This is a genomic window from Pedococcus sp. 5OH_020, from assembly GCF_027812955.1.
Lineage (GTDB): Bacteria > Actinomycetota > Actinomycetes > Actinomycetales > Dermatophilaceae > Pedococcus.
The window spans coordinates 56,146-104,087 of sequence record NZ_JAPYZV010000012.1; the positions used below are offsets into that span (position 1 = coordinate 56,146).

At 67.1% G+C, this 47,942-nt stretch carries 38 protein-coding genes and 1 pseudogene; 12 read left to right on the forward strand and 27 right to left on the reverse strand.

What is annotated here, in order from left to right:
* Window positions 1-555 precede the first annotated feature (555 nt).
* A complete protein-coding gene (locus PHA84_RS18725; RefSeq protein ID WP_270889662.1) occupies window positions 556-1,845 on the forward strand; it encodes an MFS transporter in 1,290 nt (429 codons plus the stop codon).
* A gap of 578 nt (window positions 1,846-2,423) precedes the next feature.
* Here the strand turns inward: PHA84_RS18725 and PHA84_RS18730 are convergent.
* The 14 genes from PHA84_RS18730 to PHA84_RS18795 form a co-directional block, all read right to left on the reverse strand.
* Window positions 2,424-3,476, reverse strand: coding sequence for an AbrB family transcriptional regulator (locus PHA84_RS18730; protein WP_270889663.1), 1,053 nt, complete (start codon window positions 3,474-3,476; stop codon window positions 2,424-2,426).
* A gap of 84 nt (window positions 3,477-3,560) precedes the next feature.
* Window positions 3,561-4,949, reverse strand: coding sequence for an NAD-binding protein (locus PHA84_RS18735; protein ID WP_270889664.1), 1,389 nt, complete (start codon window positions 4,947-4,949; stop codon window positions 3,561-3,563).
* 246 nt (window positions 4,950-5,195) lie between these two features.
* Window positions 5,196-5,702 carry a cupin domain-containing protein gene (locus PHA84_RS18740; RefSeq protein WP_270889665.1) on the reverse strand — a complete coding sequence of 169 codons (507 nt, stop codon included), beginning with the start codon at window positions 5,700-5,702 and terminating at the stop codon, window positions 5,196-5,198.
* 165 nt (window positions 5,703-5,867) lie between these two features.
* Window positions 5,868-6,764: a class II fructose-bisphosphate aldolase gene (locus PHA84_RS18745; RefSeq protein ID WP_270889666.1), complete on the reverse strand. Its 897-nt coding sequence runs from the start codon at window positions 6,762-6,764 to the stop codon at window positions 5,868-5,870.
* The gene (locus PHA84_RS18750; protein WP_270889667.1) at window positions 6,761-8,017 is read right to left on the reverse strand and encodes a four-carbon acid sugar kinase family protein; all 1,257 of its coding nucleotides are present in this window, start codon (window positions 8,015-8,017) and stop codon (window positions 6,761-6,763) included. The genes PHA84_RS18745 and PHA84_RS18750 overlap by 4 nt, the downstream gene beginning before the upstream one ends.
* A gap of 55 nt (window positions 8,018-8,072) precedes the next feature.
* Window positions 8,073-8,756, reverse strand: a complete 684-nt coding sequence (locus PHA84_RS18755; RefSeq protein WP_270889668.1) for an aspartate/glutamate racemase family protein — start codon at window positions 8,754-8,756, stop codon at window positions 8,073-8,075.
* 676 nt (window positions 8,757-9,432) lie between these two features.
* The gene (locus PHA84_RS18760; RefSeq protein ID WP_270889669.1) at window positions 9,433-10,206 is read right to left on the reverse strand and encodes an SDR family NAD(P)-dependent oxidoreductase; all 774 of its coding nucleotides are present in this window, start codon (window positions 10,204-10,206) and stop codon (window positions 9,433-9,435) included.
* A 169-nt stretch (window positions 10,207-10,375) separates the two neighbouring features.
* Window positions 10,376-12,895, reverse strand: a complete 2,520-nt coding sequence (locus PHA84_RS18765) for an ATP-binding cassette domain-containing protein (protein WP_270889670.1) — start codon at window positions 12,893-12,895, stop codon at window positions 10,376-10,378.
* Between the two features lie 88 nt (window positions 12,896-12,983).
* A complete protein-coding gene (locus tag PHA84_RS18770) occupies window positions 12,984-14,261 on the reverse strand; it encodes a substrate-binding domain-containing protein (protein ID WP_270889671.1) in 1,278 nt (425 codons plus the stop codon).
* A 92-nt stretch (window positions 14,262-14,353) separates the two neighbouring features.
* Window positions 14,354-15,397 carry an ABC transporter permease gene (locus PHA84_RS18775; protein ID WP_270889672.1) on the reverse strand — a complete coding sequence of 348 codons (1,044 nt, stop codon included), beginning with the start codon at window positions 15,395-15,397 and terminating at the stop codon, window positions 14,354-14,356.
* 356 nt (window positions 15,398-15,753) lie between these two features.
* Window positions 15,754-16,767 carry a ketopantoate reductase family protein gene (locus PHA84_RS18780; protein WP_270889673.1) on the reverse strand — a complete coding sequence of 338 codons (1,014 nt, stop codon included), beginning with the start codon at window positions 16,765-16,767 and terminating at the stop codon, window positions 15,754-15,756.
* Complete coding sequence (locus PHA84_RS18785) at window positions 16,764-17,558, reverse strand: HpcH/HpaI aldolase family protein (protein WP_270889674.1); 795 nt, start codon at window positions 17,556-17,558, stop codon at window positions 16,764-16,766. The genes PHA84_RS18780 and PHA84_RS18785 overlap by 4 nt, the downstream gene beginning before the upstream one ends.
* Window positions 17,559-17,591: 33 nt before the next feature.
* The gene (locus tag PHA84_RS18790; RefSeq protein ID WP_270889675.1) at window positions 17,592-19,043 is read right to left on the reverse strand and encodes an aldehyde dehydrogenase family protein; all 1,452 of its coding nucleotides are present in this window, start codon (window positions 19,041-19,043) and stop codon (window positions 17,592-17,594) included.
* Between the two features lie 32 nt (window positions 19,044-19,075).
* Window positions 19,076-19,930 carry an SDR family NAD(P)-dependent oxidoreductase gene (locus tag PHA84_RS18795; protein WP_270889676.1) on the reverse strand — a complete coding sequence of 285 codons (855 nt, stop codon included), beginning with the start codon at window positions 19,928-19,930 and terminating at the stop codon, window positions 19,076-19,078.
* A gap of 418 nt (window positions 19,931-20,348) precedes the next feature.
* On the opposite strand from PHA84_RS18795, the gene PHA84_RS18800 reads away from it, so the two are divergent.
* The 5 genes from PHA84_RS18800 (at window position 20,349) to PHA84_RS18820 (ending at window position 25,375) form a co-directional block, all read left to right on the forward strand.
* The gene (locus PHA84_RS18800) at window positions 20,349-20,540 is read left to right on the forward strand and encodes a hypothetical protein (RefSeq protein ID WP_270889677.1); all 192 of its coding nucleotides are present in this window, start codon (window positions 20,349-20,351) and stop codon (window positions 20,538-20,540) included.
* A complete protein-coding gene (locus PHA84_RS18805; RefSeq protein WP_270889678.1) occupies window positions 20,537-21,568 on the forward strand; it encodes a zinc-dependent alcohol dehydrogenase family protein in 1,032 nt (343 codons plus the stop codon). The genes PHA84_RS18800 and PHA84_RS18805 overlap by 4 nt, the downstream gene beginning before the upstream one ends.
* Before the next feature lie 30 nt (window positions 21,569-21,598).
* Window positions 21,599-23,098 carry an aldehyde dehydrogenase family protein gene (locus tag PHA84_RS18810; protein WP_270889679.1) on the forward strand — a complete coding sequence of 500 codons (1,500 nt, stop codon included), beginning with the start codon at window positions 21,599-21,601 and terminating at the stop codon, window positions 23,096-23,098.
* A 75-nt stretch (window positions 23,099-23,173) separates the two neighbouring features.
* Entirely contained in the window at window positions 23,174-23,974 is an 801-nt protein-coding gene (locus PHA84_RS18815; protein WP_270889680.1) for an IclR family transcriptional regulator, read from the forward strand.
* Between the two features lie 171 nt (window positions 23,975-24,145).
* A complete protein-coding gene (locus tag PHA84_RS18820; RefSeq protein WP_270889681.1) occupies window positions 24,146-25,375 on the forward strand; it encodes an IS256 family transposase in 1,230 nt (409 codons plus the stop codon).
* Window positions 25,376-25,528: 153 nt separating this feature from the next.
* Here PHA84_RS18820 and PHA84_RS18825 read toward each other — a convergent pair whose 3' ends face one another.
* From PHA84_RS18825 to PHA84_RS18860, 8 genes are all read right to left on the reverse strand, one after another.
* Window positions 25,529-25,984 (reverse strand): hypothetical protein, encoded by a 456-nt coding sequence (locus PHA84_RS18825; protein WP_270889682.1) that lies wholly within the window; start codon window positions 25,982-25,984, stop codon window positions 25,529-25,531.
* 237 nt (window positions 25,985-26,221) lie between these two features.
* Window positions 26,222-27,604, reverse strand: a complete 1,383-nt coding sequence (locus PHA84_RS18830) for an MmgE/PrpD family protein (RefSeq protein ID WP_270889683.1) — start codon at window positions 27,602-27,604, stop codon at window positions 26,222-26,224.
* Window positions 27,604-28,026 (reverse strand): nuclear transport factor 2 family protein, encoded by a 423-nt coding sequence (locus tag PHA84_RS18835; protein WP_270889684.1) that lies wholly within the window; start codon window positions 28,024-28,026, stop codon window positions 27,604-27,606. The genes PHA84_RS18830 and PHA84_RS18835 overlap by 1 nt, the downstream gene beginning before the upstream one ends.
* 112 nt (window positions 28,027-28,138) lie before the next feature.
* Window positions 28,139-28,588 carry a cupin domain-containing protein gene (locus PHA84_RS18840; protein WP_270889685.1) on the reverse strand — a complete coding sequence of 150 codons (450 nt, stop codon included), beginning with the start codon at window positions 28,586-28,588 and terminating at the stop codon, window positions 28,139-28,141.
* A 154-nt stretch (window positions 28,589-28,742) separates the two neighbouring features.
* Entirely contained in the window at window positions 28,743-29,534 is a 792-nt protein-coding gene (locus PHA84_RS18845) for a hypothetical protein (protein ID WP_270889686.1), read from the reverse strand.
* A 201-nt stretch (window positions 29,535-29,735) separates the two neighbouring features.
* Window positions 29,736-30,491: an alpha/beta hydrolase family protein gene (locus tag PHA84_RS18850; protein WP_270889687.1), complete on the reverse strand. Its 756-nt coding sequence runs from the start codon at window positions 30,489-30,491 to the stop codon at window positions 29,736-29,738.
* A 749-nt stretch (window positions 30,492-31,240) separates the two neighbouring features.
* A complete protein-coding gene (locus PHA84_RS18855; protein WP_270889688.1) occupies window positions 31,241-32,737 on the reverse strand; it encodes a hypothetical protein in 1,497 nt (498 codons plus the stop codon).
* Entirely contained in the window at window positions 32,734-33,096 is a 363-nt protein-coding gene (locus tag PHA84_RS18860; RefSeq protein ID WP_270889689.1) for a hypothetical protein, read from the reverse strand. Before PHA84_RS18860 ends, PHA84_RS18855 begins: the two co-directional genes overlap by 4 nt.
* A 230-nt stretch (window positions 33,097-33,326) precedes the next feature.
* Here PHA84_RS18860 and PHA84_RS18865 point away from each other — a divergent pair, with 230 nt between their 5' ends.
* On the forward strand, window positions 33,327-34,184 hold the full coding sequence (locus PHA84_RS18865) for a hypothetical protein (protein WP_270889690.1): 858 nt from the start codon (window positions 33,327-33,329) through the stop codon (window positions 34,182-34,184).
* 755 nt (window positions 34,185-34,939) lie between these two features.
* Window positions 34,940-35,893 (forward strand): helix-turn-helix domain-containing protein, encoded by a 954-nt coding sequence (locus tag PHA84_RS18870; RefSeq protein WP_270889691.1) that lies wholly within the window; start codon window positions 34,940-34,942, stop codon window positions 35,891-35,893.
* A 130-nt stretch (window positions 35,894-36,023) separates the two neighbouring features.
* Here PHA84_RS18870 and PHA84_RS18875 read toward each other — a convergent pair whose 3' ends face one another.
* From PHA84_RS18875 to PHA84_RS18885, 3 genes are all read right to left on the reverse strand, one after another.
* Window positions 36,024-36,242, reverse strand: coding sequence for a hypothetical protein (locus PHA84_RS18875; RefSeq protein ID WP_270889692.1), 219 nt, complete (start codon window positions 36,240-36,242; stop codon window positions 36,024-36,026).
* A 165-nt stretch (window positions 36,243-36,407) separates the two neighbouring features.
* Complete coding sequence (locus PHA84_RS18880; RefSeq protein ID WP_270889693.1) at window positions 36,408-36,623, reverse strand: hypothetical protein; 216 nt, start codon at window positions 36,621-36,623, stop codon at window positions 36,408-36,410.
* Window positions 36,624-36,755: 132 nt separating this feature from the next.
* A complete protein-coding gene (locus PHA84_RS18885) occupies window positions 36,756-37,115 on the reverse strand; it encodes a hypothetical protein (RefSeq protein ID WP_270889694.1) in 360 nt (119 codons plus the stop codon).
* A 228-nt stretch (window positions 37,116-37,343) separates the two neighbouring features.
* On the opposite strand from PHA84_RS18885, the gene mobF reads away from it, so the two are divergent.
* Window positions 37,344-42,230 carry a MobF family relaxase gene (mobF, locus tag PHA84_RS18890; protein WP_270889695.1) on the forward strand — a complete coding sequence of 1,629 codons (4,887 nt, stop codon included), beginning with the start codon at window positions 37,344-37,346 and terminating at the stop codon, window positions 42,228-42,230.
* Window positions 42,218-43,171 carry a toprim domain-containing protein gene (locus tag PHA84_RS18895; RefSeq protein WP_270889696.1) on the forward strand — a complete coding sequence of 318 codons (954 nt, stop codon included), beginning with the start codon at window positions 42,218-42,220 and terminating at the stop codon, window positions 43,169-43,171. The genes mobF and PHA84_RS18895 overlap by 13 nt, the downstream gene beginning before the upstream one ends.
* A 394-nt stretch (window positions 43,172-43,565) precedes the next feature.
* Here PHA84_RS18895 and PHA84_RS18900 read toward each other — a convergent pair whose 3' ends face one another.
* Both PHA84_RS18900 and PHA84_RS20875 read right to left on the reverse strand, forming a co-directional pair.
* Window positions 43,566-45,806 (reverse strand): hypothetical protein, encoded by a 2,241-nt coding sequence (locus PHA84_RS18900; RefSeq protein ID WP_270889697.1) that lies wholly within the window; start codon window positions 45,804-45,806, stop codon window positions 43,566-43,568.
* 596 nt (window positions 45,807-46,402) lie between these two features.
* Complete coding sequence (locus PHA84_RS20875) at window positions 46,403-46,594, reverse strand: DUF3892 domain-containing protein (RefSeq protein WP_442952937.1); 192 nt, start codon at window positions 46,592-46,594, stop codon at window positions 46,403-46,405.
* Window positions 46,595-46,758: 164 nt separating this feature from the next.
* On the opposite strand from PHA84_RS20875, the gene PHA84_RS18905 reads away from it, so the two are divergent.
* Both PHA84_RS18905 and PHA84_RS18910 read left to right on the forward strand, forming a co-directional pair.
* Entirely contained in the window at window positions 46,759-46,983 is a 225-nt protein-coding gene (locus PHA84_RS18905) for a hypothetical protein (protein ID WP_270889698.1), read from the forward strand.
* A 618-nt stretch (window positions 46,984-47,601) separates the two neighbouring features.
* Window positions 47,602-47,862: pseudogene (locus PHA84_RS18910) on the forward strand (transposase); the annotation flags it as partial.
* Window positions 47,863-47,942: the final 80 nt, after the last annotated feature.

Genomic DNA, 47,942 nt, shown 5'->3' on the forward strand with positions numbered 1-47,942 from the left:
CGGTCGGGGCAGGCGGGGCCATCTGAGATGACGCCGTAGACGACTGTTCCCGCATCCGGCGACGGTCGTGGGACGTTCGCGTCGGCCGGCGCCGCAGAAGCGGTGGAGACGATGACCACACCCGAGGCCGCAAGTGTCAACGCTGCCGAACGAAGGCGCCGGCTCCAGGGACCCAAGAGCGCTCCTCGCCTCTCATCCACGCCGCAGACAGGGTGGCAGCCACTGAGTTTGCGACCCTGCGGCGCATTTTCCCTGCTGGTGCGAGTCGTCATGGTCCGTCTTTCTCATGTCGTGGCGGGCCGCCGACGCCCGGCACTCAGCCCGAATCTGCGAGGCGACTGGGTAAGTCAGACGTGGCGAACCCATTTCCACCACGGTAGGTGCCTGCATCATGCGCTGGCAGGCACAACCGGTACCCCCACAAGTTCAACCCCTCAAACAGGCAATGCCCTGGCCGGGCACGTGGTTGTCACCAGTGCGGCAGCTACGACGAGGTGGCTCACACCGGCTGCGACCGGGCCGCACACCCATCCTGCCTAGCTCAGAAAGCACACCATGTCTTCGCAACCTCGTCCCCCGACCACCAGACTTCCCCTCGTCGTGTTCGTCCTCGCCGCCGGCACATTCCTCATGGGAACGACCGAGTTCATGATTGCCGGGCTCCTGCCCGAGATGGCCGCCGACCTCGGCTTCTCCATCCCGCACACCGGCCTGCTCATAACCGCATTCGCCGTCGGCATGATTGTCGGCTCACCCCTCATGGCCGTAGCCACCCTGCGGATGCCGCAACGTCTCACGCTGACCCTCGCACTGTTGGTGTTCGCCGCCGGGCACGTCGTCGTCGCCCTGTCCACCACGTTCGCGGTTGCACTCGGCGCCCGCGTCGTCACGGCATTGGCCACCGGCGCGTTCTGGTCAGTCGCAGCAGTCGTCGCCACCCGCGCCGCCGGTGCCGCCAACAGCTCCCGAGCCCTCGGCGCCGTCATCGGCGGTCTCACCCTCGCCAACGTCATCGGAGTCCCCATCGGCTCGTTCGCCGGACAGCTAACTGGATGGCGCGGCCCGTTCTGGGCCCTGGCCATCCTCGCCACCGTCGGCGCCACCGTCATCGGCCGGTTCATCCCCCACAACACCGACGCAACCACACCAAGCATCCGAAGCGAGCTCACGGCCCTGCGCAACGGTCGGCTGTGGCTCGCACTGACCGCGTCCGCCGCCATCATGGGCGGCGTCCTGGCCACGTACAGCTACATCACCCCCATCCTCACCGACCGCACCGGCATCCCAAGCAACCTCGTCCCGCTCGTCCTCGTCGGGTTCGGCGCCGGCGCCCTTGCCGGAACCACGTTCGGCGGCCGCATCGGCGACCGGCACCCGATGACGACCACAATCACCGGAGCCATCGCCACCGCCGTCATCCTCGCCCTGTTCACCACCCTCGCAGCCCAGCCCGTTGCAGCCATCGCCCTCGTCGCACTCATGGGTCTGGCCGGATTCGCCGTCAACCCAGTCCTGTCCGCCATGGCTGTCCAGTTCGCCGGCAACGCCCCCACCCTCGCCGCAGCCCTGAGCACGTCCGCATTCAACGTCGGCATCGCCGCCGGCTCCTGGGTCGCCGGCCTGGCCCTAGGAACGGGCCTCGGCCTGGCCGGCCCGTCCATGGTCGGCGCCCTCATCGCGCTCACCACCTTGGTGCCGCTCGTCGCCCTGGCCGTCATCGCACGCCGCCGGGCACACCCGGACGGAAGCTGGGCAGCCCTGACCAGCCGCCCGAAGGGGGCCACGACTGCCCGGCCGAACCAGCCGGCGTCTCGACCCGCCGCGCAGCTGGAACCGGCTTGCTGACCCCACGGGTGCCGCCGCCCTCTCCCCAACTCACGTGGCCCGGGCCCCCTGCTCACGACCGACGTTCCGGTCCGGCCGCCTGGGACCCATGCGTGTCATAGGGGCCCAGGCAGCCTTTGCCGTGGACACGCGGATGCCGGTCCGCGCCTGAAGCCCTTTGTTGCGTGACCCGGCCACCATCGCGGGGCTGGTGCGAGAGGTCTCTACAGCAGACAGAGCGGACAAAGCGCGAGCGGGAGTGCCGTCAGAGAACGATTCCGAGCGCCCCGACATGGGACTGAGGAATGTGGCCCCTCGCCGAAATCTGCTCCGCGTGTGGACTGGTCTCTACTGCGTGGACTGCAACGACCCTCGCTGTGGTCCACCCATCGCCCGCCAGGTCGTCGAAGCGCCCGAAGGACGCATCATCCGGGTCAGCGACTCCAACCAGGGCAGCACGTTCGTGGTGTGGCTGCCGGACCGAACGATGGACTCGGCCCCGAACGCGGCCTGCAACCACCCAGCTGAACCGCTCAGGGCTCGGCGCGTGAGCGAGCCAGATGCACGGTGCCGGTAGCCCTCACGCGTAGGTGGGTAGCTTAAGCGTTGCCGCGCGGCCGACGGCGCAGCCACGCTCCCAGCAATGGGGCGCACAGCAAAGCCAGCAGGATGCGCAGGCACTGCATGGTGAGAATGAGTCCGACCTCGTCTCCCGAGTCCACCGCGACAGCGGTCACCGCCGGCAGACCCCCAGGGGTCGTGGCCAGGTACCCGTCCAACGGCGACACCCCAACCATGTGCGCGAAAGCAACCCCGATGCCGGCGCACGCGGCCATACCCAGCAGGGCGCTGACCAGCGCCAGCGGGAAGATGCCCGCGAGCGTGCGCAGCTGGTCCCTGGTGAACCCGACCCCGACGTAGAGACCAACCAGCGTGTAGCCCACCGTCAGCAGCCAACCCGGGACGTGAGCCAACCCGAAGACGCCCCACACGGACACCGCGCTCGAGACCACAAGGGGAACGAGGATTCCGGCGCCGCCGAATCGGGCGAGACGAGCCAGGACCATGCCGACCAGCAGGCAGATGCCGGTGTAGGCAAGGTCCGCCCCCACCGAGGAGTTGACACCCGTCGAAGCGCCGCTGGCAGCTGGCCGCGCGCCGCCGAGGAGCGGGGCCACGAGGGGGACGCTGACGAGGACGACGATGACCCTCAGGTACTGCGCTGACAGCACCACCTGGGCATCTGCGCCGAACTCCTTGGCCATCAAGCTGACGCCGCTGGCTCCGCCGGCAATTGAGGCAAACGCCGCGGTCGTTCCCGACACCCCCGGGTGCAGGTTCAGGAGCTGGCCAATCAGCATGGTGGCGCCAAGCGTCAACAGGACCCCCGCCGGAACGGCAACAGGTTCCCTCGCCACCGCTTTGAGCACGTCAGCGTTGATGGTGGCGCCTGCGGCCACACCCACGATGGCCATGCCCAGCTGACGCAACACAGCCGGCAGCTGCGGCGCGGTCGGCGAAGTCACTCCCAACACCCCGCCGCCCACCAGCGCCGCGAACAAGGCCGGTGTCGGCGCACCCGCCCAACTCAGCAGGCCGGCGACGGCGACGAACGCCAGGACGGCCAACGACCAACGACGGCCCGCCTTCACAAGAGCACAGTGCGCAACGTGGCAAGCGACCCGGCGGTGAGGCGGTCACCGGGCACGAGCGTGAGCCACCCGTTCATTGTTTGGTCAGCCATGGGCGGCACCGAACCGAGCGACGTGGTCACCCATGTGGTGACACTCGTCCTGGTGAGTGACCTCGAACGACTCGAGGCGACCGTCGTCCAAGAGCACATGAACGGCGTCATCGTCCGCGACGACCATTCGAGGATGGTGACCCAGGACGCTGCTCATCACAAACGTGGCCGCAATCTTGGTCACGTCCCGCACGACCCCCAGGCGCAGCAGCGACCGCGTCTCAGCCACGGCCTCCTGCTCACCAGCGCGCAACACGATTCGAGACGACGGTGACACCGCCGATGCCGCGACTGCCACCGCCACGTTATCCAAGTCGTCCGAACCTACCGCCGCAAGGGCAATGCTGCCGTCAAGGCGGACTCGTTCCAGCAGAAGGCGAACACTGCCGTCACCGATGACCACCGGCACCCCCAGCCTGCGCGCCACAGCCACATGCGACGCGTGCGGTTGACGCTCCACCCCGACGACCGGAACACCCTGAGCCTTCAACGCGACGCACAACCGCAGTCCCACCTGACCGATGCCTACCACCACCACATGGTTCTTGCGAGGAAGGGACCGCGGGCCCAGCAGGTGCACGAATCGCGGCTCCAGAAGCCTGTCGACCAGGCCCGCGGTGAACAGGGCCGTCAGCACCACCGTCGCCAGCATCGCCACCGCCGAGAACGTCCCGTACACACCTCCCACGTCGACAGGTCCTGGACCCACCGTCGCCACGACCCGCGCCGCGTCGACGAACGATTCCAACGGGCCGTGGCCGGCCACCAGCAGCCATGCCCAGTCGGCCAGCAGGATGAAGACCAGGCCCAGCAGACCCACCAGCAGAAGACGGGTGCCCGGGTCGTGATGTCGAGGGTTCAGCTGCAAACCCGCAGGAACCCGTCTCCACCGTCGACCTGGCAACGGTCGGCGTATCTCCACCGGCTGCCCCGTGCCCGGGTTCCGGACCAAGTCCACGCACTCGTCACCGTCGACGGACCGAGCCATCAGGTCCCCACCCATGCACGCCCCGATGAGGCTCGGCACCGACAGCGACGCCGGGGAGATGACCACCGCCTGCGGCAGCATCACCCGCAGCTGCTCCGCCATGGTTCGGTCGAACACTGACACGGTCAACGGCAGGTCGGGGCGAAGGTGCGCCAACGCCAGCGCGTACCGCAGCGCGGCAACGTCGTCGTGCAGCAGGACCGCCGCAGAGCGGACACCACCGACGGTATCGGCCAGCTCCGCGTCGCCGGGACCGTCCAAGTGAACGACCGGTGTCTTCAGCGTGCCGGCAAGAGTGGCGCACACCTTGCGCGCTACTGGGCCGGCACCGATGACGAGGACCGGCTCGCCTACCGCGCCTGAGGGGCCGGCCACCTGCGCGTCGACGGCCATGGGATGCCGCTAGCAGTCGTCCGACAGGTACGGGTCGCACGTCAGACAGCGAATCTCCCCGCACCCGACACAGGAGACCATGGCGTCCCCGCAATGGCATGCGCTCCCTCTACTGCCCGTAACTGGCTCGGCTGGGGACAGGGTCTGCAGTGGCGGCCGGGACCATTGACCTGCGGCGGCGGGAACCGCCACCGACTGCGTAGCACTGAGCACCATCATTTCTCCCCTGTCCTGCGCGCGAACAAGTCAGCGGACCACGCTGATGTGAACGGCCAACACCGTGCACGGCGCATCGGAACGGTTGCGCCACGCGTGCCAGGTACCCCTGTGGACGACTGTGTCGCCCGCCTTCGCGAGCGTCTCCCCCGTTTCCACGAGGCACCACACTTCGCCCGAGAGCACCGTCACGATGTCCACCGTGTCGGTCTGGTGCATCCCCGGAAGGGACCGCGCATTCTTCGCGGGCGATGGCGACGCCGGCGCCGCCGTGTCGTCAACACCTGCCTGCTCGAGCGCTTGGCCGTACCCGCCCTCGTAGTCCCATTCACTGTCCGGCGGAAACGTGCTGATGTCGCAGTAGTAGCCCGCCGGCGGTGGCGGAATCGTCGCCGCATCCGTCACCGCATTCTCCGCCATCACCGGCGTAGGCACCGTGTCGGCACCCCAGATGATGTTGCGAGTGAAAGCCTCGGTCGCCAGCCGCGTCTCGCTCAGCCCGTCAGACACAATCGTCGACCGCCCCTGCTCGTCCACCCCCACCACGACACGGCGGGCCCGAGCCTCAAGGTGTTCTCCAGCCATGGTCATGGTCCTTTCAACTGTTGGACTCGGTACTGCCGGGTGGGTCGACCGTCCCAGACCAAAAGATCTGACGCAGCCTCTCCCGGGGCCATTCGGTTTGACGACGAGCGGTGTGCGTCAACGCTGGGACGATCCTCGTGACGGCTCACCCGAGACGGTCCGCAGCGCAGAGGTCCCTGACAGCAGCTGCCCGACCGACGTGGTGAAGTCGCGTGTGGCCTGAGCCTGGGCACCGGTCAGCGCCCAAACGTCATCCCCGGCCGCACGCGCCGGCGCGAGCCCAGCCGCAAGCGCGTCGAGAACCACACCCCGCAGCTCAGTGTTGATGTTGACCTTGCCAATGCCGGCCGAGCCGGCACGCGCCAAGTCCTCCCGCGGAAGCCCGGACGCGCCGTGCAGAACCAAAGGCACCGACGACGCCGCCCTGATCCGCTCCAACCTGTCCCGGTCGATGAGCGGTTCACCCCGGTACCGACCGTGCACGTTGCCGACGGCAACCGCCAACAGGTCGCACCCCGACAGCGCAACGAAATCGCCAACGTCATCCGGGTCGGTCATGCCAAGGACGCTGGGGTCGGCCTCGACGGAGCGGTCCTCGTTCCCGGCGATGCTGCCCAGCTCAGCCTCGACGGTGACATCAGGTCCGCAAAGGTCACGCGCAGCATGAACGAATGCGGAGTTATCACGCAACGGCTTCGACGAACCATCAGCCAAGACCGCGTCAACACCCGCCTTCACGGCCACGTCGATCAGCCGCAGGTCGGTGGTGTGGTCAAGCTGCACCACCACGTCGACCTCCGCAGCGTCGGCAATCGCACACAAAGCGCGAATCGTCCGCACTCCCTCCGTCGAGCCAGCGACAGCGGGCGGGACGAGCAGAACCACGGGAAACCCGGCGGCCTCAGCGGCCTCGACCACGGACACGGCAGTCGACGCCCCGTAGCAGGTGATGGCAGGAACGGCAGCGCCCTGGGCCAGCAACTGTCGAGCGACATCGTGCAGCAAGGACCTCATCGAACAGCCACACGGACGCCCAACGCGTCGAGAACGCGCGTGAGCGTGTCAGGGCCACCAACGTTCCCGGGCACGACGACGTACAGAACCTGACGGCCCGTCCGGTCCTCCAGTTGCCACACGGACACCCCGGGCAGAACCTGCCCCAGGACCAACGCGGACGTGGCACCGATACCGGTCCGGGCCACCTCGGCCGAGGTGATACCTCCCTTGGCCACGACCACATCGACTTGCGGAAGCAGGTCGGCAACCGCAGTCGTCAGCGCCGTCATGACCCGTTCGCCGTGGTCGAGAGTGTTGTGCTCTGCAGACCGCACACGCTCCGTCGCCAGAAGAACGACCGGTGCCTGGGCAAACGCTGCGCGAGCCGAGTCGGCCGCGACGGCACCTTCCGCGGCAGCATCCAGCAGCGCTGTTGCGGTGTCGACGAGGACTGGGGAGCCCCACGCTTCCGCAATCGGTGCCAGCTGCGCACTCGCCCCCAGCGTGTGCGAACCACACACCAGCAAGGCGCGCACGGGCCGCTCAACGAGTGGTACCGGCAGCAGTCCACGGCTGGTAACGCCAGCGAGTTCAGCAGCCAACGGGGCAGCGCATCGCACCACAACACGGCGACCATGACCAGCCACCGCATTGACCGCGTCGGCCACAGCACGAACATCATCCTCATTCACCACATCGGGCAACACGACGCTGCCCGCCGGCGCATCCACCAGCACCTGGAGCACGCCTCCGGCGCGGACCTCGTCAAGCGCGACAGACACCGCGGAACGACCCGACTTCTGCGCGACGTAGTCAACCAGGACGCCCGTGGCGAAGCCGAACACCGGGTCCTGGGCATACTCGCTCTGGTCAGCGGGCAACTCCTCATCACCGACACGGACGAAGTGCACCCCGCCGCGAGTGGTGCGCCCCCCCGCCGGGAACGCCGGGACGAACAGCAGGACTGCGTCGTCGTCCATGAACACCGAGGACTCGGCGAACACATGCCCGCGCAACGTGGAGTCACCGCGAAGCACGAAACGGACCTGCTCCCCCAGTTCCTGGGCCGCCCCCTCACCGTCGGCCCTGATCTTGGCGACCAACGCCACAGCCGCGTCCTGGGACAGCGCGCGGCTGTTCGTCTGCACATACACCGAGTCGGCCGCCCGTAGCGCGTCCGCGAGCATGTCGACGTCCGTCTCGAAAAGGACCGACACCCCAGTCGCTGACTGCGTACCGGTGGGGTCGTCGTCCAGGACGATGGTCTTCATGAAGCGCTTCCTTGTCGAATGTCTCGGTGCGGCGTGCGCCTGACGACGCAGGCCGTCAGGCTCGGACGGGCAACTCCGCGAACCGCTCGGCGAGGAACTCCACCCCCAGGCGCGGGCTCGTCAGGACGGTCAGCCCGGTCTCCTTTGCCAGCACGTCCGCGAGCCGCGACATCGACGCCTGCGCCAGCACAATCAGGTCCACCGACTTCGCCAGGTCCGCGGCCTGCCCGACAACCAGCGCGTCATGCCCGGCACGGTCACCGGCCATCAGCACGTCGAACGCACCTTCGCACAGCCGCTTCTCGATGGTGACGGCACGACCGGTCTCGTCCGCCTTCGACTGAATCAGATCTGACGTCGGCCCCAGCGTCGTCGCCACCGTTGCCAGAACCCCGATGCGGGTTCCCTCGGCGGCGGCACGAATCGCCATCGCTTCGTCGATCTTCACGACCGGGGTGGTCACGTGACGGGCCGCCACGTCCAGGGCAGGACCAAGAGAGGAACACGCGGAGAAGATGATGTCGGCACCCGCGGCCTCCGCAGCCTGCGCCAGGTGCGTCATCCGCTCCGCACTCTTGACGGAGATTCCCTGCTCGCGCACCACGGTGGCCAGGACATCGGAATCGACGAAGTGAATGACCTCCGCATCCGGAATGAGCTCCTCAATGAGGTTGTTGATGGCGGGCTCAACCGAAACGAACACGAAACTCGTGTGCAGGATGGCGATCTTCTTGGTCACGAGAACCTCTTCCTCGGGTGGATGCGGCAGCGAGAGCGTGACCAGCCATGCCGATTACGGCTGGGACGCACGGCCGGGCGGCCCGACCAGCGGGGCTTCGCTTCCATACTGTGCTGTGAACGATATCCCGCAGTATGGGATCAAGTCAATGGTCTCAATGCACGAACACGCCTTACCCGACGCCAGCACCGCGTTCGCCGAGCAGTCCTGGCACAAGCCAACGTCATCGCACCAGCTCGGCCACGACACTGAGATCGAGCCACGCCTTGGTCCTCCAATCGCTGGCGGTCGGAGGTCATCGCCGTACTCTTAGGACCCGTGCGTCGCCAGCCTGCCCGGGTCTCCCGAATGGTCGCCTGCTCTGGGTTGAGCGCATGGGGCCGCGCTACAGGCGGATTGTCGGGAGGTCGAAGAAGCGCCCTCGAAGGTCCTCAACGACACCCACGTCATCCGCGGCGCCTCCGTCGGCGGGCTTCCCTTCCTCGACCGAGGTCGCCCGCACGAGGGGCGCCAAGCGCGTTCTGGTTAAGGGCCGATCCGACAAGTCAGCGCACAGCCCCGGGGCCACACCTCAGACGTGCCTGTGTCGGTTGGTCTGAGTCATGCCATGCGTGAATGGCAGCGGGGACGGGGCGAGCGGTATCGCACCGCCCCCGCGAGCTTGGGGGAGTTCCGACTAGACGGTCTGGCCGCCGTCGGCCACCATGGCGTGCCCGGTGACGAACGAGGCTGCGTCCGAGCACAGCCACAAAACCGTGGCGGCAATCTCCTCGGGTCGGCCCAGGCGACCAATCGGCTCCTGCGCCACCATACGTGCGTATCCCTCTTCGGTGCCGCCGGAGAACCGCTCGATCATGGCAGTGTCGATGATTCCCGGGCAGACGGCGTTGATGCGGATGCCCTGATCTGCGTAGTCCAGCGCGGCGTCCTTGGTCACTCCGATGACCCCGAACTTCGAGGCCGCGTAAGCGCCGCCGTTACCGAAGCCTCTTAGGCCCGCCCCAGAGGACGTGTTCACGATGGCACCGCCTCCACGGGCGAGCAGCAGGGGAATCTCGTGCTTCATGGACAGGAACACTCCGCGCAGGTTCACCGCCAGGATGCGGTCCCATGTGTCCTCGTCCAACTGGTGAAGGGCAGCGCCGGGCTGCTCAACGCCAGCGTTGTTGAACGCGACGTCGAGGCCACCGAGCTCAGCCACGACGGTGTCCAGGGCCGACTTGACCTGGTCGGAGTCGCGCACGTCCAAAGTCAGTGCAACAACCCGGGCTCCGGCGGCCTCGACCAGTGCGGCGGTCTCTTTCAGGGCCTCCTCGGAGAGGTCGGCCACCGCGACGTCTGCGCCAGCCTGGGCGAATGCAACGGCGGTGGCTCGACCTATGCCGCCGCCCGCACCCGTGACGAAGGCGACCTTTCCCTTGTAGAACCCGTTCTCACCTGAATCGGTCATCCTTGTACTCCTTCTGAATGGTTGGTCGCGCCCAGCGTGGTGCCAGTTGAGCCGAACGCGAGGGGCGAGTCGTCACTGGAACGTGCGTCCCGGACGGTCGTGCCACTGTCCGGCGCGGCCGCGTGGTGGTCGCCAGCACCACCACCTCGCGCACCTGATCTGAGGGTGATCATGGCCTCCGCAGGGCTCGCAGACGGGCCTTGTCCAGCCCGGCGTACGCGGCGATGGCCACGAGGAGCACGACCCCGTTCAGGATCTGCGCCCATGCGGGCTGGATGCCCAGCAGCGGCACGGCGTTGTTGATGAGGGACAGGAACAGCGCCCCGAGCAGCGCCCCGACGAACGACCCGCGTCCGCCCGTCATCACGGCACCGCCGAGGAACACTGCGGCGAACGTGGGCAGCGCGTAGGTGGAACCCACACCGTTTGAGCCCGCACCCGCCTGGCTCGCGAGGACGACCCCGCCCACCACGGCACCCAGGACCGAGACGAACAAGGCGCCGGTCCGGATCCGGTTGACACGCCACCCAACTCGCAGGGCCGAGTCCGAACGGAGCCCCGTGGCTCGCAGGGCGAGGCCGCGCCGGCTCTTGTACAGCCACCACTCGAGGACCACAGCCAGCACGGTGACCAGGATGAACGTGGTCGGAATGAACGCGATGCCCTGGGCGAACATGGTGTTCAGTTGAGGCGCGATGATTCCGCCGTACTCCGGCCGCAGCCAGATCGCGACACCCTGGACGACGCCCAGGGAGGCCACGGTGGCGACGATGGGCGTGACCTTCAGGGTTTCAATCAGTACGGAGTTGAAGGCCCCGACGGCCACGACCGCTGCCGCCAACGCGACGAAGGACTTCAGGAGGGAGCTGGGCGACATGTCCGGAAGGGTGAAGGACAGGATGACGACCGTCAGGCTCATGACGGACCCGATGGATATGTCAAAGAGTCCTGAGATGAGGTTGTACTGCTGCGCCAGGGCAACGAAGGCCAGTGGCAGCGTGAGGATCAGCCAGCTGCTGAGGTTGAACGTGCTCCAGAAGACGGGGGTCCGGCTTCCTGTGTAGAGAGCCAGCGCTGCGATGAGGATGAGCAGGACGATGATGGGCGTGTGCACGGCCAATCGGTCGAACCATCGCAGGCCGGCATTCTCGCGGAGGGAGACCTGCGTTTCGGACACGTCGGTCGCGGCCACGAAGCTGCGGACGATCTGGCCTTCCGACTCGGGCTTGACGATCTCTTCGACGACGACCCCGCGTGACATGACGTACACGCGGTCGCACAGACCGGCCAACTCGGAGGAGTCCGAGGAGTTGACCAGGACTCCGACCCCGGCCTGCGCCGCACTTGTCAGGGTCGCGTAGATGTCCAGGCGAGCTCGTGCGTCGACGCCTTGGGTGGGCTCGTCGACGATGAGCACTTCGGGCGTCCGAAGCCACGGCCGGGCCAGGACGACCTTCTGCTGGTTACCGCCGGACAGGCCCTCGACAGGCATGTACGGGGAGGCTGCGACGATGTTCAGCCGTTTGCTTGCCCCTCGGTAGGCGGGCAGCAGCCGTTTGGTCAGGGAGGTTCCGTATGGCCCTGATTCTTCGCCGAGCTGGCTCGTGGCGTTGTCCAGGACCGATGCGCCGGGGAAGATGGACTCCTTGACGCGGTCGCCGCTCTGGAAGCTGATTCCGGACTTCAACGCGCTGGAGGGGGAGACTCTGGACAGGGTTTTTCCTTCAACCGCGACGGAGCCCCCGGACAGGTCCATCCCGATGATTCCGCGAAGGAGCTGGCGCTGACCGTTTCCCTCGGCACCGGCGATACCGACGATCTCACCTGAGCCCACGGTGAGGGAAACTGGGCCGAATCCCTGCCCCTCCAGTCCCTTCAGTTCCAGACGGGTAGCGGGCTCGGTCGGCAGGGTCCTGTCGGGAAACTCCAGCGAGGTGGGGGCGCCCACCATCAGTTCGACGATCTCTTCCACGGCCCAGTCGGAGTGCGCGTAGGTCCCTTGGATCTGCCCGTCGCGGATCACCGTCAGGCGGTCGGCGAGCCGGCGCACCTCCGCCAGCCGGTGGCTCACGTAGACGATGGCGGTGCCGTCGTCGCGGGCCTGTCGGATGATCTCCTCCAGCTTCTCCGCCAGCTTCATGTCAAGTGCGGCCGTGGGCTCGTCAAGCATCAGCACCTTTGGCCGGTGAGCCATGGCACGAGCCACCTCGAGCAGCTGGCGAGCGCCTGGACCCAACGCGGCTACGAGGTCCGTCTGGCGGAACGGGAGGTCGAAACGGCCGAGGTAACGGATCAGATCTGGTGGTTTGGCTTCGCCGATTGCGTTGAAGGACAGAGCGATGTTGTCCGCGACGGTCAGCTCGTTCACCAGGGACGTGTCCTGGTAGGCGGTGATCAGGCCTAGGCGTCGGGAGCGTTGCACGCCACCACGGCCAAGCTCTTCACCTCCGATGACGATCCGACCTTCGTCGATGTCGTACACGCCGGAGGCGGCTTTGATCATGGTTGACTTCCCCGAGCCGTTTTCTCCGACGAGGGCGTGTACTTCGCCCTCCATGCAGTCGAAGTTTACGCTGTCTAGCGCGCGCACGCCTGGGAAGGACTTGGTTACTCCGATGACCTCGAGCGCGGTGGTGCTTGAACGCTGTTGGGTCGGTGCGGTGTCCTCGAGAACGGCCGTGGTGTCCATGCTGCTGCTTCCTAGGTGCTGTCCGGGGTCTCCCGAGCCGAGTCGCCTGCCTGACCCGGCTGGGGAACCGCCGATCGGATGAGTGGGGTCAGCCCTGAGCGGAGAGGATCCACTGCTCCTGGGTGGGCGTGAAGTAGGTCGGGATGGGCGCGTTCGCCGGCATGGCCGGGTCGTAGTTGGCAAGCAGGTCTTCGAGGGAAGCGGCACCGGTCGGCATCTTGAAGGGCTCGACCTTCTTGCCGGTCTTGAGCGCGATGCCGTAGTCGACGCCCACGCGGGGGAACCATGACCGGCCGGTGGAGATGTACGCCCTCACGTCGATGCCCTTCTTCTTGGCATCCTTGACGGCTGCGAGCAGGGAGTAGTTCTCGGCGTCGGACCCGACAACTGGAGGCTTCTTGCCGGCCTTGACGTACGGGGAGATGAAGTCCTGCAGGGTGTAGTCGTAGGCGATGAAGTTGGGGTTCTTCCCTGAGGCGTACAGGGCGTTGCCCTGCTGAGCCATGCCCTGTTCGGTCCACTGGGTGAAGCCCTGGATGGCCTTCTTCCAGCCGGCGGCGTCGAGCTTCTTGGTCAGGCAGGGCTGCCAGACCGCGGCGCTGCCATTGCCCGGGACGCCGGTGTACAGGCCGTAGGTGCCCCCGGTCGGGAAGTCCTTGATCAGCTTCTCAGCGGTGAGTTCCTGGGGTGTGCACAGGTCCTCGCTTGCCTGGCCGGCGAGCTGCTTGACGACCTGGTCGGGCAGTGGCGAGCCCACCTGGATGATGGCCACGTTCGCGTTCTTGGCGGCCTGCACGGCGGGAAGGACGGCCGCGCCGTAGACGGTGTTGATGATGATGATGTCAACCCGCTGAGCGATCATGCTGTTGATGTTGGCGAGCAGCTTCGGGACGTCCTCGCCGAGGTTGTACACGATCTTGCCAACCTCGGGGGACTGGACGGCCTGCGCGGTCGTCTCAGCTCGCGAGGTCTGGCGCCACGGGTTGATTCCGTCCCACGCGAGCCCAACCGTGAGCTTGCCGCCGTTACCCGTGTCGCAGGACGTCGCCTTGAGGCACTCCTGCACCTTGGCCCACTGCTTGTCGGTCAACGGGGTCGCCACCTTGTTCATGGCCGATTGAAGGACCGGGTTGAGGCTGTCGTACTTCAGGTCCTTGTCGAGGAAGCCGTGTTCGAGGGCGGTCTGGCGCGCTTCGGCCGACGCCTCTGGCACCTTGAAGTTCCCTCCAGCGGTTCCTCCGGAGGCGGAGCCGGAGGAACCGCCTCCGGTGGTGCTGGCGCATGCGCCGAGCAGGAGCATGGCGGCGCACGCGACGGCGAATCGCCCGGAGTGCCGTCCCAAGCGACGTGCGGAGTTGGTTGACATGGGGTTACCTTTCGAGGGCTAGGGCGTGGTGCGCTGGCGCATCAAGCCCGGTGTTTTGTCTGAGTTCGTTCTTGCGGCGGCCATGCGACCGCTCAGGGGGTGGGTCGGCGTGGCCGCAGCTTGTTGAAGCGGGCTGCCCCGTACTGGCTCACGGTGATGGCAGCGACGGCGACTGCGAGGACGAGTCCTTGGATGACGACTCGTTGGCCCGCGTCCATTCCCTTGATGGAGAGCACCTGGTCCAGCAGGACCAGGAAGACGCACGAGCCGATGACGCTTGCGACGCTGGCCGGGCCTCCGGTGAAGAGCACTCCCGCGACGCCGGCCACCGTGATGGCGAGCAGCTGGTAGCTGGCGCCTGACAACACATCGGGGGAACTGATGTAGCCGGCGAGCATCACGCCGGCTATGCCGTACAGGACCCCCGCGAGCGTGAAGGCGCTCAGGTGAACGAGCTTGACCCGGATGCCCAGCATTTCCGCGGCCCGCGGGTTGGAGCCGGCCAGAGCGATGGACTTTCCCGCGCGGGTCTTGTTCAGGACGTAGGCCAGAACGGCTCCGGTGATGACGGCCAGGATGAACACGGCGTTGATGCTCCCGACCTGGGCCTGAGCGATGTCCACGAGCGGCTGCGGCGTCCGGGCGCTGGCCGACAGGGCCACCCCGGTCCAGAGCTGGATGAGGCCGGTGATGGCACCGACGGTTGCCAGGGTCACGATCAAGGCGTTGAGCCGCAGAATGACGATGAGCACGCCGTTGATGAGGCTCAGCACGGCGCACACGACGAGTGCCAGGAGCGCCAAGAGCCACACGTTCGTGCCGGAGTCTGCATAGTGCACGACGATGCCCGCCGCGACGGAGACGATGGCAGAGATCGACAGGTCGATCGCGCCGGTCGTCACGATGAGCACCTGACCGAAGGACGCGAGGGCGAGAACGCCGGCCAGTGCCGTCACCAGGGTGATCGAGTCACCACTGAGGGCGTGGGGGGCAACGACAGCGGCGCCCAGGATGACCAGGAGCAGTGCGGCCCAGGATGCCCGATAGCGGGCCGGCCAGCGGTATTTCAGGTCGGTCAGGCGCTGATCGCCGCGCGAGTTCGTAGCGCGATCGGCCGCGATGGGGTCGGCAGTCATGGTTCAGGTCCTCCAGCTTCCGTCGGGTTCGACGTTGCGCGGAGGACTGGCCGGGGCCGGTGTTTTGTAATGCAAGGTGACCGACCCCCTTGTCGTCCGCTGAGTAAAGTATTCCCATACTATGGGACTCCGTCAATAGTCCAGCGGACGCATTTTTCGGTGATCTGGACCCGCTGCTGTTGCCATCGCCCCAGAACCGCAGGGCCGGCTCGGGTGGTGCCCTTTGCGCCGTGGATGCTTCCGAGGAGGTGGTCGTGTCCGCCGCCGCGGTCTTTGGGGCCCTTTTGGGGGCTGAGACGATGCCGTGAATCACTTGGCCGGACCTCGTGCCATTGCGAGCCCGCCCAAGCCGAGTGCTAGGCGGCGGTGTCCTTGTAGAGCCCGGCGGCGCGGGCTCGTTGCGTGGCCAGCTCGGTCATGAGGCCCAAGGTGGGCGTGGGGACACCGACCATGGCGGCGAGGTCAAGGGGGACGCGGAACAGCGCGTCAATCTCCATCGGTCGAGCCGCATGCAGGTCTTGGACAATGCTCTGGAGGTGCACCGACCGTGCGAGTCTGGCCAGACCCTGCCCTGGGTCGCCTGGGTCGCAGCCGAGTGCGCGTGCAATCGCTTCACCCTCGCGGCCCATGACGGCGGCGGCGGCGGCGATGGACGCGTGCTGGAGCGTCTCCTTCATTGGCGAACCGCTCAGGACTCCCAGTGCCCCCCCGATGAGATTCATGGACAGCTTCGCCCAGATGGCGCTGCGGATGTCGGAGGCGACAGTAACGTCGAGACCGCTGGGGCTGAGCAGTGATGCGAGGTTGTCGAGTCGCTTGTCTGGCAGGCCGTCCGGGCGCCCGAGCAGGAGGCGGTTGGTGGGGTTCTCAGCCCGAACGACGCCCGGGGCCAGCACTGTGCAGGCGGTGTAAGCGACGGCGCCGACGGCACGCTGCGGACCGATGCTGTTCCACAGTCCATCTCCCGGATCCAGCCGGGGGAGGCGAGTTCCTTCGAGCGGGCCGCCGTGGCCGTGGAAGTACCACCAGGGGATACCGTTGCCGACGAACACGACGAGGCTGTCCTGGTGGAGCAGTGGCGCAAGGCTTTCGGCGATGCCTGGTAGCGCTGGGGCTTTGACCGTGACGAAGACGATGTCCTGGGGTGGGATGTCGCTGGCGTGATCCGTGGCGAAGGGGTGCGAGACCAGGACCCCGTCGCGGGTTTCGACCCTGAGTCCGTGCTCGCGGATTGCGTGAAGCTGTGCGCCCCGGACGATGAGGGACACCTCGCTGCCTTGTGCAGCGAGTCGTCCGGCGAGGTGGCCCCCGACGGCTCCCGCCCCGTAGACGCAGATTGTGGGCGGACGCGTTTCGTCGTTGAGCGTCACGAGTCGAACTGCCGCCGTTTCTCGGTGGCGGCGGCCAACAGGAACGAGATGTCGTTGCCGGTGGAGACGTACTGTGCGCCGAGCTGCAGGTACTTGCGGATGAGGTCGGGTCGCCCGCCGAGCCCGCCGATGCCGACCGCTTTCCCGTGGGTGCGGCAGACGTCCAGGACGTGCAGGTAGGCCTTGTCGATGCCGGGGTCGTCCATCTGTCCGGCCACGCCCAGTTCGACGCTGAGGTCGTTTGCGCCGACGAGGAGCATGTCCACACCGGGTACGGCGGCGATCTCGTCGGCTGCGGCGAGGCCCGTTTGGGACTCGATCATGGCGACCACCATGGAGGCGTCGTCCAGCTCGCGGACCGTTTGCGCAGGAGGCAGCGGTCGATAGTGAAGCTGGGTGGCTGCTCCCGCTAGGGAGCGTTTACCGAGCGGGGCGTGTTTCGCCGCGTCTACGGCAGCTCTGGCCTCGTCGGCGGACTCCACGCCGGGCAGGATCACCCCCATGGCGCCGATGTCCATGACCCGGCCGATGAGGGCCGCGTCGAGTCCGGGCACCCGAACCAGGGGTGTTACTCCTAGGTGGTTGCACGCCATGCAGATCTGGCTGAGCGCGTCCAGGGGGAAGCCGCTGTGCTCGAGGTCGATGTACACGGAGTCGAAGCCTGCGGTGTATGCGATGGAGGCTATGTCGATGGACCGCACCAGTCGCACGGTCATCGAGTAGACCGGTTGCCCCGCGGCCAGCTTCTCCTTGGCGTAGTTGCGCAGCAGGGGCGCGGTGTCGTTGCTCATAGTGTCCGTTCTTCCTCGGTGACTACGGCGGCGTCAGCTGAACGTGGCCGGCAGTGCCTGCGCCTGCTCGTCGAACCCGTACACAGACTTGACCTCGAGGTACTCCTCGAACCCGAAGCGGCCCATGGAGCGGCCGACGCCTGACTGCTTGTACCCGCCCATCGGGGAGTAGGAGTCGGTGGCGGCACCGTTGAAGCTGATGCGTCCGGCGCGAAGGGCATTCACGACGGTGCGTGCCTGGTCGTGGTCTGTGCCGAAAACGTACCCGCCGAGGCCGTACAGGGAGTCGTTGGCGATGCGGATGGCGTCGTCGGTGTCGCTGTATCCGATGACGGCCAGGACGGGTCCGAACACCTCTTCACTGGCGATGGTCATGTCGGGGGTGACGTCGGTGAAGACGGTGGGCTTGATGAAGTAGCCGCGGTCCAGACCGTCGGGTTGTTCAGTTCCGCCGGTGACGAGGCGGGCTCCTTCGTCGATGCCGCTCTGGATGAGGTTGCGGATGGACTTGGCTTGGGCCTCGCTGACAACTGGGCCCATGGTGGTGGTGGCGTCGAGCGGGTCGCCGAGGCGGAACCGGTTTGCTTCGTCGACGAGGTACTTGGTCACGGCGTCCACCTGGCTGTGGTGGACGAGCATGCGGGTGGGGGCGTGGCAGGACTGCCCGGCGTTGAAGAAGGCGCGTTGGATGTTCCAGCGCGCTGCGCGCTCGAGGTCGGCGTCCGGGAGGACGACGTTGGCTGACTTGCCGCCGAGCTCCAGGCACAGCCGCTTTACGGTTTCTGCGGCGGCGGCGCTGACTTGCCGGCCGGCGGTGGTGGACCCGGTGAACGACATCATGTCGACGTCGGCGCTTCGGGACAGGGCGTCGCCGACGTCGCGGCCGCTGCCGTTGACGAGGTTGAACACTCCTGCCGGGACCTGGGCCTCGTGCATGACCTGGGCAAGGAGGGCGCCGCTGGCGGCGGAGTTCACGCTGGGCTTGGCGACGACGGTGCATCCGGCGGCGAGGGCGTAGATGGCCTTGATGACGCCGGTCTGGATGGGCCAGTTCCACGGGGAGATGAGCCCGCAGACCCCGATGGGTTCGCGGCGCACGATGGCTGACCCGATGCGGGACTCGAATGGGTAGTCGCGCAGGACCTGCTGCGCCACCCGCATGTGCTGTGCTGGTCCGGTGACTTGGGCCCGGTTGCTGACCGGGATGCCGACTTCATGGGCGATGAGCTCGGAGAACTCCTCAAGGTGGGTCTCGTAGGCGCGCACGATGCGGTCGATGAGGGCGATGCGGTCGTCGACGGAGTAGGTGGAGAACGTGTCGAACGCGCGTCGGGCCGCGGCGACGGCGAGGTCCGCGTCGGCCGCCCCGCCCACGGCGACAGTGGCGAACGGTTCCTCCCGGGTGGGGTCGACGAGCTCGGTGTGGCGCGGCTGGAGGGGTTCGACCCAGTCGCCATCGATGTACAGGTGCGGGTACTGCTTCATGGGTGGCTCTCCTGGGGCTGCCTGTCGTTCGCCTACTGGGGTGTCTGTGAGTCGGGTGCTGTCAGCTGCTGTGCGTGTAGCCGCCGTCGCACGCGATCGTCTGGGCCGGTGATGAACTCCGAGGCCGGCGTAGCCAGGAACAACATGATTCCGACCAGGTCTGTGGGGACCATGCCCCGGGGGATGCACTGCGAAGAGGCGGCGCGCTCGCGCACCTCTGCCGTCGGGTTGACGGCGCGGTCGACCTCGGTGGCGACGCTGCCGGGTCGCACGCAGTTGACGGCAATCCCGTAGGGGCCTAGCTCGCGTGCGAGGGAGTTCGTCATCCCGATGACTGCGGACTTGGACGTCACGTAGTGCAGGTAGTTGACGCTGCCGCGGGGGACGGCGTCGGAGGACACATTGATGATGCGGCCGAAACCGGCTGCGCGCATGTGGCGGGCGACAGCTCGGGCGCACAGGTACGTCCCGGTGACGTTGACTCGCAGGACCTGCTCCCATTCGGGGAGTGGGATCTCGTCGAAGGGCCCCTTGTTGAGCGTCGCGAAGATCGAGGCGTTGTTGATGAGCACATCAACGCGTCCCCATCGTTCGACGACGGCGTCGACCATTGCGGTGACCGAGGGCTCGTCGCCGACGTCGACCTGGAGGGCATGCCCGACGCCACCGGCTCCATGGATCTCTTTGGTCACCGTCTCGGCCTTGGCTAGGTCCAGGTCGGCCACGACGGCTATGGCTCCGGCAGCCGCGTACTGTCGGGCCAGCTCTCGACCGATTCCTTGGCCTGCGCCGGTGACGATGACCACCCGGTCCTGCACGCTGAAGTCGCGGGCTGAAGCCGGAACGCCCGAGTCATGAGGGGTGTGGGTCGAAGGTGGCGTCGTCATTGTCGTTCCTCGAGGCGTCGCACGGTCAGGGGCACGCACACCTCTCCATGGAGGTCGCTTGATGCGTGATGTGGCTGCGGCAGGTGAGCCATCCGCTGCGTCGCTGAACATATCCCATTTAATGAGATCTTGTCAATCATTTCTGGGCTGTTCCAGGCGGATCGACGGTCGGGGATGCCCGACGCCGACCGTCGAGTGTTCACGTCAGGAAGCATTGCAAATATCCCATAGTTTAGGATATCGTGCACCTGAGGTGGGGTGCAGCGACGGCCCTGTCACCGGCGATTCCGACGTCTGTGCGAGGAGCGATGGTAGGTCCAGCGGCGCAGGCACGTCGGTGGTCGTTGAGCGGCTGCTGCCCCAACGTGAAGGCCGAACATCGAAGCAAAGGTGCTGAGACTATGACTGGGCGCGGCTCATGAGCAGGATGCGTTTTTCTCTCGGCTCGGTCACCGGTGGATCGTTCTTCGGTCGTCTCCTGATCGCCGTTGGTCTTGACGGCGCGATCGTCCGCATGGACGACACGTTCACACCCGAGGCCGCGGCGATGGTCTATGACGCGGTCTCGTGCCGGCGCCAGTCCAGGGTCTCGTGGGAAGGTTCATCATGAAGGCCGTGTACTTCCTGGGCGAAGGCAAACTCGAGATCCGCGAGCAGCCAGACCCGGTACCTGGACCAGATGAGGTGCTCGTCCGGCTGAAAGCTTCCGGCATGTGCGGCAGCGATCTGCACCACTTGCATGGCCCCGCGCGTACCGGGTCGGAACTGGTCATCGAGGGTCACGAACCCTGCGGCGTCGTCGAGTCCGTCGGGTCCGCCGTGCGCCCCAGCGAGGCTGCCCCAAGCGATCGGGTCATGGTGCACCACTACGACGGCTGCCGAACGTGCACTCACTGTCGCGCGGGGTGGACCCAATACTGCGCGAACGGGCGCCGGGTCTTCGGCGGGTTGAACGCAGACGGGGGGCACGCGAACTTCATCCGGGTTCCGGCCCACACGCTCATCAAGCTGCCCGACTCGTTGTCGTTCAAGACCGGCGCTGCCATCTCCTGCGGCACGGGTACGGCGTTCGGGGCCATCAAGCGAGTCGGACTGTCCGCCGACGACACCGTCGCCGTCTTCGGTCAGGGGCCAGTTGGGCTGAGTGTCACCCTGCTGGCCAAGGCTTTCGGAGCGCGCGTCATCGCGATCGACGTTGAGGACTCGCGACTCGCCATGGCTGAGAAGTTCGGAGCCGACCACCTCCTGAACGGCCGCGAGCAAGACGTCGTGGCTGCCGTCCGCGCCTTGACGCGTGACGGGGACGGGGCGGACAAGGCCATCGAATGCAGCGGCAGCGCATTGGCGCGCCGCCAGTCGATCGAGGCGGTCCGTCCGTGGGGAACGGCCTGCATGGTGGGCGTGTCCCCTGGTCCCGTCGAGGTGGACAGCGATGAGCTCATCGCCCACCACAAGACCGTCCTGGGCTCGCTGACGTTCGGCAAGAACGAACAGCAGGCGTGCGCTGCTTTCGTGGCGGAGCGAGGTTTGGACGTGGAGTCACTCTTCACGAACGAGTTCCGGCTGGATGAGGCGGAGCAGGCATACGAGTTGTTCGACCAACGCAAGATAGGCAAGGGCGTCTTCGTCTTCGACTGAGACGGCGTCTGCCTCAGTGAGAGGAAAGCAGTGACCACGACCCAACAGAGTTTCGCTCCTGATGAGCAGGCGCAGCAGTTCCTGTCCCGCGAAGTGCACCACCTCTTCGTTGACGGCGAACTGGTCCCCGCGTCGTCGGGGCAGACCATGACCACAGTCAACCCGTCCTCCGGGCAAGTTCTCGCGACTTTGGCTGCCGGCGAAAGCACTGACGTCGACCGCGCTGTCAGCGCTGCACGTCGGGCGTTCACGGGGCCCTGGAGCAGGTGGACTCCGTACGAGCGGCAGGCTCTGCTGACCCGCATCGCAGCCGTGTTGGACGAGCGGTTCGAAGAGCTCGTCGAGATCGAGGCTTTGGACATGGGCGCGCCCGTGTCGCGGCTGCGGAACAGCAAATCCGCGCTGATGAAGATGTTGGCGTTCTTCGCCGGTCAAGCCACCAACATCACCGGTGAGACATTGCCGAATGGCATCCCCGGGAACGTGGCCACGATGACCCTGAGAGCGCCGGTCGGGGTCATCGGCGGCATCATCCCGTGGAACGGTCCGCTGGGGGGTCAGTTCTGGATCATCGGTGCGGTCCTCGCCAGCGGATGCACGACGGTTCTGAAGCCGGCTGAGGACGCCTCGTTGTCGGTTCTGCGGGTGGCTGAGATTCTGCATGAGGTCGGTGTCCCGGCAGGGGTGGTCAATGTCGTGACCGGCACTGGCGCTGTGGCGGGCAACGCCCTGGCGGCGCATCCGGACGTCGACCGCATCGCCTTCACCGGGTCGACCGAGACGGGCAGGCGCATCATCGAGGCGTCAAAGGTGAACATCAAGAAGCTTCAGCTCGAGCTGGGTGGCAAGTCCGCCGACATCGTCTGCTCGTCGGCGGACCTGAATGCCGCGGTGCCCGGGGCGGCAATGGGTGTTTTCGCCAACTCGGGTCAGATCTGCTTCGCCGGGACGCGTGTGCTGGTCCAGCGGCCCATCGTCGACCAGTTCACCGAACGACTGCTGGAGTTCATGGAGACCCTCCGCGTCGGGCACAGCCTGGACGCGCAGGCGGCGCTCGGCCCGGTCATCTCCCAGCCGCAGCTGGACAAGGTGCTGTCGTACATCGACATCGGCCGGGATGAGGGCGCCGAGCTGCTGAGCGGTGGAGAACGCCTCGGCGGGGAGCTCGGAGACGGCTACTTCATGGCACCGAGCGTCTTCAGTGGGGTGACGAACCAGATGCGGATCGCCCGCGAGGAGATCTTCGGGCCGGTGCTGTCAATCCTGCCGTTCGACGACCTGGACGAGGCCATCGCCATCGCCAACGACAGCGACTTCGGGCTGGGTGGGGCCGTCTGGTCGCAGAACCTGTCGACCGCGATGCGGGTCGTTAACGGTGTGCACACGGGTACCATGTGGGTGAACTGCTACGGCTACATCGACCCGCTGGTCGGCTTTGGCGGCACCAAGCTGAGTGGGTATGGCGCCAAGGGCAGTGCTGCGCACATGGACACCTACCTGTACACGAAGTGCGTCTACATGCAGCTCTAGTGCCGTCTGACTATGCGCGAATAGGTCGCCACCGACAGTTGACAGTATCCCAAATAATGGGATATGTATGTGTGTATGACAGTGGTGGAAGAGGGCGCCAGCAGCCTGGCAAAGACGTTTCAGATCCTCGATCTGTTCACCGAGGCTGAGCCCGTGTGGTCGACGGCGGCAATCATTGACGCGTTGGACGCCACGAGGTCGACGGCGTATCGCTACATCAAGGCGCTGCACGACGCGGGTTTGCTCGCGTCGGTCCAGAATGGCTCCTACAGTCTTGGGCCCCGAATCATCGAGATGGACCTGAACCTTCGGTTGACCGACCCCTTGCTGCTGGCGAGCCATGGCGTGCTGGAGGACCTGGTGGAGCAGATCGGGCACTCCGCCCTCCTGTGTACCGCGTACAGGGACTCCGTGCTTTGCATCGGAGAGTTTCGTGCCCCAAACAGCCCCGCTAACCGCTTTACCCGAGGGCAGCGGCGTTCGTTGTTTCAGGGAGCGGTATCCAAGGTCATCCTGGCGTACCTTCCGCATTACAGGTTGAAGGCGATCTACCCGCGACAGGCCGGCGACATCGATGAGGCCGGGCTCGGCAGCACCTGGAAGGAGTTTCGGACCACCCTGGGTGACATCAAGAAGCGTGGTTACCACGTGACTCATGGCGAGTTCAATCCCGGTGTCATCGGCGTTGCCGCGCCTGTCCTAAGCAATCAGCGAACTGCTTTGGGCAGTGTCGGTGTCGCTTGGGCCGAGCATGAGCGTCAGGACATTCACCTGGAACGGGCCATCGAGGCGGTCAAGGATGCCGCAGCCACGATTTCGGGGCGGCTGATGCAGGAAGAGGCTGGACCGGGCGCGGCGACCGTTGCCGCCAGGTGAGCACCAGCTCATTGAGCGCCGCCGGCGAACCTTGCGCCGAGCATGCAGCGGCGTGAGCGTCCCGTGGAGTGGTGGGCTTTGGGGTGGATCGGCGGGGCTCCGTAGGTAAAGGGGCCATCGGCGAGATCTTCGGTGTGAACGGCCAAGCACACATCGAAGAGGAGTCCACCGATGGCCCTACCCCAGTCTGCCCTGTCCGAGTTGCTTGAAGCGTTCCGTGCCGGTGATGGCGTGGACCTGATCCGTGAGTCGGTTCGGGTCGCGTTGCAGGAGATGATCGAGCTCGAGACGACCGAACGGATCGGCGCGGCGCCCTATGAACGCACCGAGTCCCGCATCACCGAGCGCAACGGCCACCGCCCGCGGATGCTGACCACCAAGGCCGGGGACGTCGAGCTGCGGATCCCCAAGCTGCGCAAGGGATCCTTCCTGCCGGTGATCCTCGAGCCGCGGCGCCGCATCGACCAGGCGCTGTATGCGGTGGTGATGGAGGCCTACGTCCACGGTGTCTCGACCCGCGCCGTGGACGACCTGGTCGAGGCCATGGGCGCGGACGCCGGGATCTCCAAGTCCGAGGTCTCCCGGATCTGCGTCGGCATCGACGAGCAGGTCGGCGCATTCCGCACCCGGTCCCTGGAGCACACCGAGTTCCCCTACGTCTACCTCGACGCGACCTACCTCAACGTCCGCAACACCACCCGTCAGGTGGTCTCGATGGCGGTCGTGGTGGCCACCGGGATCGCCGCTGACGGCTCCCGGGAGGTGCTGGGGCTCGACGTCGGCGACAGCGAGGACGAGACGTTCTGGCGCGGCTTCCTTACCGCGCTCAAGCAGCGCGGCCTGCACGGGGTGAAGCTGGTGATCAGCGACCAGCACGCCGGGCTCGTCGCAGCGTTGAAGCGGTCCTTCCAAGGTGCCGGGCACCAACGCTGCCGGGTCCACTTCGTCCGCAATCTGCTGGCCCACGTTCCCAAGTCCCACGCCGACATGGTCGCGGCGGTGTTCCGCACCATCTTCGCCCAGCCCGACGCCGCGGCGGTCAGCGCCACCTGGGACGAGATCCGTGACCAGCTCGCCAAGTCCTTTCCCAAGATCGGACCGCTGATGGACGAGGCAAAGGCCGAGGTCACCGCCTTCACCCTCTTCCCGCGAGCTCATTGGCAGAAGATCTGGTCGACCAACCCCCTCGAGCGGGTCAACAAGGAGATCAAGCGCCGCTCCCGCGTGGTCGGGATCTTCCCTAACCCCGCCGCCGTGATCAGGCTCGTGGGAGCCGTCCTGGCCGACATGCACGACGAATGGCAAGCCGGCGACCGCCGCTACCTCTCCGAGGGATCCATGGCGCTGCTCTACCCCGACAGCGATACTGGTGACATCGCCGCGATCGACAGCGGCGCATAGGCACCGAGGATCAACCTCGAAGCCCACCACTCAGCGGGGCTCTGCCTGCAGCGGCCCCGTCAGTGCGACATCCAGGTCGCGGCCACGAACGATGAGCGTGCTGCGTCCGGCTAGGCGCGAATGAGGCGGTGTCGCCCCGGGTTGGCTGGCCAACTACCCGATCTGCAGCGCCTTCAGCAGGTGTGGATTGTTGGTCACGGCGGAGGACGACATGGCCGGCTCACCTGCTGCGACCCCGATTTGGTCGTCCCACTCAACCTCGAACAGCCATGGCCACGCTTCCGCCTCGTCGACGATCCGAGCCAACATGGCGGCCAGCTTGGGGAATTTGTCGAGCGGAACGGTCACGACGAGTACTTCGCGCCCGTCGACGTTCCATGTTGTGTCCAGGTCGAACGCTGCAGCAGCGACGTGGAAAATCGCGGCCTCGATCCAGTCGCCGCGTCCGCGTCCGCACCCGCTTCCCCACGCGTCGCACTGCCATGCGACCTCGGTTGCGGAAACTGCTTTGGCGCTGCTGTTCCAAAGCGAGTCCAGCCAGCATGCGGCGCCGAACACGTCACCTGCTGCAGCGACAGTCTGAGCTGGAATGACCTGTAAGTCGTTCATGGGTTTGCTCCTTGTTCGAGGCGGCGCCTGGCGCGCCACGCCAAAGGGACGGTTCTCGGGGAGCCAGATTGCGCATCCAGGGCGTCTGCGCTTGCTTGACTGATCAGCCCCGGCTCTGCGCGCTTGAGTTGCCGTCGCGCAGGGGAAGTGTTCTGCGCGGGCAGCATTGCCGAACAAGGCATGAGCGGTGCTGCAAGGGTCCGTGGCTCGCTTGGACCGACGACGGCTGCCAAGCCTTCAACCCAGGAGTTCGACCAGGTCCGCGCAGTTCTCCATGCTCTCGAGGTGTTGGGCCGCGTGCAGAGCTTGCCTGGTTCGTTGCGCCGAGGGCGGCGCAATGCTGACGCTGGCGCAGGCGGCGAACTTGCGCCCAAGGTCCTCCCAGGTCAACGGGCTCTCGGAGCTCCCGGGGATGTCATGCCCAGTCCGCGCATAGCGCTGTCCGTTGTGCAGGACGACCTCGACACGACCAGGTGGCAGGTCCAGCTCCCAGTTCAATGACGCATCTGGCTCAGGCATCACCTTGTGCGCCATGTCCAGCACTTCGGGCGAGCGCAGTCCGTCTAAGGAGAAGTCCGTGATGCCAACGCCCCTACGGACGGCTGCCACCGCGACAAGGAACGGCAGGCTGAACTTGGCGTCGACGATCGTTGCCGGCTGCCTGCGCGCGTCCAGGGGCTCACACATCAGCTGGTGGTAGTCGCCGACGTGGACACGCAATTGAGAAATGTCGATCGGGGCGATGTTGTGATCGACCATGAGACCGATGGTGGCGCTGATGTGGCTGTGCGCTGTTCCGACCGCAGGCCACATCTTGTACAGGGTCGTGGACCCTTGGAAGTCTTTGCCGAGGTCGGTCAGCATTGCGTCCCGGTCGTAGTTGCCTCCGAAGTATGTGGCGAAGACTCCGTACTCGCCTTCGAAGAGCCGGTCGACTCCGGTCACGCCCTTGTCGGCCATGAGCGTGGCGAGAACGGCGCCCTTGGCGGAGAAGCCGGCGTACAGGGCGCGCAGGTTGCTTCCCGTGCCGGCCACCACCTCCATGACTCCACTGGACTGCATGCTGGCGATGCCCAATGCGTGCTTCACCTGAGTCGCGGTCAGGTTGAGGATGCTGCTGGCGGCGGCAGTGGCGGCATACACTCCGAGGACGGTCGACAGGTTCCAGTCCTTGCGCCATCCGACGTTGCGTCGGAGCCGTGCGAAGACGTCCTGCCCGAGAGCCACTGCCGTGATGAGCTCCTTGCCTGTGACAGTGCCGCGGCGCTCGGCGACGGCCAGGACGGCCGGGACGATGGAGCTCGCACTGTGCTGTCCCCAAGGGGTCTGGTCATCGAAGTCGAGGCAGTGAGCCATGGCGCCGTTGGCGAATGCTGCAGCCAACGCGGGCACCCTGTCCCCGAACGCGAGAACGGTCGACTCCGGGCGCCCACCCGCTTCCAGGACCAGCTCGACGACTCCTTGGACGGCCGGTTCCATTCCGCTGGCGGCGAGGATGACCCCGACCGTGTCGAGGACGCTCTTCTTGGCTGCTTCGACGGCTGCGGCAGGCAGCTGGTCGTACGTGGTGGCTGCGATGTGGGCAGCGAGGTGCTCGACCAAGTCCGCGTCGGTGGTCATTACATGGCCGCGGTGGAACCGGCAGCGCCGTAGCGTTCGCGCGCAAGCGCGGCGTCAACGGGTGCGTTGTCCACGTAGATCCGCTGGTCGGTGAACTTGCCCTCGACGATGGTCAGGACCGTGCACGCGGGGATGGCTACCTGCTGCCCGTCGAACAGGTTCCAAAACCCGACGGACTCGTACACGACCACGCCGTTGTCGAGCTCCCAGAGGTTGACCAGGTCGTGATGCAACGACCGGACAGTGCCGAGGACAGTAGTCATTGTGTCGATGACGTTCTGCCGACCGGTGATGGTGGGGCTGTTGCCGAACGTGAGCGTCATATCGTCGGCGTAGTAGGAGCCGAACTTGGCTGGGTCGCCTGATTCCATGGCCGCGTAGTAGTCGGTGAGCAGGTCCGCAGCCGGCCGGTTCGTGGTCATGTTGAGCTCCTTGCGGACGGTCGGGGCGCGCGCCCGGTGTCAGGTCATGGTGTCGTGCTGGTCCTGCGGTTGGTGGGACGTCACGTGACGCCATCGCGGGAGCGTCCTAGTCTCACCTCGCGAGGGGAAAGGACGTGTACAGGAACGTGGCGTCCTCGTCGTGACGGTTCCGCAGGTCGTGCACGCTGGCCGGCAGGACGATGGTGTCGCCTGCGCCCAGGACCACGTCACCGTCCTCCAGGATGATGTCGAGCCGCCCACTCAGCATCGTGATGACGTGCATCGAGTCGTCGTAGTGAAGGTCAACCGGCCGGTCGGAGGGGGCTGGTGGCACGGTGAGCACCCTGACTACTCCCCCGGCCGGAGGCGCGGCCAGCCCCACAACCTCGTCGCGCGCGCCGTCGTCGTCGAGCCGCGCCGGGACCTCGGCCTGCCACCACACCTCCTCGATGGTGACACCGGTTGGCGGGTGCGCCAGCGCCATGTCGCGGGCGTCGCGCGCGACGCCTGACCGTCCCTCGGCGTCGACACCGACGACAACTCGCCTGTGGGACGAAACCATCGTTGGACTCCTTTACCGGCAGCCCACCCAGACCACACCGTCAGCCCAGGGGTGTCTCCCGAGTTTGCTGATGTGGTCAGGTGAAGGCAAGCCGCGGCTGTGGTGTGTGTTGAGCCAGCTGCTGAGTTGGTGGGGCAAGGCAGCTCCACGTCGGTCAGAACGTGTGCAGGACAGCCCGGAAGAACTCAGTCGGCTCCAGCGCTTCGATGGCTACGGTGCCCTCGTTCGGCAGGAACTCGTACCCCGTCTGCGGCCCATACTTGGAATCGTTGGCCGTTACCTGGCCGTCGATCTGGAACAGAATCTCGATCGAGGACTGCTCCCCGGCCTGGTACACCGCGCCGGCTTCCAGGCGCAGGAAGCCGATCTTGAGGTTGCGCTCGGTGAAGATGCCGACCCACTTCTCTTGGGCCCCGCCGTCGCCGACCGGCAGCCAGTCGAAAGCGTTCGGGTTCATCGCGATGACATCGGTGTACCGCGGCTCGGCGAACTCGAGCTTGCGCCCCATCGCCTTCTCGAAGATGGCCAGCGACCCGTCTGCCTCCTGCTCGACCCCGTTCTCGTCGACCCAGTGGTACAGACCCATTTTGAACTCACCCGTCTTGGCGAGCTCGGCGTTGACCGCTTCGCGCTGGGCGACACTGAGGTACCCCTGACCACTGGCGCCCCCACACTGCAGAACCATGGTGCGAAGACCCTCTTCGCGCTCCTGGGGGCCGTAGTGCACGCTTTCGGGGAAGTATGCGACCCAACCTTGGGGCAGGTAGTCGGTCTCTGAGTACGGCAACCTTCCCTCGATGACGTACCGGATCTGGTCGAAGTTGTGCCTGTGCCGCGGCGTGCGCCACCCACCACCGCCGGTGACGCCCAGATTCAGGTCGTAGTTGTTGGGCGAACCGTCCACCCCGAACAGCAAGTGCTTCTGGTCGAGCTTGCCCTCACGCATGCTCCCAACCGCTTCGCTGCCGGTTTCTGCCGCCGTACTGACTCGCATGTCCACTCCTCTTCGTCTCGGCGGCGTCCGTCCGCACGTGCGTCGCTGCTCGTGCGTGGGCCTGACCGGGGGAGTCATAGTATCCCAGATAGCAGGATATTTTCAATAGCGTTCAACGCGCTTTCCAGAGCGAATGCGGGGTGCGGGACCCCGTCAGGTCAGGTACGGGTCGGCCCAAGCGCTGATGATGCGAGCGGCACGTTTGGCTTGCCCGGGCCCGGTCAGGAGGTGGTCAGCGCCTTCGAGGGACACGAAGCTACGAGGGTGCCGAGCGGCCCGGAAGATGTCGCTCGCATTGGCGATGCCGACGGTGTTGTCGGTCGGTGAGTGCATCACGAGCAGCGCTCGGCGCAGAGTGCGGATCTGCTCTTTAAGGTCGGCGGCGCGGACGTCCTCGATGAAGTGTCGCCGAAGGGTCAGTGCTTTGCCTCCGATAAGGAACGGGGCTTCACCATCGGCCATGATGCGCTCGACGAGCGCGTCATAGTTGTGCTCAACGTGGCCGGGGTCGAACGGCGCTCCGATGCTGGCGACCGCAAGGACTTCGGGCACGGTGTGTGCGGCGGCGATGACCGCTGCACCGCCGAACGAATGCCCAACGAGGAGTCGGACCTGGCGGCCGGACTCGTTCAGGTAGTGAACCGCCTGTGCGGTGTCCGCGACCTTGTTGGAGAACGACCCGTTGCCCCAGTCGCCTTCGGAGGCACCTAGGCCGAGATTGTCGAACCGGAGCATGCCGATGCCCTCGTGAGCGAGCTGTTTGCATATCCGGTTTGCGGCGGGGCTGTCCTTGCCCAGGGTGAATCCATGTGAGAACACCCCCCAGCCGCGCACGCGGCCGGCTGGGTAGTCGATGAGGCCGGCGAGCCTTGGACCCGTGGTGCTGGGGAACCACACCCTTTCGGCCATCTCAGGTCCTTTCACGTTGTTCGCTCGCTGCGGGCGGAGTCTCATTGTGGCGACGCGGGGGCTGCAGGCGAAGCCCCTTGAGGTCCGACGCTCGGCCGCCAGCACGTTGTGGCCTTGATGGGTACCGCGATGGAGGCGAGCGGTCACCACCTGGGGTGGCGCTCTGGAACCGGTCCACGCAGTGGGCATCGGGGCGCGGTGCCATGCCAAGGGCGGGGCCTTAACCGGCCCCGCACCCTTGCTCTGCCTTCAGCGGTCAGCGGACACTCAACGTCGCTTGCAGTGGTGTCGACCGTTCGGATCCGCCCACGAAGACCTTGTACGTCCCGGACGCAGTCTTCCAACTGTCACTTGCGGGGTCGAAGTACCCAAGTGGGTGTGTCGTCGCCCTCGGGTCGAATGGTGATGTCCACCGCGCTCGACCGCCAGCGTGGCAAGCGCGTACCCCGCGGTGCGGGTATGGAAGAGATGTTGCACGAGATGTAGCACGCCCACCGAAAAGTATTCTCTGACCTGCGCATATGCTTATGCCTGAAATGCGGAAGGTCGGCGGTTCGACCCCGCCCCGGGCCACCAGCAACACCGCGGGTCAGGCAGTGCGTATTCCTTCGTCTGGCAGCCGACGTTTCGAACGTCCCCGATCTGCCCCTCGGAGGTGTGCACGCCACCGGCTCGCTGCACGGCAGGGCGATTCCAACGGCCGACTTGGCGCGTCGTTCGGGACCAAACAGCTTGACCCGCTACAAGTGTCATCTCTCGCAGCGCGAGGCGGGACGGCCGGTCGACATGGTGTTCAGCCTTCGGTCTTGTAGAGGCGGACCACGACGCGCGCTTGGTTCACCGTTCTGCCTGGTCTGGCTATCCTGCGCGGACACATGGTCCAGGGACGCTGCAGCGCTCATGGCTGTCATGTTGGCGTCGACGAGGCTGCCGGCGGACGCCGTCAGCCCGGAGCGGACGTGGTCGGGCAGGGGGACGGCTCTGTTGCTGAGGAGGTCGCGTGGCGTGACCCAGGACACGACGGGGCTGTCGTCGATGGTCTGGGTGTCTCGTGGGTCGTGCCGCCGCGTGGCAATCGCCAGCATGTGGACGGCACGGGCGGCTCCGGTCAGTTCGGGGTTAGTGGCGGCGTCGCGGGTGGCGTGCGCCAGGTCGACGTTGGTGGCCAGGACCTGCTGGGTGAGTCGACCGATCCGGCTCAGGTCGGTCCCTTGGGCGATGGCTGAGGCGTGGGCGATGGTTGTGCCGTCGCTGATGAGTTCGTGCACCGCGGCCCGGGTCTCAAGTGCTGCCCGCGCGAGGTCGGTCTCGACGCGGCGTGAGTGTGGTGGCGTGAGGTCTTTCCAGAGGCGGGCCATGGTCTCCCAACGTTCTTGGCTTGTCTCCACAGCCGGGGAGAGACGAGTCATGTACTGCTGCCGGTCGAGCTGTCCGAAGTCTGCGGCGGCGCGCGCCAGGGTGTTGCAGGCTGTGAGGACCAAGGATTGGGTGCGGGCGGTGAGCATGAGGTCGGCGGTGTTGACCCGGTCAGTCAGAGTGCGGTGAGCCTGGACGTCCCAGCTGGCCAAAGCTTGAGCGAGCCGGCTTGCGGCGGGTGGCTCGCGGTGTTCCCCCGCCAGTTCGCGCGGGTAGGTGCCGGAGATGAGGGCGCCGGCGTGCTGCTCGAACGCGGTCAGCCGGGCATGGGCGGCGCGGGCTTGCCGAAGCGAGTCCCCAGTGGTCAGAGCGCCCCGAGCGGCCATCTTCATCTCCAGTTCGCGCGCCCGCCGGCCGACGGCGACGCCAACCCCGTGGGAGCCGACGTAGAGGGTGTGCATGATCCTGGTCCTGGCGGCCTGCAGGTCGCGCTGTTCGGGCTCGCTGAGTGGTGGCGAAGGAGTGGCGTGCCTGCTGATCAGGTCGGCTGCCCGGGCGAAGCTCTCCGCGATGCGCAAGAGGCGCTCGTCTGCGGGCCCGTCTCCTGGCCAAGCCCGCCCGCGTCCGGTGCGATGCATGGCTTCGCTCATCGCAGCAAGCTGTTGGATCGCGAGGTCTGCGGAGTCGGGAAGGTGCTCACCAGTGAGCGGCTGGGGAGGGGTCACCGGCGGCAGGGCCTGCCAGAGGTCGCCGGCTGCCTGGACGACCTCGCCCCAGGTGCGCAGCATCATCGCTGCGTCCATCTCGTCGACGTCCATCAGGATCGCCCTGGCTATGTGGTCGGACTCGAGGAGGAGTTCGCCGACGCTGCGCTTGTCCTTGCCTGTCATGGCGCGTGCTCGTTGAGCAGGTCGCAGATCGCGGCGATCAGCTGGGACGTTCCGGGCGGGGAATCCTCGATGGGGTGCAACCGGGTGAGCTCTTCGGCGGCGCGCAGCAGTTCCAGCGGGTCGGTCTCGACCGGTGCCGGCTCATCGGCGTCGGTGCCTGTATCGGTGCTGCCGGGCAGCAGCTCGAGTGCTTGGGACGTGGCCAGGTCCAGACCCAGTCCCAGGAAGCGCAGGACCGGGTCGGGATTGGTAGCGGCCTGGTCCCAGGCCATGTCCGAGGCACGCGCCAGCAGTCGGGCAATGGCGACCAGGCTGTCCGCGGCGTCCAGGTCGGTGGGGCGATGGTCGGCGCTCATCATCGCTGTCTCCCTTTGGTTCGTGAGCGGTGTGCGACCCGATCCACTCAGATCCCGCCTGGGCGCGTCAGGTCTCCTCCCGCCCCTGTGCATGGCGCCCCCGGGGTGTCGTGGGTGGGAACGACACTGTTCTCGTAGGCCTAATGGCCACCGGTGCCTCTCTGGAGGTCAGCACCGCCCGCAGTCGAGGTGTTCGCACTAGTGCCCCTCGGCACTGGCAGGAGGTGAGGGTGATGACGACGATAAGGAAGGTGCTCGCGTACGGACCCGCGGTCGCGGTCAGCATGATGCTGACGTTCATGGTGGGCGCGGTGCTGCCCGCCACGGTGGGGCTGTCGTTATTCGTGGGAGGTCTGGCCACCATGATGGCGCTCCTGCTCGGCGCGGGCGAAGGGCCGGCGGTCCGGATCCTGTTTCGTGCCCGTGACCTCAGCTCGGCCGAGGCTGCGGCGCTGGCACCCGCCGTGGCGCTGTTGTGCCAGCACGGAGTGGACATGGGCGCGCTTCGACTCCGAGTGCGGGATGATGTCGTGCCGATCGCGGCCGTGGGAGCGGGCCGCAGGACCGTCGTGGTCTCAGCCGGCCTGGTGGCCGCGGTCCGGGACCGGCAACTGCCCGTCGAGCAGGCGGCCGCGGTCCTCGGCCACGGTGCCGGCGTCGTGCGCAGCGGCGCCGTGCGTTCCGATCCGGCGCTGGAGTTCTGGACGCTGCCGTGGCAGGCCATCCGTGGACTCGCCGAGGGCGTGTCGCGGGCTTTTCGATGGTTCCCGCTGGTGCGGTGGGCCTGGAAAGCTCGGTTCATCGTGGCGATGGTCGGCGGAGTGCAGGCGGGAGCGGCGCGACAGTGGCTCGTGGCCGCCGTGATCGCCCTCCTGGGGGCGCTGTCCTACCTCGTGAGCGTCTGGGAGCGGGCCTGGGGCGCCACAATTCGCGAGTTCGGCGACGAGCAGGTGCGCCGGGCTGGCCTCGCTGAGGACCTGTCCCGTTTCCTCCTGCGCTGCTCGACCTCACCGGAGGTGCACGAACGGGTCCATGCGCTGACCGGCCCCGCGCAGCGGCCAAAGTTGGCCGTCGTGGCCTCCCGGGCGTAGCACTGTCACAGTTGCGGCCCGTCACGCAGTTGGGGTGGCAGGGCCGCGCGGACCGTTCCTACCCGGTTCATCGCTGTGACCCCGGGTGAGTTTGGGGCGCGCAGGGCGGCTTGGGGCTGCTCCCCCGTGGCGGCCGGCCAGCATTCATCACAGCCCCGCCCCGTCCGGGTCCAGGACGGACCTCAGGTCGCCGGCACACCCTGCCGGTGGGTTCCTGGGATCAACCACCGCCGCGCACCGGCTGCACAGGTCGACGCCCGTCGGAGCGACAACCCAGACACACCCGCCGAGGCAGGCACGCTCCTGCGTACAGCCGCACACCAGACAGGCACGCCGCCGCGGATCCCCGCCCGCCTCAACGGAGTCGATCTCTGCAGCGAGATCCTCGGCGGCGGCCAGCAGCCGCTGCGCCGCCCGGAGGTGCCGGGTTCGTCGGAGCACCTCGGCCGAAGCCAGCGAGGCCACCCGCTGGTGTCGCAGTCGCGCCAAAACCCTCGGCTCCAGCACCGATTCGCTCTTCAACGCGACCATCGCGCCCTTCCTCTCCGTTCCGCCGGGAACGACGCCCCTGACTCTCAGCCTGTGAAGGAGTAGGGAAGCCGTCCCGGTGGCGCCTCGTCACGACCCAAAGACATCGACCTGCGCCCTGGTGGACAGCCCCACCGGCCGTCCTGGCTGTCCACCCGTAGCCGCCTCCACGGCTTTGGTTGCCGCGGCCGGGATAGCCGCTGCCACCAACGCGTCAGGACCGACCGATGAGCTACAACAAGGCCTGGGAAGTCGGGTACGCCCGTGACCGGGCCTATGGCCGCAGGCGCTACGTCCCCGCAACCGACACACGAGCCAAGCTCCAAGAGCTCGTCGATGCGCACGTTCCGGTCCGGGCGATCGCGCGAGCCAGCGGCGTGAGCGACACCGCAGTCGCTTACATCATCGACGGCCGACATGAACAGGTACAGCGGCAGACCGCGACCCGGATCGCGTCGTTGACGCTGAACGACATGTACGCCCGGGCCTCCGGGAGCGTGCCCAGCGTCGGCGCCGTGCGCCGCGTGCAGGCATTGATGGCCCTCGGGTGGCGTAAGGCGGACCTCAAGGCCGAGGGTGTCCCCACCGGTCAGCTCGTCACGCGATCGCGCGACCTGATCAGCGTCGAGGGCTGGCGGCAGGTGCGGGACGTCTACGACCGCCTGAGCATGACCCTCGGCCCGTCCCAGGCTGCTCGCGACCGAGCTGCGGCCCGCGGCTACCCCCCGCCACTGGCGTGGGACGACGAGACGATCGACGACCCGCGGGCGAGGCCTCAGCACGGCGAGCCGGTGGAAGCCTCCGTGGACTCGGTCGCGGTCGACCGGGTGGTGGCCAGCGGGTCCGCCGGCACACGGTGCGATACCGATCTGCAACTAACTCAGAATGAGCGCGTCGCAGCGATCCGCCGGCTCGCGACGCGAGGGTCCTCCGACCGCGAGATCGCGGAGGCGGTCGGCGCCTCGAAGCGAACGGTGTTGCGACTTCGTCACCGGCAGGAGATCCTGCCGGGTCGCCATGGCGCCCGACCAGGTTCCGCCCACGGTGAGCGATCGATGCCGGTCGACCCAACCGGTTCGGAGCGTCTGAGCCGTTCAGCCTGGCTTGAGCAGGCCGCCGCGCGCACGACGGGGCACGCGCGGGGCGCAAACGTCGGGCTGTCGGCGCGCCGGCCGTCGTGAGCAAGGACCTCGCCGGACTCGATGGCCGCTGAATGCTCCCGGAGCGCCCTGCTCAGGGGGCCGGACAGGTCATCGTGGGCGTAGGCACAGGCGCCCTCGGGTGAGATGCCCATGACAGCGGCCACTTGGGCTACCCGCCCGTGGAGGACATCGCCCACGACGGCGGCGTCGACGTCTCCTCGGCCGGCAGACCGCCATCACCTTCGGTCGGCTCTGCCGGCTGATGGAACCGACCAGTCCGCCGAGCGAGCATCATCAGCTGCAGACCGGCCGGTTGGGCAGCCGACCGGCTCAGCACCACGCCACCGGTCCGACGGTCCTTGACGATCGCCTGCTCGAGCGCGGACACAGTGCTCGCTCGAAGCGAGTCGTGCCTGTTGAACCCGGGCCGGCCGTCGCCGGCCGGCGAGTGCTTAGCTGCGGATCCTTGCGCGCCAGGTCCCGCAGCCCCTGCGCTCGACGGCGCGCAGCGAGGGTCGCCCACCGGGGAGCCAGTCAGCGCCCGGCGGATGGCCTACTCGCGCCGGTTCTCGACGGGGGTCGAGGCGACCACGTGCACCGGGTGCACCCGGTGGCACAGTGGGTTGTCGCACCGGTGCCCGAGCACCTCGGTTGCGGCCAAGGCCTCGACGCCGTGCACCTGGGCGAAGCCGAACCGATGCGCAATGATCACGCGGTCCGGCGCGAACCAGAACCGCCGTGCCCCTTGCCGCTGATGGCCCCGGTCCACCACCAGCAGTCACTCCCCGCGACCCGCACAATCATGCGCTCACGCCGGGGCCACCCGTGTCGGCATCCGCGACCGCCGCGTGGAGGAGGGCTGACCTTCCTCGTCCAACCGCCGAGCACCCACGAGCGTGCCTCAGTCGCCGGAGTCGTCGCTCGCCGCCCGGGACGGCGGTACCTCGTCCCGGGCCAGCGCGCACAGCCGCGCCGCCTCCCGACGGCTCAGGTCCTTCCCGCACCACTGGATCGCCTCGTGCAAGCCGAGGCCCTCGACGGCCGTCATCTGGTGCAGCGCCTCCCCCGCTCGCTGCTCGCACCGTCGCACCATCTCGTCCCGCTCCCCCAACGCCACCATGACCTCGACCCCACGGCCACTGAGCCGCCTCTCCCGCTCCACCCGCTGCTCGCGCATCTTGGACTGTGCGTCCAGCGCAGCCCGTCGGGCCAACTGTCGAGCGCTCTGCTTGCTGACCGGCCGGTCCTGGGTCTGACTCATCGCCTCGTCCTCTCTGATCACGGAAACCTGCCACCCACGAACGCCCAGGACTGCTCCGCCGGTGGACACCTGTCCCAAGCCGACGCCGACACCCGACCGCCCCAGGGCCACGTACCCCCGGCCCAAACCCCTCACCGCCATGTCCCACACACCTCATGCATTCCAGGTCGCTGAACCCGCAACCACTGACCATTAGGCGCGGTCGTCCGGCTTTCTGAGGGTGTGACCATGTCGATCCACAAGCTGACTGCCGGCAGCGGGTACGACTACCTGACCCGCCAGGTCGCGGCCCAGGACGTGACCGAGAAGGGACACACCGGCCTGGCCAGCTACTACGCCGCCAAGGGCGAGACGCCGGGGCGGTGGGTCGGCTCCGGCATGGCCGGTATCGACGGCCTGGCGGCCGGCGACGTGGTCACCGCCGAGCAGATGCAGGCCCTGTTCGGCTCCGGTCACCACCCGCTCGCGCGACAGCGCCGCGATCAGCTGCAGGGCCCCGATCTAACGGATCGGGACTACCAGGCCGCCACCCGGCTAGGGGTCCCGTACAAGGTGTACGCACGCGACGTGTCCGCGTTCCGGCTGGAGGTCGCCCAGCGCATCGCCGAGCTCAACATCAGCCGAGGCGCGGTCGGCAGCGCCGCCCGGGAGGCTGCGGTGTCGGTCGAGGAGAGGGCCCGGATCCGGACCGAGGTCGCCGTCGAGTTGTTCCGCGCCCAGCACGGACGGGACCCCGCCGACGCGCGGGAGATTGCCGCCATAATCGCCAAGAACTCCCGGCCCCGCACCACGGCGGTGACCGGGTACGACCTCACCTTCTCCCCCGTCAAGAGCGTCAGCACCTTGTGGGCGGTCGCGGATCCGGCCACCGCAGCACGCATCGAGCGGGCCCACCAGGCGGCGGTAAAGGATGCGCTGACGTTCCTGGAAGAGCATGCCCTCTACACCAGGCTGGGCACCAACGGGGTCCGCCAGGTCAACGTGCAGGGCCTGGTGGCCACCGCCTTCACGCACCGTGACTCCCGCGCCGGCGACCCCGACCTGCACACCCACGTCGCGGTCGCGAACAAGGTTCAGACCGAGGACGGCCGGTGGCTCAGCATCGACGGACGGGTGCTGTTCAAGGCCAACGTGTCCGCCTCCGAGCAGTACAACACCTCCCTGGAGAAGCACCTGCGCGCCGACCTCGGGCTGCGCTTCGAGGAGCGACCCAATCCCGATGCCCGCAAGCGTCCCGTGCGTGAGGTCGTTGGGGTCGACCCTCGGCTGAACGAACACTGGTCGGCCCGCCGGGCCAGCATCGAGGCGCGGCGCGCCGTGCTTGCGCAGCAGTTCCAGTCCGCCCACGGGCGCCCGCCCACCGAGGTCGAGTCGATCCAGCTGGCCCAGCAGGCGACGTTGGAGACCCGCGAGGCTAAGCACGAACCGCGCAGCGTGGCCGAGCAGCGGCAGTCGTGGCACCAGCAGGCGGTCGAGGTCCTCGGCGACGAGGCCGCCGTCGCCTCCCTGGTGCGGGGGGCGATGGCGCCGCCGACCGCCGTGTCGACCCGGGTCGACGCAGCCTGGATGAGATCCACCGCGGAACGGATCGTGACCACCCTCGGGACCCGCCGGAGCACGTGGCAGGTGTGGCACGTCCGGGCCGAGGCGCTGCGCCAGGCCCGGGCCGCCGACCTGGCGGTTGGTGACGCGCACCGCGTGGTGGACCTGCTGGTCGAGGAGGCGCTCAGCCAGCACTCCGTCCGCCTCTCCCCCGATGGCGATGGGGTCGAAGAACCGGCGCAGCTACGTCGGCGCGACGACGCCAGCGTGTACACCGTGCACGGCGCCGGGCACTACACCTCGGCCCGGGTGCTCGCCGCGGAGCAACGCCTCATCGAGGCGGCGGCACACACGGATGGCCGGACGGTCGGCATCGAGGCCGTCGACCTGGCCCTGCTGGAGACCGCCGCCAACGGGGTCACCCTCAACGCCGGGCAGGTCGCCCTGGTGCGCGGCATGGCCACCTCCGGAGCACGTCTACAGCTGGCAATCGCCCCCGCCGGAGCCGGCAAGACCACGGCGATGAGGGCGCTGGCCAGGGCCTGGGAGAACGGCGGCGGGACCCTCATCGGACTCGCCCCGTCGGCCGCAGCGGCCGCGGCCCTGCGCGACCAAATCGACACGAACGGGGCCGTGCGCACCGACACCCTCGCCAAGCTCACCTACCACCTCGCCAACGGCGATCTACCCGAGTGGGCCACCCAGATCGGGCCCGCCACGCTGGTGGTGATCGACGAGGCAGGCATGGCCGACACCCTCTCCCTGGATGCAGCCGTGGACTGGATTACCGCACGAGGCGCCAGCGTCCGCCTCATCGGCGATGACCAACAGCTCGCGGCCATCGGCGCCGGCGGGGTTCTGCGCGACCTCGACGCCACCTACGGCGCCCTGCGTCTCACCGAGCTCATGCGGTTCGCCGACCCCGCCGAGGGAGCCGCCTCACTGGCGCTGCGTGAAGGCCTGGTCGACGCGCTCGGGTTCTACCTCGACAACGATCGCGTCCACGTCGGCGATCTCGCCACCATGACCGATGACGTCTTCGATGCGTGGCAGGCCGACCGAGCGGCCGGACTCGACGCGATCATGCTGGCGCCCACCCGCGACCTAGTCTCCGACCTGAACCAGCGGGCCCGCGACTACCGGCTCCAGCAGACAGCCGGCCCCACCGGAGCTGCGCCGAGCGTGCCGCTCGCCGACGGCAACCAAGCCTCTGCCGGGGACCTGGTCATCACGCGCGCCAACGAGCGGCGGCTCCGGGTCAGCGGGTCGGACTGGGTCAAGAACGGCGACCGCTGGACTGTGCTGGACGTCGACCCCGCGGCCACTGGTTCGGGGTCTCTCACGGTGCAGCACACCCGTAGCGGCCGGGTGATCGAGCTCCCGGCCGACTACGTGGCCACCTCGACCGAACTGGGTTACGCCACCACGGTGCACACCGCTCAAGGCGTGTCTGTCGGCGCCGTGCATGGGCTGGCCACCGGGGGTGAGTCCCGCCAGCAGCTGTACACGATGCTGACCCGCGGCCGCCTGGCCAACCACGTGTACCTGGAGGTCGTCAGCGACGGGGATCCGCACAATGCAATCCGCCCCGACAGCATCGCCCCTCCCACCGCGACCAATCTGCTCGAGCGCGTCCTGGCCCGGGACGACTCACCGCTGTCCGCAACCACCATGGCCAGGAAAGCCGCGGACCCCTCGGTGCAGCTCGGCCTGGCTGCGACCCGCTACACCGACGCGCTGTACGTCGCAGCCGAGGAGCTGCTCGACCGCGGCACCCTGGAGGGCCTCGAGTCGGCCGCGGAGACGGTCGCCCCTGGGTTGTCCGCCGAGGCCGCGTGGCCCACACTGCGCGCCCATCTCATCCTGGTCGCCGCCGCCGGGCCCGACCCGGCACAGGCCTTGGCCCGGGCCGCCGCCGGTCGCGAGCTGGACAGCGCCGCAGACCGCGCCGCAGTTCTGGACTGGCGCCTGGATGACACCGGTCTCCGCAACGCCGGACCCGGCCCCCTGCCGTGGATCCCCGCGATCCCTCCTCACCTGGCCGAGCACCCCGTCTGGGGCCCCTACCTGCGTCTGCGCGCCGAGCTGGTCAGCGACCTCGCCGCCCAGGTCAGGGCCGGCGCCCTGTCCACGCCCACGCCGGCCTGGGCCCGGCAAGGGGCAGCCCGCCCGAAACCGGCCACCCTCGGCGACGTCGCCGTGTGGCGCGCCGCCATGCAGGTAGACCAGGAAGACCGGCGCCCCACCGGCGCGCCCCAGCTACAGAAAGCTCCGGCCCGGTGGCAGCAGCGGCTGAACACCGCCGTCACAGGCGACCGCACCCCAGCCCTGCAGGAGTGGGGCGACCTTCTCCGCCGCACCGCACCGGCAGCTTCCCGCGACGACTTCGCCCCGCTGCTGGCCGAACGACTGGCCGCCATGTCCCGCGCCGGCCTGCCCACCCGACAGATGCTGGCCAGCGCGCTACGTCAGGGCCCGCTGCCCGACGACCACGCAGCCGCCGCACTCTGGTGGCGGCTGAGCCGGCAGGTGGCCCCAGCCGTGGCTCAAGAGATCGACCGAGGGCACACCCTCCACTCCGACTGGGCACCCGATCTGGCCACCAAGATCGGGCCGGCCAGTGTCGAGCAGCTGCAGACCAGCGGCTGGTGGCCGGCGCTGGTCAGCACCGTCGACCACGCCCTGCAGCGCGGATGGTCCCTGGAGGACCTCTTGGGTGTGGCTGTCGTCGACGAGAGCGACGTCGACCCCGCCCAGGCCATGGCCTGGCGCCTGTCCGTGCTGACTGACCCGCCCCCCTCGGATGAGGCGCTCGACATCCCCCACCCCGACGACGATGCCCCCGCCGACATGTGGGACATCGACCCGGTCCTGGATGCGCGGCCCCCGATGGCACCCGAGGTGTGGGAGGGGACGTTGGGCGCGCTCGACGTCTACCCTGGACCCGCACACACGCCGCTGGAGCTGCTGGACGCCGCGCTCGAGGACCCGGCTTTGGTCGACCAGACGGAGCTCACCGTCGACGCGCGGCTGCAGCTGGCGGCCCTCGAGCGATCGGTGATGCGGCCGCTGCGGCCCAGCGACGCCGAGATCGAACTGCAGGTGGCCCGTGCCGCGGAGCTCGACTTCGCGCCTGTGCCGGCGGCACGGATGCTCGAGGTGAACCAGCTGGCGCTCGACTTCTACTGCGACCAGTACGAAGGCAGCTGGGCGCAGGGGTATCTGGCCCAACGACTTGGACAGGATCCCGCGCGCACGCCGGGCCTGCGGCCGGGCTACGCCCCCGCCGGGTGGACCAACCTGGTCACCCACCTTCACCGCCTCGGTGTCACCGACGAGGAGATGACCCAGGTGGGAGTCGCCACTCCCGCACGCACGGGTCGGCTCATCGACCGGTTCCGCGACCGCGCCGTCATGCCAATCGTGCACGAGAGCCAGGTGCTCGGGCTTGTGGCCCGACGAAACCCTGACCTGGGCGACGACGACAAAGCCGGACCCAAGTACCTCAACACCGCCGACACCGCCCTGTTCCACAAGGGTGTGCCCAGGTGTTCGGAATCGTGCCCGAACTGAACCCGGCCGACGCGACGCTGGTCCTCGTCGAAGGTCCTCTTGATGCGTGGGCCGTCACCCTCGCCACCGGCGGGCGCCATGTGGGGATCGCCCCACTGGGTACGTCCCTCACCGACGAGCAGGCCAGCCAGATCGCCGGCCTCGGCCGCCCGCTCATCGTCGCCACCGACGCGGACCTGCCCGGACGGGTCGCCGCCGAACGGGACTACTGGCTCCTCACCCAGCACGGCCTCGACCCGGCCGCCACCACCTTCCCCGACGGGCTGGACCCGGCCGACGTGCTCAACCGGGATGGCGCTCCCGCCCTTGAGCGAGCACTGGCCACCGCGCGGCCACTCGGCGACCTCCTCCTCGAGGAGCGGCTCACCAACCTGACCGGCGCGGCTGCCCTGCAGGACGCCGTGCAGGTCCTCGCGGCCAGGCCCGCAGACCACTGGACCACCCACCTCGACACAATCGCCACGCAGCTGCGGTGCTCCCCAACCCAAGCCCGAGCCCGCCTAGCAGCCAGCGTCCAAGCGTGGAACCGCGACCCGCGCGCCGCGACACAGGCCCGGCTCGACGAGGTCTCCGACGTTAAGGCTCGGCTGTCGGCTGCCACCCCGGCGACGCCAGTCGACCGCTGGCCCGCGCTGGCATTGGAAATCGATCCTCGACTGACCTCCCAGGCAGACTGGCCCGCCCTTGCCGCCATGATGCAGCTGGCCCACCAGGACGGCCACGACGTGGCGGCCACCGTCCGACGGCTCGTTGAGAACGAACCGCTATCGGACCTGCCCGCCCAGGACCTGCGATACCGACTCGTCGCCGCCCTACCGCTCGACATCGCGGCAGCCCCACGGAGCCCAACGGCGGACCAACCTTCCGGGGCCGCGCAGGCGCAAGAGCGCCGCACGCCCGGAACACGGACTCCGAGTCCGCAGCAGACGCAGCGCCGTTGATACGGCAGCGCGGTCGCAGTGGCCGGGCGCTCCTGCTGTCCGGCGATGCGCCCCACACCGCCCAGATAGGGCTAGCCGCACCACGCCGCCTACCGCCCGTTACCGGCGCCCACAAGCCCATGTGTGAGGCCGCATTCGCCGCCGTTCTCCGATGCGGTCCCGATCTCCAGTCCTGAGCCCAATGGTGAAGATCCTTGTGGCCGAGGGTGTGAGATGGCTAAACGGCCTGGACGTGAGGGCTCCTAGTCTGACCGTCCTCTTCCACGACGTCGGCATGGTCGAACAGGAAGTCAGCTCGGACCCGCGTGACTGTTCGCTTACTGAGTACCTGCGCCGCCGGACCCTCGATGCCGGACCTGGCACATCAGAAGGCTCCCGGTGGGCTCATTACCTGTTACCGGGAACGGGCCTCTTCGAGGAGCCTGGACTTGATCTCCTCGGTAAGACCAGTCTCGCCCGAGCGAGCGGCGGCGCCCAGCAGCAGTCTGGCCTCGTCCAAAGTGTCGCGGATTTTTCGCCGCACCACATGGGCAGGCAGTCCAGCCAACTCCTTGCGCAGGGCGTCCGAAAGATCAAGAAGGTCCTGAGGGACGGCGTCAAGGACTGACATGTTTAGCATCAAGGGGAGGGCTTCCTCGGTCTTTCGCGAAAGGCGAGCCCTCACTGGTCCGATTGCGAGGTAGTGGAGCATGAAATCTGGACTAATGGCTGGACTTGGCAGGGGCTTTCCCTCCATCTTGTCATCAAGAATTCTGGCAACCCTAAAGGCGGCACCATCAAGAGTGAGCCACCAAGTCTTGAAACCGAAGGCCGATCGACGCTCCCGCTTTGATTCACGTCGCATTTGCGTCCCCAAGTAATTCTCTACGTCATGGGCAACCAGCCTACTGCGCGTGCCCGCGTCTAGCGCCACACCGCCAGCCGCAATAGCCCTTCGATCGCGCTCATCCCTCGCCTCGTGCCAAATCTCACTGATTTGGGCCCTCAGAACTGGATCTCCCAAGTCCGCAAATTCCGCCAAATTCTGCACACGGATGCCGAAACAGTCACTCAGGTAGTCGGCGATGTCATCTTCCGGCCTAGATTTCCCACAGAATGTCTCGAGCCAAGCCTCGAAGTCAGCGCCAGGGCGGCCGCTGAGCCGGAAACAAGCCAGCAGGAACGGAGTGCGCCCATAGGGGCTGCCGTGCTCTTGCGAATGGAAGTATCCTCGAGACCGGTGCACGTGGGACGCCAGCTCCTCAAGCACCCCGTCAGTGACAAATAGATTCAGCCCGGCCTCCCTGGCCGCCATCAGCATTGCGGAATGGGCGCGGTGAGACTCGTCGAGCAAATCTTCGGCCATTAGTGGTAGAACGACCGTGGTGTCCAACCAGATGTCGCCCTCGGAGAAAATCTTCACAACGGCGGACTGCACGTCGGGAGTCTCCCGCATGAAAGCGAACAAAGTATATGTGTCCGCGAGACTCCGCAGGTAACGCCTGACTTCTTCTGACGGCTCACTCATGACGTGAAGCAAGGCGGCGACCACGAGGCGCGGCTCCACCACAACCCTTGGGACATTGGTCGCCAGATCGGCGTAGACCAGAGCTTCCACCTCATCGAAGCGAAGATTCGCGCCCCGCTCGTTGACGACGGCTTCGGCGAACGCCTCGCCACGCTGCAAGAGCACCCTCTCGAGAGCTCCTCTGGCCCGTTCAACTGCCTCATCAGTCATCCCTTGAACAAGCTCGACGCCGTCCTCGCTGGCAACCCTCAGCACAACGGTACGAAGTTCGGAACGCAGAATGACGTCGAGGGCGTCCATCTCTGCCAATCGCTCGTGGAGGCGTATTCGCTCGGCCCAGGTCAGGCAGAACTCATCGACCTTTGTCCAGTGGCGAATATGCACCTTCGACAGCCGCTTCAGCGCGCCGTCCACCTGAGCGGCTCGCGAGTTGCGGTCTTGGGCAGGCAAAAGCTTTTTTATTTGTTCGTGTATCTGCTGGCGAGGCATGCGCTGCTCGGATGTCGTGTCGCGGAGGACGGCCCTCACCATGGCCTCCATGCACAGTTTTGTCAGTCCCTTCTCGCGCGTGTCGTCCTCCCATTGCAGACCCAAATATACGAACGCAGCCTTCGCCTCTAGATCATCGAGGGCCTGGGCCTGTCGGCCCATTGACGACACGTCGCCAAGGAGGGGGTCGACGATCTTTGCTGCAAATTCCTCTGCTTCCGCAGTCGACGCAGCTCCGTGATTTCTGTTGGACAAGAACCATTCGCGGTCGCGTACGTCAAGATAGACGCCGAACTCGGATCGAACAGTCTTCTTCAACTTGTTGGCTGCAGGGCCAATTTCCTGGTTGGACGCGAAGACGAGAATCTTGACGTCTTTATGTGTGCTCCGGAGACGCTTGCACGTCTCGACAATCTTCGTCTCCCAGTCCTTCCGAACGGAGAATTGAAGGGCGACAGCGACGTCGTCATCCGGCTGCCACAGCTGAGCGTCGAGGCCGCCGTCGCCGCTCGCGGACGCCATGGGTCGCAGGGAGGGGTACTGATCCGCCATGAAGACTGTGGCAAGCACCTCAAAGGCACGCCACTGCGCCCCCTCTACCGAAGACAGCGCTAGTTTGAAGCGTTCGTATGCGATCACGGACCCGCCCATCTGTTGTGGCCACGGCAGTCTTACACCTTTCGGATCCCGGATGGTTCGACTTCGCCCCCTTTAGTGCGAGAAATCGCGAGACTGCCCATCTATCGGCACGCTCGCCTCATGACGCCGTCCGCAGTCACCGTTGGCTACCGTGATTGCGGAGGCCCCGCTCCTCGACATCGCGATCATGACGGTACGGCCGGGGGGGCTCGTTGGATTACCTTGGCTGGTGTGGGTGAGGGAGCCCCGATCGTGGTGAAGGCAACACACCGGCCGCTGACATGCGAACTTCACCCGACGATGCACAGTCGCCATCCAGGGTTGCGGGGCCTGCTAACCCATCCCACGTGGGGGTAGGCAGCGGGACCCTAGCGTTGGCGGCACGATGAGCTCCTGGTAGAGGTCCACTCCGAATTTCGGGTTTGGCGGCAGGCGCTCTCGAGGTTCATTCAAGACGCTGAAGGGGCTCGATGAACGGAACACTTGCACGGCGCCGAGCCGATCGGAATGAACAGGTCACGCCCTCACCCGCTGCTTAGGGCCTGCTTCATAGTTGCGGTCGGGAAGTAGCTGTGCAGGTCTGGCGAGTTTGCGTCTTAACGCCGCCTGCAGACGTCCCTCCTGCTAAGGCGCGGGAGCGAGAGGAGGTTGTTGTTCCACTGACCGTCCGCAAAGGTGCGGAGGTAGGGCTGGCCGTACCGCTGTGGAACCACGATCACCGCCGAGCGACCGGGCCGACTTCCGATGTAGTCCCGACTGGTCCACCCGCGCGACCATCGTGGGCTCATCTGGCTGACCCGCCAACTCCTGCGCGGGAACAGGTACCGGCTTGTGCTCGCGAAGCAGGCATCTAAGGACGCGGTGCCGGTCGAGAAGCGAACCGGTTGCGTCGGCGAACTTGGCCACGTCAGCCCTGCTTCATCTAACCGCGCGCAGAGGGCACAATGTTGGCATGGACTGGGGCATTCCTGTAGCGTCGTTGCTCGGGTTTCTCCTCGGCTTGGGCAGCTTCTTCATTGCCACGAAGACAGTCTTCGGAGGGATTGTCTCCTTCCTAGCCTGCTCCGCGGTTGTGTGGTTTGCTCTCGGTCAGTACTTCACCGACCCCCAGTTGATCGTGCTTTGGGTTGTGGGTCTCGTTGTCTTCTTCGGACTAGGCTTCGCAACCAACTCGTGAGGCTGTCAACCAGGGGCGGCTTGGTGTTGCGCGGTGAGGTCCTCCCGGACGACGCCGAATGTCCCTTAGTTCGGACTTGGCGCTGCGCTGGCAGATCGGCGATGAAGCCGCTGGGGGGTAACAGCTGTCGGCGTACCGCTCCCCCGCCGCCAGGACCAATCCCTGGAACGGCGCCCCTGCGCCCGGTCAAGGACCCCGACGTGGGGCACTTCGCCCACTTCGACGGCGTCCTGCCGCAGGCCCAGGTAGGGGCGTGGCGCCGTGGGCGATGGAGGCGCGCGTTTCAGTCAGCGGCTGTGTCTAATGTGTGCGGAATGGAATACGGCCTGCTTCCACACGGCTGGGTAGGAGTGCTGACATGCTTGGGGACTCTCTGGGATCCGCCGTGTCACGCTTCCCCGGTTTAAGCAGTTCAAAGAAGAGGCGGTGGATCTCCACCGACTGGAATAACGCTCCTTGCTGGCGGAAACAACTCCGGCAAGTCAACGTTTTTGACATGCCTTAGCCGTGTGGGAGTTCTGCCGCACCGCGATCGAGATGATGGCGTGACCCCTCCGGAGTGGTCCACCCGTTGTGAGAGTCCAAGAGCCCACACTGTGGGCAAGGAGGACGATCACGATGAAGCGACACCGGCACACCCCCGAGCAGGTGGTCCGCAAGCTGCGGGAGGGCGAGCGGCTGCTCAATGACGGCTCGGATCTGACGGAGGTGCTGCGCACCTTGGAGATCTCCGAGGCGACGTGGAACCGCTGGCGGTCCCAGTACGGCGGGATGAAGGCCAGCGAGGCTAAGCGGCTCAAGGAGCTGGAGGCCGAGAACGCGCGGCTGAAGAAGCTGGTCGCCAACCAGGCGCTGGACATCGACATGCTCAAGGAGCTGGCCGAGGACGCTCCTATAGATCGTCAAGTGGTGATGAGAGCGTAGTCGGCGCGTAGTGCGGTGAACACTTCGCGGGCGAG

Excerpts from the sequence above, each read along its gene's own strand:
- PHA84_RS18825 (WP_270889682.1), bottom strand. The coding sequence starts at position 25,984 with ATGAACGACTTACAGGTCATTCCAGCTCAGACTGTCGCTGCAGCAGGT.
- PHA84_RS18835 (WP_270889684.1), bottom strand. The coding sequence starts at position 28,026 with ATGACCACGAACCGGCCGGCTGCGGACCTGCTCACCGACTACTACGCG.
- PHA84_RS18870 (WP_270889691.1), top strand. The coding sequence starts at position 34,940 with ATGAGCTACAACAAGGCCTGGGAAGTCGGGTACGCCCGTGACCGGGCC.
- PHA84_RS18805 (WP_270889678.1), top strand. The coding sequence starts at position 20,537 with ATGAAGGCCGTGTACTTCCTGGGCGAAGGCAAACTCGAGATCCGCGAG.
- PHA84_RS18770 (WP_270889671.1), bottom strand. The coding sequence starts at position 14,261 with ATGTCAACCAACTCCGCACGTCGCTTGGGACGGCACTCCGGGCGATTC.
- PHA84_RS18865 (WP_270889690.1), top strand. The coding sequence starts at position 33,327 with ATGACGACGATAAGGAAGGTGCTCGCGTACGGACCCGCGGTCGCGGTC.
- PHA84_RS18850 (WP_270889687.1), bottom strand. The coding sequence starts at position 30,491 with ATGGCCGAAAGGGTGTGGTTCCCCAGCACCACGGGTCCAAGGCTCGCC.
- PHA84_RS18885 (WP_270889694.1), bottom strand. The coding sequence starts at position 37,115 with ATGAGTCAGACCCAGGACCGGCCGGTCAGCAAGCAGAGCGCTCGACAG.
- PHA84_RS18855 (WP_270889688.1), bottom strand. The coding sequence starts at position 32,737 with ATGACAGGCAAGGACAAGCGCAGCGTCGGCGAACTCCTCCTCGAGTCC.
- PHA84_RS18725 (WP_270889662.1), top strand. The coding sequence starts at position 556 with ATGTCTTCGCAACCTCGTCCCCCGACCACCAGACTTCCCCTCGTCGTG.
- PHA84_RS18785 (WP_270889674.1), bottom strand. The coding sequence starts at position 17,558 with ATGAGCAACGACACCGCGCCCCTGCTGCGCAACTACGCCAAGGAGAAG.
- PHA84_RS18795 (WP_270889676.1), bottom strand. The coding sequence starts at position 19,930 with ATGACGACGCCACCTTCGACCCACACCCCTCATGACTCGGGCGTTCCG.
- PHA84_RS18760 (WP_270889669.1), bottom strand. The coding sequence starts at position 10,206 with ATGACCGATTCAGGTGAGAACGGGTTCTACAAGGGAAAGGTCGCCTTC.
- PHA84_RS18790 (WP_270889675.1), bottom strand. The coding sequence starts at position 19,043 with ATGAAGCAGTACCCGCACCTGTACATCGATGGCGACTGGGTCGAACCC.
- PHA84_RS18775 (WP_270889672.1), bottom strand. The coding sequence starts at position 15,397 with ATGACTGCCGACCCCATCGCGGCCGATCGCGCTACGAACTCGCGCGGC.
- PHA84_RS18750 (WP_270889667.1), bottom strand. The coding sequence starts at position 8,017 with ATGAAGACCATCGTCCTGGACGACGACCCCACCGGTACGCAGTCAGCG.
- PHA84_RS18830 (WP_270889683.1), bottom strand. The coding sequence starts at position 27,604 with ATGACCACCGACGCGGACTTGGTCGAGCACCTCGCTGCCCACATCGCA.
- PHA84_RS18845 (WP_270889686.1), bottom strand. The coding sequence starts at position 29,534 with ATGCGTGAGGGCAAGCTCGACCAGAAGCACTTGCTGTTCGGGGTGGAC.
- PHA84_RS20875 (WP_442952937.1), bottom strand. The coding sequence starts at position 46,594 with ATGAGCCCACGATGGTCGCGCGGGTGGACCAGTCGGGACTACATCGGA.
- PHA84_RS18765 (WP_270889670.1), bottom strand. The coding sequence starts at position 12,895 with ATGGACACCACGGCCGTTCTCGAGGACACCGCACCGACCCAACAGCGT.
- PHA84_RS18800 (WP_270889677.1), top strand. The coding sequence starts at position 20,349 with ATGAGCAGGATGCGTTTTTCTCTCGGCTCGGTCACCGGTGGATCGTTC.
- PHA84_RS18905 (WP_270889698.1), top strand. The coding sequence starts at position 46,759 with ATGGACTGGGGCATTCCTGTAGCGTCGTTGCTCGGGTTTCTCCTCGGC.
- PHA84_RS18815 (WP_270889680.1), top strand. The coding sequence starts at position 23,174 with ATGACAGTGGTGGAAGAGGGCGCCAGCAGCCTGGCAAAGACGTTTCAG.
- PHA84_RS18820 (WP_270889681.1), top strand. The coding sequence starts at position 24,146 with ATGGCCCTACCCCAGTCTGCCCTGTCCGAGTTGCTTGAAGCGTTCCGT.
- PHA84_RS18860 (WP_270889689.1), bottom strand. The coding sequence starts at position 33,096 with ATGATGAGCGCCGACCATCGCCCCACCGACCTGGACGCCGCGGACAGC.
- PHA84_RS18840 (WP_270889685.1), bottom strand. The coding sequence starts at position 28,588 with ATGGTTTCGTCCCACAGGCGAGTTGTCGTCGGTGTCGACGCCGAGGGA.
- PHA84_RS18745 (WP_270889666.1), bottom strand. The coding sequence starts at position 6,764 with ATGAGGTCCTTGCTGCACGATGTCGCTCGACAGTTGCTGGCCCAGGGC.
- PHA84_RS18735 (WP_270889664.1), bottom strand. The coding sequence starts at position 4,949 with ATGGCCGTCGACGCGCAGGTGGCCGGCCCCTCAGGCGCGGTAGGCGAG.
- mobF (WP_270889695.1), top strand. The coding sequence starts at position 37,344 with ATGTCGATCCACAAGCTGACTGCCGGCAGCGGGTACGACTACCTGACC.